Genomic DNA, 55,567 nt, shown 5'->3' with positions numbered 1-55,567 from the left:
GGTTGCGCAAGTGAAGGCCGGCATGCGCGGGCATCTTCCTTCGTTCAGCAGCGTCACGGTGCCGAAGGAGCACCCGGATCGTGGAATCTTCGTCGGCACGATGTTGTACCGAAACGCAGTGCGACCCGGCCTGGTGGTCTGGCTCGAATGGCAGCCGGGACAGGGCGTGGAGCGCTGCTTCAATGTGCGCCTGGGATGGAGTCCGTCGGTAGAGCGGCTTCCGTGTCTTCAGGGGCACGATCGAAGAATTTATTCGCTTCGGGGGCCGGATTCGATGTTTGAAGCTGCCGCTCTCGATCTGGAGCAGATAGAAGGCAAGTCCGCGATCGGCCACCTGCCGATTGCCAGTCCTTGGGACCAGCTGCTGGCCGTCAAGGCGACTGCTCCGAAGGCGCACATGGATGCAGCCATTCAGAAAGCCTATGGCGAGTCGCTTGCGCTCAGCGACGAGGAGAGGACGGTTGCAGTGTCCCGCGCGGTCACCGACGCGTTCGATCGTGTGCAGGCGGTGCTGCCGCGGTTCCTGTCAGCCGCGGCAATCGGAGAAAGTGCCGCCTGAGACCTGGGTCCGCCGGCAACGCCTCAGGCGCGCCGGAAGACCAGGTCCCATACGCCGTGGCCCAGCTTGAGGCCGCGGTTCTCGAACTTGGTTAGCGGCCTGTACTCCGGCTTGGGCGCATAGGCGTCGGCCGTGTTGCGCAGCAGAGGTTCCGCCGAGAGCACTTCGAGCATCTGCTCGGCGTAAGGCTGCCAGTCCGTGGCGCAATGGATGTAGCCGCCCGGGCGCAGGTGCTCGGCAAGTTTCTTCACGAACTCGGGCTGGATCAGCCGGCGCTTGTTGTGGCGCTTCTTGTGCCACGGGTCGGGAAAGAACACATGCACGCCGGCCAGTGAATCGGGCTGCAGCATGTGGTCGAGCACGTCGACCGCGTCGTGCGCGCAAATGCGGATGTTGCTGATCGACTGCTCGCCGATGCGCTTGAGCAGTGCGCCCACGCCGGGCTCATGCACTTCGCAGCAAAGAAAGTTGGTCTCGGGCATCACCGTGGCAATGTGCGCGGTGGCTTCGCCCATGCCGAAGCCGATTTCGAGCACTGTAGGCGCGGCGCGGCCGCCGAAGGCCGCCGTCAGGTCGAGCGGTTCGGGCTTGTAGGGCAAGAGGAAGAGCGGGCCCAGTTCGGCAAAGGCGCGGGCCTGGCCTTCGGTGGTGCGGCCGGCGCGCTTCACGAAGCTCTTGAGGCGGCGGTGCAGCGGATGCGGTTGGTCGGCCGCGTCGTCGCTCGGCGGGGAATCGTTGGGCACGGTGTCGGGAAAGGTCATTACGGGCGGGAATTGTAGAGACCGCTCCATTCGGGCACCCAACCGGCCAGTGCCGCGGCGCATGAGCCGCCTTGCGCTGCGCCCAGGCCGAGCACACGCGCGGCGGCCTCGAGCGAGGCCAACGCGGCCGCGGGCGTGGCGGTGTCGATGGGGGTGGCGCCGTTCTGCTTGGAGAGCTTGTCGCCATCGGCGCCGCGCACCAGTGGCGTATGCAGGTAGCTGGGCGTCGGCACGCCGAGCGCGCGTTGCAGCAAGACTTGGCGCGCGGTGTTGTCTGCCAGGTCTTCGCCGCGCACGACGTCGGTCACGCCTTGCTCCGCGTCGTCGACGATCACTGCGAGTTGATAGGCCCACGGGCCGTCGGCGCGGCGCAGCACGAAATCGCCGACCGCGCGGCTGACGTGCTGGCACTGGCGGCCAAGGCGGCGGTCGGTCCAGCAGAGCTCGCCTGACGGAAGCGCCGGTTGTTGGGCTTCGAATTTTTCAGTGGCAAAGCGCCACGCCCGCGCGGGCTTGCCATGCAGGCCATTGCGGCAAGTACCGGGATAGACCCGCTCTCCATGTCGCGTGTGCGGCCGGCCGAGCCGGACCAGCGCCTCGTCGATGTCCTTGCGCGAACAGCCGCAGGGATAGGCGAGGCCGAGGGCCTGCAGCTTCGCAAGCGCCGCTTCGTAGTGCGCGGTGCGCTGTGTCTGCCAGACGGGCGCTTCGTCCGGCAGCAGGGCGCAGTCGGCCAGTTGCCGGAGGATGTGTTCGCCCATGCCGGGCAGGCAACGCTCGGTGTCCGCGTCTTCGATGCGGATCAGCCACCGTGCCTGCGGGCCGCCGGCGCGCACGTCGAGCCAGCTCGCAAGCGCGGCAACCAGCGAGCCGGCGTGCAGCGGGCCGGTGGGCGAGGGCGCGAAACGGCCGGTCTCACGCATCCTCGGATCAGATCACTGCAAGCGCCAGCGAGAGGCCCGAGAGGAACGCGTCTTCCACCCGGTGGCCGGTGCACCAGTCGCCCGCCACGCCGATGCGGGCCTTGGCGTCCCACAGGTGGCTCTTGCCCACGGGGACTTGCGTCTGGGCTTCGGTCCAGCACCGTGCCTGGGCGTGCGTGGGCGCGGCATGGATGCCGGTGATCTCGGAGAAAGCGCGCAGCAGCTTGGCTTCGACGCGCGCGGCATCGTCGCGCAGGTGTTCTTGCGACCAGGCGGCGCTGGCTTGCAGCGTCCAGCGCTCGACGCGTTCGCGTCCGGGCTTGGACGACTCGCGCGCGAGCCACGCCACGCGGTGGTGCGTGCTGCGCGCCGCATTCCATTGCGGGCCGAGGTGCGACATGTTGGCCTGGTTGGCCTGCGGAAAGGCAATCATCAGCGTCCAGCAGGGCGCGATGCGCACGGGCTCGATCTTCTGGCTGATGCTGGCCGAGAGCTTGCCGTCGCCCATGAGCGCACGCGCGCGCGAGGGCGGCACGGCGAGCAGCACGGCGTCGAAGCCCGAGTACACATGCTGCGAATCGTCCGCACCCGCGGTGCGCAGTTGCCAGCGCTTCGGGTCGAGCGCGTCGGGTTCGATCTGCGTGACCTGCGTGCCGGTCACGAGGTTGCCGCCCAGCGGCGCGGCCCAGTAGGCCACCAGGGCATCCATGCCGGGCTGGGCGACCCAGTGCGATTCGCGACCCGGCAATGCTGCTTCGGCCACGCGGCCGTGCGCATCGAGCACGCGCACGAGGTTGGCGCTCCATGGGCGGCAAAGGCTGGGCGTCGCTTCGAGCGCCAGCGCAAAGCGGGCATCGCGCACGGTGAAATATTGGGCGCCGCTGTCGAAGCGGCCGAAGGCGGTGTCGATGCTCGCCATGCGCCCGCCGGGCGCGGCCTCGCGTTCGAAGACAGTGACCTTGTGGCCGGCCTGCACCAGTGTGCGTGCGCAGGCCACGCCGGCAATGCCGGCGCCCACGACGGCGTAGTGGCGCGAGGCGGCGGGGGTTCGGTGGCGGTCGGTGGCCTTTGCCTTCTTGGCAGTTGCGCGAGTGGTCATGAGGGACTCTTTTCTTGTGTACGGGAAACGATGGATGTGGTCGCACTCTACAACGGTCTGGGAGCGGGGCCTCCGACCAGGCGGCCTTAGCGGCCGCGGTGCCGCTCGAGCAGCGCGCGCCGCGTGGCCTCGTGGTCGAACTGCGCTAGCCACCATTCGAGCGCGCGCCCCGGCCCGCCCGCGCTGCGCACGCGCCAGGCGCAATGCATGGTCGCGAGCGGCGGCTGGCGTTCGGTTTTTCGCTCGACGAGGTGTCCGGCTTCGATGTAGGGACGCGCCATGGGCTCGGGCAGAAAGCCGCCGCCAAGGCCGTGCAGTTGCGCGTTCAGCTTGGCATGCATGCTCGGCACCGTGAGCACGTCTTGTCCGCCGACGAGGTTGACCGTCATGCTGGGCCCGCTGCGCACCGAGTCGGCGGCGGCCACTGCACGGTGCTGGCGCAGCACCGCGTCGGTCAACGGCTCGGGCAGGCGCGCGAGCGGATGGTGCGGCGCCACGGCATACACAAAGCACAGCTCGCCGATCGGCCGGCTGCGGATGCCGGTGGCGGTGAAGGCCAGGCTTGCCGCGTCGAGCACGGCGCCGATGGCGAGGTCGGCCTCGCCGCTGGTCAACGCTTCGATGGTGCCGAGCAGCGTTTCATCGCGCAGCTTGAGCCGGGTGGGTGGGTTCAGCGCGAAGAAGGCCGTGGCCAGGTCGAGCAGCGGATCGCGTGCAATCACGCTGTCGACCGCGATGGTGAGCATCGGCTCCCAGCCGGTGGCAACGCGCTTCACGCGGTTGGCCACGGCATCGATCTCGCCCAGCAGCCGCGCCGCCTCGCGCAGCAGTTCGGCGCCCGCTTCGGTAATGCGGGCTTGGCGCGCGCTGCGGTCGAACAGCAGAACGTCGAGCGCGTCTTCGATCTGGCGCACGCGGTAGCTCAGCGCGCTGGGCACCAGGTTGAGCGCGCGCGCCGCGCCCGCAAAGCTGCCCGTGCTGGCCACGGTCTGGAGCATGGAAAGCGCGTCGGGGGTCAGTACGTCTCTGGCGCTGGGCATTTCGGGTCCATTGGATGCTCGGTTGATTGATCAAATAATTTGAATGATGCCATCAAAAGCCGGCGCTTTTGAGGGAGGGGTGCGGACCTAAAGTTCTTCACATCCGCTGCGCATCCGGCGCGGCATACGAAAGAAGGCCCGGGCATCTCCACGGAGCAGGGCCGAAGGAGTTTGACGATGTTGCAAGTCCGTAAATCACAGGAACGCGGTTATGCCGACCATGGCTGGCTGCGCTCGTTCCACAGCTTTTCTTTTGCCGGCTACTACGACCCGGCCCACATGGGCTTCGGCAACCTGCGGGTGATCAACGAAGACCGCGTGGCCGCCGGCGCCGGCTTCGGCACCCATGGCCACAAGGACATGGAAATCATCAGCTATGTGCTTTCGGGCGAACTGGCGCACAAGGACAGCATGGGCAACGTGGAATCCATTCCACCGGGCGACGTGCAGCGCATGAGCGCGGGCCGCGGCGTGATGCACAGCGAGTTCAACCACAAGGCCGACGAGACCACGCACTTCCTGCAGATCTGGATCGAACCGAACGTGCGCGGCATTGCGCCCGGCTACGAGCAGAAGAAATTCAGCAATGACGAAAAGCGCGGCAAGCTGCGCCTGGTGGCCTCGCCCGACGGTGCCGATGGCTCGGTGACGGTGCACGCCGATGCGCGCCTGTTTGTAGGCCTGCTCGACGGCGACGAAGAAGCCAGCCTGGCGCTCGATCCGCAGCGCAAGAGCTATGTGCACCTGGTGCGCGGCGAGCTCGAAGTCAACGGCCAGAAGCTGTCGGGCGGCGACGCCGCGATGCTGCAAGGCGAATCGCAACTGACGCTCGGCGCCGGCAAGGATGCCGAAGTGCTGGTGTTCGACCTGGCCGCCTGAGACCCGGCGGCCTGAGCAGGCGCGCTCTTTGCTCCTGCTTCTATTCTTTCAATTTCAACTTTCAACAACCGAGGAGTTTCATCATGACAACCACCGCAATCAACGCAACCGCCACCAACAATCCCACCGCCGCGCAGGACACCCTGGCGCTGGTCGGCCGCATCTTGCTGGCGCTGCTTTTCGTGCCCGCGGGCTTCAGCAAGCTCATGGGCTTTGCGGGCACCGTGGGGTACATCTCGTCCGTCGGCGCGCCGCTGCCGCAGGTTGCTGCGGTCATCGCAATCGTCGTGGAACTGGGCCTTGGCCTGATGCTGCTCGTCGGCTTCAAGACCCGCCTTGCGGCCGTGGTGCTGGCGGTGTTTACCGTGGCGGCATCGGTGCTGTTCCACAATTACTGGAGCATGCCTGCGGACAAGGCCTTCGTGAACCAGCTGATGTTCTTCAAGAACATTGCCATTTCCGGCGGTTTGCTCGCCTTTGTTGCCTTCGGTGCCGGCCGTTTCAGCATCGACAGGAAGTAAGCAGGCTTTTGCCCTTGCTCGTTCGCATCAACGACCATCGCCATCACTTCAGGAGAATCAACCCATGCCAAACATCGTTGTCGTCTTTCATTCCGGCTACGGCCACACCCAGCGCATCGCCCAGGCGGTTGCCGAGGGAGCCAGCGCGCAGCTGCTTGCCATTGATGCGGACGGCAACCTGCCTGAAGGCGGTTGGGAAACGCTGGCCGCGGCGGACGCCATCGTCATGGGCTCGCCGACCTACATGGGCGGCGTGAGCTGGCAGTTCAAGAAGTTTGCCGATGCATCGTCGAAGGTGTGGTTCACGCAGGGCTGGAAAGACAAGCTCTTTGCGGGCTTCACCAACAGCGCCACCATGAACGGCGACAAGGTCACGACCATGGCCTACCTGTGGACGCTCGCCATGCAGCACAGCGGCCTCTGGGTGAGCATGGGCATCCTGCCGACCAACAACAAGGCCGCCACGCGCGATTCGATGAACTACGTGGGCGGCTATGGCGGCCTGCTCACGCAGTCGCCGTCTGACGCGAGCCCGGCCGAGATGTTCAAGGGCGACTTCGATACGGCCCGGGCGTTTGGAGAACGCGTCGCCGAAGTGGCAAGATCGCGCGGGTAAAAAAACCCAGTCCACCACGGAGCTACCCAATGACCGATACCGCCGCACAGACCCAACTGCTTCAACCGCACGACAAGGACCTGGGCGGTGGCTTCAAGGTGCGGCGCCTGCTGCCGGCGGCGCAGCGCCGATCGGTCGGGCCGTTCGTGTTCTTCGACCACTTCGGTCCGGCCACCGAGCAGCCCGGTGCCGAGCACGACGTGCGGCCGCATCCGCACATCGGCCTTTCCACGGTCACCTATCTTTTCGAGGGCGCGATGATGCATCGCGACAGCCTTGGGAGCGTGCAGGAAATTTTGCCCGGCGCCATCAACTGGATGACGGCGGGCCGCGGCATCGTGCACTCCGAGCGCAAGCCCGAGCGGCTCAAGGCCGATACCTACGTGAACCATGGCCTGCAGCTTTGGGCGGCCTTGCCGCAGGCGCATGAAGAGGTCGAGCCGAGCTTCGAGCACACGCCGGCCAGCGCCATTCCCGAGCTTGCGGAGCAGGGCGCGCAAGTGCGCGTGCTGGTGGGCGAGGCTTTTGGAAAGCGCTCACCGGTCAAGACGCTGTCGCAGACGCTCTACCTCGACGTCGCGCTGCCCGCTGGCGGCCGCTTCGAACTGCCCGCGCTGGCACCTGAGTTGGCCATCTACGCCGTCGAAGCCGATGCGCGCATCAATGGCGAGACCATTGCGGCGCATACGATGGTTGTCCTGCCGGACGGCCAAGGTGCTGTGCTCAGCGCCGACACGGCGGTGCGTTTGATGGTGATCGGCGGCGAGCCGCTCGACGGCCCGCGCTACATCACCTGGAACTTCGTCTCCAGCCGGCGCGAGCGCATTCTGGAGGCGGGCTCCGACTGGGCCGCCCAGCGCATGGGCCATGTGCCCGGTGAGACCGAATTCATTCCGCTGCCGGGCAAGCCGTTCGGCGTGCGCGAGCCGGACGTCGGCACCACGCCGGTCTGACGAGCCCGCGGCGACGAAGGCCCCGCGCCTCGGAGCTCAGTTCTTGCGTTCCAGGTCGGGATCTTCGGCCGCGCGCGCGCTGGCATCGGCCGCGCGTGCGCTCAGGTCCGGCGCGAGCGCGCGCCGGCCGTCGAACACGAAGCAGTCGCCGTGATAGTGCGCACCGCCGACCTCTTCGAAATATTTCAGGATGCCGCCTTCGAGCTGCAGCACGTTCTCGATGCCTTCCTCGCGCATGAGGATGGCGGCTTTTTCGCAGCGGATACCGCCTGTGCAGAAGCTCACCACCGTCTTGCCCACGAAATCGGCGCGGTGCGCTTTCAGTGCGGGCGGGAATTCGGTGAACTTGGTGATGCGCCAGTCGATTGCGCCGTCGAAGGTGCCTTCGTCGACCTCGAAATCGTTGCGCGTGTCGAGCAGTGCGATTTCTCGGCCCTCGTCGTCGTGGCCTTGGTCGAGCCAGCGCTTGAGCGTGAGGGCATCGACTCCTGGCGCCCGGCCGGCTGCCGGCTGGATGGCGGGATGGTCCATGCGGATGATCTCGCGCTTGAGCTTCACCAGCATGCGGCGGAAGGGCTGCGTGGCCGACCAGCTTTCCTTGGTTTCGAGGTCTGCAAAGCGCGGATCGGCGCGCAGGCTGGCTACAAAGTTGTGGACGGCGTCGGCTGCGCCTGCCAAAAACAGGTTGATGCCCTCCGGGGCCAGCAGGATGGTGCCCATGAGGCCCAGCGCCTGGGCGCGCCCGCGCAGGTCTTCACGCAGCACGGGGCTGTCGTCGATGGCTACGAACTTGTAGGCCGCAATATTCAAAATCTCTTGCACGGGGCGGAATTGTAGGTGCCGCCGGGCCGCCCCAAGGCACCGAGCCTCCCCCTCGGGGGGTGGCGAAGCACACGAAGTGGCAAGCCGGGGGGCTCAATTTAGGGGATTGCCAACCCACATCGTGGAGTGCCGGTTTCTACAATGGGAGGATGTTTGTTCACCTGCGCCTGCACACCGAGTTTTCCGTCGTCGACGGCACCAACCGAATCGATGAAGTCGTCAAGGCCGCCGCTGCCGACAAGCAGCCCGCACTGGCCATTACCGACCTGAACAACCTGTTCGGGGCGATCAAGTTCTACAAGCAGGGGCGCAGCAAGGGTGTCAAACCGGTCATCGGCGCCGAAATTTTCGTCGAGGGGTTGGGCAAGGAGCCCGGCGTGCTCACGCGCATCGTGCTGCTGGTGCAGAACATGGAAGGCTACCTGCACCTTTCCGAGTTGCTGGCGCGTGCCTGGACGCAGAACGTGGGCCGGGGCCAGTCCCAGGCCGCCTGCAAGCTCGAATGGCTCGAAGAACTGCAGGGCGGGCTGATTGCGCTTTCGGGCGCGCAAGCCGGCCCGCTGGGCGCACCGCTCTTGCAAGGGCAGGAAGAACGCGCCGCCGAACTGGCGCTGAAGTTGGCGGGCATGTTCCCGCACCGCTTCTACATCGAGTTGCAACGCGCGGGCCGACCCGAGGACGAGCCGCATGTGATTGCCGCCGTGAAACTCGCCGCGCGGCTGCGCCTGCCCGTGGTTGCCACGCACCCCGTGCAGTTTGCTGAACGCCAGGACTACGAAGCGCACGAGGCGCGCGTCTGCATCTCGGAAGGTGAAATCCTGGGCAACCCGCGCCGGGTGCGCAAGTTCACCGAGGAGCAGTACTTCAAGTCGAGCGCCGAGATGGAGGCGCTCTTTGCCGACGTGCCGAGCGCGCTTGCCAACACGGTCGAGATTGCCAAGCGCTGCAACCTGACGCTGGTGCTCGGCAAGCCGCAGCTGCCCGATTTTCCGACACCCTTCATCAGCGAAGGCGTGCGCATGCCGATCGACGAGTTCTTCCGCCAGGAGTCCTTCGCGGGGCTCGAGGAGCGGCTGGTGCACCTGTATCCAGACCCCGCCAAGCGAGATGCGGAGCGGCCGCGCTATGTGGAGCGGCTGGAGTTCGAGATCAACACCATCTTGAACATGGGGTTCCCGGGCTACTTTTTGATCGTGGGCGACTTCATCAAGTGGGCCAAGAACAACGGCTGCCCGGTGGGCCCGGGCCGGGGCTCGGGCGCGGGCTCGCTGGTGGCCTATGCGCTGAAGATCACCGATCTCGATCCGCTCGAATACAAGCTGCTGTTCGAACGTTTCCTGAACCCCGAGCGCGTCTCGATGCCCGACTTCGACATCGACTTCTGCCAGGGCAACCGCGACCGCGTGATCGACTACGTCAAGGACAAGTACGGCCGCGACGCGGTGAGCCAGATTGCCACCTTCGGAACGATGGCCGCGCGCGCCGCCATTCGCGACGTGGGCCGCGTGCTGGACATGAGCTACATGTTCTGCGACGGGATCAGCAAGCTCATTCCGAACAAGCCGGGCCAGCCGGTCACGATTCAGTATCCGCCGAGCCCGAAGGTCGAGGGCGACAAGAACAACTACGCCATCGAGATGGAGCCGCAGCTCGCGGCGCGCATCGAGAAGGAAGAAGAAGTGCGCATGCTGGTCGAGCTTGCGCAAAAGCTCGAAGGCATGACCCGCAACATCGGCATGCACGCGGGCGGCGTGCTGATTGCGCCCGGCAAGCTCACCGACTTTTGCCCGCTGTACCAGCAGCCCGGCAGCGACTCGGCCGTGAGCCAGTACGACAAGGACGACGTGGAGGCCATCGGCCTCGTGAAGTTCGACTTTCTGGGCCTTGCCACGCTCACCATTCTCGAGATTGCCAAAGAGTTCATCGTCAAGCGCCACAAGGGGCAGGAGAACTTCGCGTACGAGAACATCAGGCTGGACGACCGCGAGACCTACAAGCTGTTTTCCGAGGGCAAGACGGAAGCGGTGTTCCAGTTTGAAAGCCGCGGCATGCAGGGCATGCTGAAGGACGCACGGCCCACGCGTTTGGAAGACCTGATTGCGCTCAACGCGCTGTACCGGCCGGGCCCGATGGACCTGATTCCGAGCTTCGTGGCGCGCAAGCACGGCCGCGAAGAGGTGGAGTACCCGCACCCGGCCGTGGCCGAGATGCTCTCCGAGACCTACGGGATCATGGTCTACCAGGAGCAGGTGATGCAGACCGCGCAGATCCTGGGCGGCTACTCGCTTGGCGGCGCCGACCTGCTGCGCCGCGCCATGGGCAAGAAAAAGCTCGAGGAGATGGCCGAGCACCGCGAAAAATTCCGCGCGGGCGCGCTCAAGACCCACGGCATTCCGCAGGACAAGGCCGACGAGATCTTCGACTTGATGGAGAAGTTCGCGGGCTACGGCTTCAACAAGTCGCATGCCGCCGCGTATTCGCTGCTGGCGTACCACACGGGCTGGCTCAAGGTCCATTACACGGCCGAGTTCTTCTGCGCCAACATGACCGTGGAAATGGACGACACCGACAAGCTCAAGGTGTTGTTCGAAGATGCGCAGAAAAACTTCGGCATTACCTTCGAGCCGCCGGACGTGAACCGCGGCAACTACCGCTTCGAGCCGGTTACCGACAAGGTGATTCGCTACGGACTGGGTGCCGTCAAGGGCACGGGCCAGCTGGCGGTTGAAGCCATTGTTCGGGCGCGCGAAGAGGGCGGCCCGTTCAAGAGCCTGTTCGACTTTTGCGTGCGCATCGACCGCCAGCGCATCAACAAGCGCACGGTCGAGGCGCTCATCAAGGCCGGTGCGTTCGACGCCATCCAGCAGAACCGCGCTTCGCTCATTGCCTCGGTCGACCGCGCCTTCGAATTTGCGGTGGCCACCGAGGCCAACGCGGCGCAGGTCGACATCTTCGGCGACAGCGAGCACGGCTCGGCCACGCAGGAGCCCGAACTGGTCGACGCCACGCCCTGGGGCGTGAAGGAGCGGCTCACCTACGAGAAAACGGCTGTGGGCTTCTACCTCTCGGGCCATCTGTTCGACGAGGTGTCGCACGAGGTGCGGCGCTTCTGCAAGCGCGAGATCGGCGACCTGATGGACACCCGCGAGCAGCAGGTGATTGCGGGCATCGTGAGCGACTTCCGCGTGATCAACGGCCAGCGCGGTCGCCTGGCGATCTTCAAGCTCGACGACAAGTCGGACTCCATCGACGCGACCGCCGACGAGGCGCTGATCAACGCGAACCGCAACACGCTGAAGGACGACGAGCTGGTGATCGTGAGCGGGCGGCTGCAGCCGGGCCGCGGCGGTTTCGAAGCGCGCTTCCAGGTGCAGCAGGTGTGGGACCTGGCCACGGCGCGCTGCCGCTTCGGCAAATTCCTGCGTGTGGCGGTCAACGGCAAGGCGCCGGACATCGCGCGCCTGGTGAAAGACTTTCCGCCGCGCACCGAGCAAAGCGAACACGGCGACCTGGTGCAGGGGCTGCCGGTGCGCCTCTCGATGGCGCGGGGCGGCGCACAGGTCGAACTGCAGCTTGGCGAGCGCGCCAAGTTCTTCCCGACCGACGCCGCGCTGGCAAGCTGGACGGCGCAGGCCGAAGCCGGCAAAGCCTCGGTCGTCTACGAGTGAGTTAGCGGCGCCGGATGTTCCCCCAGGGAACATTCGGGCGCCGCGGCTGTCCATCTGGTTCTTCTCAACCAGGCCTTCAAAGGAGGACAGATCGAATGGCCCATAGCAAGACCGAGACCCTGAAGAAAACCACGCTGGCCATCGGCGTGTCACTCGTGCTGGCGCTGCCCTTGTCGCCCGCACTTGCGCAGTACGCAGGCCCGAGCACCGTGCAGACGATGACCGTCAAGCAACTGCTCGACACCGGCAAGGACGACCAGCACGCCACGCTGCGCGGCTTCATCGTTTCGCACGACGGCGGCGAGCACTACACCTTTGCCGACGACACCGGCCGCATGAAGGTGGAGATCGACGCCAAGCACTTTCCGCCGGGCGTGAAGATAGACGACAAGGTGCGTGTCGAGATTTCGGGCGAGTTCGACAAGGACCTCGTGGGCAACAAGGCCGAGCTCGACGTCAAACGGCTGAGCGTCGCGGCGGCCAAGTAAAGAGCGCCAGCGCTTTCGCTGCCTTCGGCACGCGAGCACCGAAGGCAGCGGAATCTCAACCTTAGCGCTTGGGCCGTAGCGAGACGATCAGCGACGGGAAGATGCGCCCGTCCGTGTCGCGCGGCAGCTTGTCGGTCTTGCGCAGGCCGCGTTCGGCGGCTTCGTCCCAGCTGGGCAGTCCGCTCGATCGGGTCAGCTTGACGCCGACGATGGTTCCGTCGGGTGCCAGATTGACTTCGAATTCGGCGGCCGGATTGCCATTGACCGTTTCCGCATCGGGGAAGGTGATGTTCGGGCGAACGGCCGCGGCGATGCGCCCTGCATAGCCGCTCGAAGGCCCGGACGAACGCAGGGCGGTGCCCTTGGAATCGTCGCTGCCGCTCGCGCCCGCGAGGCCTTGCATGCGCTTGAGCGTTGCGGCGCGGTCGGCCGCGGCCTGCTTGGCTGCCGCTTCCTGCTGCTGTTTCTTCGCTTCGGCCTGCTTGGCCTCGGCTTCCTGCTGCTTCTTCTGCTGCTCGGCGAGCTTTTGCTGCTGGGCCTTCTTGCGCTCGGCCTCGTCTTCGGCGCGCTGCTTGGCTTCGAGCTCTTTCTTGCGCTGCTGTTGCTGGCGCTCGAGCTCGCGCTCCTTCTGCTCTTTTTCTTCCTTGAGCTTTTTCTCGCGCTCGAGCGCAATGTCCGGCGCGCGCGGCGGCGGGGCGGGCTCGGGAGCCTTCACCTGGGGTGGAGGAGGAGGCGGCGGCGGAGGAGCCGGGGGCGGTGGTGCGGGAGCGGGCGTGGGCGCCTGCGGTGCGGACAGGCGCGGCGCGGCCTGCTGCACCGTGGAAGACCACAGCTCCGCGTCGACCGCGCCTTCGTCGGCGTCGCTGCGCCAGCGCACTCCCCACGTCAGCGCCGCAATCAGGAGCGCATGCGCGACCAATGCAAGCAGCACCGCGCGCGGCGTGCCGCGCTGCGGCGGTGGTGCGAACTCGGGGCGATCCAGGGCGAGCGACATGCCTTATTTGCCGCCCGTGGTGGTGACGGACAGGCCCACGCGCTCGATGCCGCTGCGCTTGAGCTGGTTCATCGCCTTCACGACGGTTTCGTACTTGACGGTCTTGTCGGCGCTGATGACCACGGGGCGCTGGTCGTCGCCGCCCTGGGCGGTCTTGGCCGCGGAGCCGATCTGGGTCATGGGAACGGACGTGCCGCCGCTGCCGGCGGACGGGTCTTTCTTGATCTGCACTTCGTCATCGCTCTTGATGACGATCTCGATGGGCTTGTCGGGCTGCTTGTTGGCACGGTCGACCGAGGGCAGGTTGATCACGCTCGGCGTGATGAGCGGCGCCGTGACCATGAAGATGATCAGCAGCACCAGCATCACGTCGATGAACGGGACCATGTTGATCTCGTTGATCGTGCGGCGGCCTCGGCCCCGGGATGAAACGGCGGGCATGCGCTGGGCCTCCGTTCAGCGGTTGCCCGGAGTCGCCGAAGCTGCCGTCGCGCTCGCGGCCGGGTGGGCCGAGAGGTTGCGCTGCAGAATGTTCGAGAACTCCTCGATGTAGGTCTCGAGCGCAATGGCGATCTTGTCGATCTCGCGCGCGAAGCGGTTGTAGCCCACCACCGCGGGAATGGCGGCGAACAGGCCGATGGCCGTGGCCACCAGTGCCTCGGCAATGCCGGGAGCCACCGTGGCCAGCGTCACCTGGGCCAGCGCGGCCAGGCCGGTGAAGGCATGCATGATCCCCCAGACCGTGCCGAAAAGACCGACGTAGGGCGATACCGAACCCACGGTGGCCAGGAACGAGAGGTTCTGTTCGGCCGCGTCGAGTTCGCGCTGGAAGCTCGCTCGCATGGCGCGGCGGGCGCCGTCCAGCAGCGTGCTGGCATCGCTCACGTGGCGTTCGCGCAGCTTCTGGTATTCGCGCATGCCCGAAGCGAAGATGCGCTCCATGGGGCCGGCGAACTTGGCGTTCTGCGCGGCCGAGGCAAACAGCTCGTTCAGGCTGGTGCCCGACCAGAACTCGCGTTCGAAGTCGTCGTTCAGCGCCCGCATGCGACGCAGCGCGAAGTACTTGCGGATGATCGCGGCCCAGCTGGCAATCGAAACGATCACGAGCAGCAGCACGACCAGTTGGACCACGAAACTCGCGTGGAGGAGGAGATTGATGATCGAGAGGTCTTGGTTCATGGCTTGAAAGGTTGAGTCATGGAGCCGCCGGAGCGCTCGAGGGTTCCCGAAACTTGGGTCGGTATGCGCGCGGGGCGCAATGTGGTGGCGTCCACCCAGCCGATGCGGATGGTGCCTTCGCACAGAAGGACGGGCGCCGGGGCGCCTGTTCGCTCTTGCTCTGTTTTTGATAGCACCTGCTGACCGATTATCAACGACGCCGTACCCATTTGTCGGAGATCGGCTGTAACCAGCAGTTCGTCGTCGAGCCGGGAGGGGCGATGGTATTTGAGCTGGGTTTCGCTCACCACGAACTGGCCGCCGGTTTCCTCTCGGAGCTTTCGCTGCTCCACGCCCAGCGAGCGCAGCCATTCGGTGCGGCCGCGCTCCATGAACTTGAGGTAGTTGGCATAGAACACGATGCCGCCGGCGTCGGTGTCCTCCCAATACACGCGGATCGGAAACGCGTAGCTCATCGGGCCGGGTTCGCGATCATGGCCCGCAGGCGTTCGATGGATTCCTCGAGATGCGCCATCGAACTGGCGGTAGAAAAGCGCACGAATTTGCCGGTTTCGGCGGTGCCGAAATCGCGGCCGGGCGTCACGGCCACATGGGCGCGCTTCATGGTTTCGAAGGCGAAATCCCAACTGCCCGAAATGCCGAGCTTCTCGGCCACGCTGGTGCAGTCGGCCCAAGCGTAGAAGGCACCATCGGGCACCACCGGCACGCTGAGGCCCAGCGCATCGAGCTGCGGAATGAACCAGTCGCGGCGCGCCTTGAACTCGGCGCGGCGGCGTTCGTATTCGGCAATGCTCGCATCCTCGAAGCAGGCCAGCGCCGCATATTGCGACACGGTGCTGGGGCAGATGAAGAGGTTTTGCGCCAGCCGCTCGACCACCGGCACCAGCGCTTCGGGCACCACCAGCCAGCCAAGGCGCCAGCCGGTCATGTTGAAGTACTTGCTGAAGCTGTTGATGCTGATGACGTTGTCGTCGATGGCCAACGCCGTCTGCCCGAAGGCATCGTCGTATGAGAGCCCGAGGTAGATTTCGTCGATCAGCGTGATGCCGCCGCGCTGCGACACAACGTTGTGGATGCGGCGCAGCTCGTCGGGCGCAATCGAGGTGCCCGTGGGGTTGGAAGGCGAGGCGAGCAGCACGCCGCGCGTCTTGTCGGTCCACGCGGCTTCGACCTTGGCGGCGGTGAGCTGAAACCGCTCGTCGGCCGTGGTCGGGATCATCACCGCGGTGCCATCCGCGGCGCTCACGAAATGGCGGTTGCAGGGGTAGCTCGGGTCGGGCAGCAGGATCTCGTCGCCGGACTCGATGAGCGCCAGGCAGGCCAGCTGCAGCGCGGCCGACGCGCCGGCCGTCACCACGATGCGGCGTGCCGGTACGTCGACGCCGAAGCGCTGCGCATACCAGCCGCTGATGCGCTCGCGCAGATGGTCGAGCCCGGTGGCCTGCGTGTACTGCGTGGCGCCGGCACGCACCGCGCGTGCAGCGGCTTCCTGCACCAGCGGCGGCGCGGTGAAGTCGGGCTCGCCGATGTTCAGGAAGATCATCGGCCGGTCGGTATGCGCCACCTCGCGCGCCAGCACGCCGGCGGCCTTGGCAACCTCCATCACATAGAACGGTTCGATGCGCTGCGCGCGCTTGGAAATTCTCACGTCCTGGCCTTGCCGGAAGTGCGGTCGGCCTCCACCTCGGCCGCGCGCAGTTGCGGCGCCAGGCCGTTGAGCACGGCGTTCACGTATTTGTGGCCGTCGGTGCCGCCGAATTCCTTGGCAAGCTCGATGCACTCGTTGAGCACCACGCGCCATGGCACGTCGAGGCAGTGCTGAAACTCGTACACGCCGATCCACATCACGGCGTGCTCGATGGGCGATATTTCTTCGAACTTGCGATCCAGCAGCGGGCGAATCAGCGCGTCGAGCTGCTCCGCGCCTTCGATGGCACCGTGCAGCAGCGCGTCGTAATGCGCGGCGTCGGCCTTGTGGAAGCCCGCGAGGTCGCGCGTGAACTGGTCGATGGCGGCGGCGTCGTTGCGGCCCACCAGGTGCTGGTAGAGCGCCTGCAACGCAAATTCGCGTGCGCGGCTGCGGTTCGACTTGGCCGAAGCCTTGCGTGCGCCGGTGCTGGTGAGGCCCGTGCGCGCCTGGCGCGGCTTGGCGCCTGCTGTCTTGTTGTTGTCTTCGGTCATTTGAGGGAGGCCAGCAATTGCGCCATCTCGACAGCCACCTGGGCCGCATCGCGGCCCTTGTCGGTCTGGCGGGCAATGGCTTGCTCCATGTTTTCGGTCGTGAGGATCGCGTTGGCGATGGGAATGCGATGGTCGAGCGCAATGCGGCTCACGCTCGCCCCGGATTCGTTGGCAACCAGTTCGAAGTGGTAGGTTTCACCGCGGATGATGCAGCCCAGCGCCACAAGCGCGTGGTAGCCGCCGCGCACCGCCATGGCCTGCAGGGCCACGGGCACTTCGAGCGCGCCGGGGACCTGCACATGATGGATGTCGTCCGCCGCCACGCCGAGCTTTTCGAGCTCGGCCAGGCAGGCCGCGGCCAGCGCGTCCGTGATGTCGGCGTTGAAGCGTGCCTGGACGATGCCGATGCGCAGCCCTTTTCCGTCGAGCGGCTTTGCATCCGCTCCCTTGTTTGCACCTTGCATGTCGTGTCAGTCTTTCGTGAGGTAGCCGGCAATTTCGAGGCCGTAGCCTGCGGCCATGCTCGGCATGCGGCGGGGCGTGCCGAGCAGGTTCATCTTGTGCACGCCGCATTCGCGCAGGATTTGCGCGCCGATGCCGTAGCTGCGCAGGTCCATGCGGCCGCGCTCGGGGGCTTGCGCGGGGCGCGCGGTGCCGTCGAACTGGGCCAGCAGCTCGCCGGCCGTTTCGCCGCAGTTCAGCAGCACGGCCACGCCCTTGCCTTCGTTGGCAATGTGCGCCAGGCTAGCGTCAAGGCTCCAGGAGTGCAGCGAGCGGTTGATTTCGAGCGCGTCGAGCACCGAGAGCGGCTCGTGCACGCGCACCGACACCACATCGTCCGGCGCCCACGTGCCGCGCACCAGCGCAAGATGCACGCCGCGGCTGGGCTTGTCGGTGAAGGCGTGGGCGGTAAAGGTGCCCCACGCGGTCTGGATTTCGCGGCAGCCGACTTTCTCGACCAGCGATTCGGTGCGGCTGCGGTGCTCGATGAGCGCGGCAATGGTGCCGATCTTGAGCCCGTGCTCGGCCGCAAAAATCTGCAGGTCGGGGAGGCGCGCCATGGTGCCGTCTTCGTTCATCACCTCGCAGATCACCGAGGCGGGCGAGCAGCCGGCCATGGCTGCCAGGTCGCAGCCGGCTTCGGTATGGCCGGCGCGCATCAGCACACCGCCGTCCACCGCCTGCAGCGGAAAGATATGGCCCGGCTGCACCAGGTCGCTGGCCACGGCATTGCGCGCCACGGCGGCCTGCACGGTGCGGGCGCGGTCGGCGGCCGAAATGCCGGTGGTCACGCCTTCGGCCGCCTCGATCGAAACGGTAAAGGCGGTCGAATGCTTGGCGCCGTTGCGGGACACCATGGGCGGCAGCTGCAGCCGCTCGCACATTTCGCGCGAAAGCGTGAGGCAGATCAGCCCCCGCGCATGGCGGGCCATGAAGTTGATGGCCTCGGGCGTGATGTGGTCCGCCGCAATGACGATGTCGCCTTCGTTCTCGCGGTCTTCCTCGTCCACCAGGATGACCATGCGGCCGGCGGCAAGCTCGGCCACGATCTCCTCGACCGGGGAAATCGGCGCGGGTGCCCGCGAACCGCGGGGCGCGCCGATGGGGGTGACGGAGGCGTTCATTCGGCGGTGTCCTTGGAATACGTGGAAGGAGTTGGCACCAGGACGCCGGCCTGGAGCATGCGCTCCACGTAGCGCGCCACGGTATCGATTTCGAGATTGACCTTGGAGCCGGCCGTGAGGCTGCCCAGGGAGGTGTTTTCGACGGTGTGAGGGATCAGATTGATGCTGATTTCCGCGCCGTCTTCGATGTCGCTCACGCTGTTGACCGTCAGGCTCACGCCGTTGATCGTGATCGAGCCCTTGTAGGCCAGAAAGCGCGCCAACGCGGGCGGCGCGACCACGCGCAGTTCCCAACTTTCGCCCACGGGCGCAAAGTGGCTCACCGTGCCGATGCCGTCCACATGGCCCGACACGATGTGCCCGCCCAGCCGGTCGCTGGCGCGCAGCGCCTTCTCGAGGTTGATGCGGGCGCCTTGCTCGGTGAGGCCAGCGGTCTTGTCGAGCGATTCGGCCGAAATGTCGATGGTGAACAGCTGCTGCGCCGGATCGAGGGTGGTCACGGTCATGCAGGCGCCGTTGAGCGCAATGCTGTCGCCAAGGCCTACATCGTCGAGATATCCGTCGGGCACCGAAATGCCGAGTCTTTTGCCGTAGGAGGAGGAGGGGCCGAGGTCGTGGATGGCGGCGATGCGCCCCACGCCGGTAATGATTCCGGTGAACATTTGCACATTTTCGCAGATGCGGGGGCCCTCGGCCTTTCCGCGGCGCTTTGGCCGTGCAATCCGCCTCCGCTTGCCCGAGGCGGGCCGCTAGAAGCTGTCGCGCCCGCGCACCCGCGACACGACCCGGAGGTCCGGCCCGAGCATCTGCACAGACTTGAATTCGAGCGCCAGCGCGCCTTCCAGCGAGGTGAGCGGCCCTTCGGCGTGCAGGTGGCTCGCCATGTCGAGGCCGCTGCCGATCAGCTTGGGCGCCAGGTAGACCAGCAGCTCGTCGACGCAGCCTTCGCGAATGAGCGAGCCGTTGAGCTTGTGACCGGCTTCGACGTGGAGTTCGTTGACGCCGCGCGCTGCCAGGTCTTGCAGCATGGCGGCCAGATCGACCTTGCCGCTTGCATTGGGCAGGCAGGTCACGGTGGCGCCGCGTGCTTCCAGGGCGGCAGCGCGGGCTTCGTCGCGAACAGCCGCGTAAATCCACACCGGACGGCCTGCTATGAAAACATGAGCATCGGGCGGCGTCTGCAAGTGGCTGTCGACAATCACCAGATGCGGCTGGCGCGGCGTCTCGATCAGTCGTACGTCGAGCCGGGGGTTGTCTTCGAGCACCGTGCCGACGCCGGTCAACACCGCGCTGGCGCGAGCCCGCCATGCGTGGCCGTCGGCGCGGGCGGCCTCGGACGTGATCCATTGGCTCACCCCATTGGCAAGGCCTGTCTTGCCGTCGAGCGAGGCCGCCACCTTGAGACGCGCCCAAGGCAGCTTGCGGACCATGCGGCTGAAGAAACCGATGTTGAGTTCGCGCGATTCGGCCGCGCCGGGGCCGGTTTGCACCTCGATGCCGGCTGCCCGAAGGCGGGCGAAACCCTGTCCAGCGACCAGCGGGTTCGGGTCAGCGAGCGATGCCACGACCCTGCCGATGCCGGCCGCGATCAGCGCGTCGCAGCAGGGGCCGGTGCGCCCGTGGTGCGAACAGGGCTCGAGCGTGACGTAGGCGGTGGCGCCCACAACCGAATGGCCCTTGGCCGCCGCATCGCGCAGCGCCATCACTTCGGCATGCGGTCCGCCGGCTTGCTGCGTATGGCCCTGCCCTAGCACGCGTCCGCCTGCATCGCACAGCACGCAACCCACGCGCGGGTTGGGATCGGTCAGCAACAGCGCGTCGGAAGCCAGGCGCAATGCGGTGGCGATGTGCTGAGCGTCTTGTTCGGGGGAAGGCATGGGCTGCGAGAAGAATTAATTAACACCGGAGCCGCTGGATCATACGAGCGGCAGTCAAAAGCGGACGAACGGCAAACGGGCTGCCAGGAGCCGCGCCTACGCTCCAGTTTCGATGCAGGAATAAAGAAGCAACCGAAGTTGCAGGACGGGGGAGGACATCGAAAAATGGCTACATCAAGGCAGGCCTCCACGGGCTTTTCGCTCGTGGAGGTGCTCGTTTCCATTGCGGTGCTGAGCGTCGGTTTGCTCGGCTCTATCGGCATGCTGCTCACGGCTGTGCGCACGGGCAAGGAAGCCGCAACGTTCGCTGCGGCAGTCAACCTTGCTCGCGACCTCTCGGAAAAGGTTCGCATGAATCCGGGCGTCGCGGCAAGGAACAACGCGGCCAATACTTACCTCGTCGTCAACTGGAGCGCGGATTCCGGTACCGGCGGTGGCTTGGGCGAATGCGCGGCGGCTTGCGATCCTGAGGGCCTCGCCGCTTGGGACATGGGCGAATGGAAGCGCCGCGTTGCCAAGGCACTGCCCGGTGCCCGCGTCAGCGTGTGCTTCGACGACAACCCTTGGGACGCGTCGGCCGGCGAATACGCGTGGCCATGCAGCCAGTCAGGCCGCAATGTGGTCGTCAAGCTCGGCTGGGTGCCGCACGCCGACGCTGCGGACGCAAAGCACGGCGGCAAGCCGCAGCGTGAGCTTCCGCCTCGCCTGGTGATGCAGCTGGTTTCCGGCTAGGCGAACGGCTGCCATGCGAGCCCCTTATCACCCAATGCGCCTGCGCCAGCGCGGGATGACCTTGGTCGAATTGATGGTCGCCGCCGTGATCGGCCTGATGGTAGTGCTCGCCGCCACGGCCACCTTCCTTGGCAGCCGGCAGCTCTTTGCCGCCAATGCGGAAGCGCAGTCGGTGGAAGATTCACTGCGGTTCGCGGCTGCCGTCGTCAGGGGCATGGTGCGGCAAGCCGGCTATGCCGACTACGCACCGGACCGCGTCGGCTCCGACGGCACCGTGGTCATCGGCAGCAGCGCAAACCTGATGGCCTCGGCCGACGATCCATCCGACCTGGACATCGTCGGCGCGAGCAATGCGCGGGTGACCTTCACAGGCGAAAGCCACGGCAGCCACAACAGCAGGGGTGTGAACGGAAGCGACTCGCTGCGGGCGCGGTTTTTCGGCCGCAGCCGCGTCGGAGGCGGCGACACCGAACCCGACGGCACCATGGTCGATTGCATGGACATCGCCCAGCCCGGGCCTGCTGATGGCGAGCCGTCGCTCGCCGATCGGGCGTGGAGCTTCTTCTTCGTGGCGGAAGCTGCCGACAAGGAACCCGAGCTTTACTGCAAGTACCGCAGCGACAAAGAGGGTGCGTTCAGGTCCGAGCCGCTTGCGCGCGGCATCGAGGTGTTCAAGGTCGTCTACGCCTACGACGGCAATGGCGACAGCGTGCCTGAACGCTGGCTCGATGCAGCACAGCTGGAGGCGCTGGCGGGCTCCACCGCCGGCATCAACAGTGAGTGGCGCAAGGTGGTCGGTCTTCGCATCGGCATGGTGGCGCGCAGTGGCCCCGGCATTGGTGGAGCCCAAACGCAGGTCGAACGTCTTTACCCCCTCGGCGCCGACTTTCCCGGCGTGAGCTTCATGCCGCCGGCGGACGGCAGGTTGAGGCGCACCTCCACCTTCACGGTCATGCTGCGCAACGTCATGAAGGAGCCGGCACCGTGAGCCGCGGCCCTTCGCCGCAGCGAGGCTTCTCGTTGATCGTGGTGCTGTTGATGCTGCTCATTGCGATGGTGCTGGGCATTGGTGCGGCGCAAGTCTCGCTCGTAGGCGAGCGAAGCGCACGCAACGACCGCGACACCGAAATCGCGTTCCAAGCCGCCGAAGCCGCGCTCGTCGACGCCGAGCGCGACTTGCTCGGCCCGAACCCAAGCGCGGCGCAGCGCCTGTGTGTTTTCAACGGCAAGGACGTCTCGGCCTTTGTCGCGGGATGCGGCGGCACGGGCATTCACCAAGGGTTGTGCGCCCATGCCGAAGACGGCGCCAAGCCGGTCTGGATGACGGCTGATTTCGCAGCCGAAAGCACAACGTCGGTCGCCTACGGCACCTTCACCGGACAAAGCTACGCCACTGCCAGTGAGGCCGCAGGCGCCCGCGGCGGCGCGCTCTCCGCACGCGCGCCGCGCTACATCGTGGAAGCGGTGCGCAACCACGGCGGGTGGCAGTCCAGTCAGCTGCAGAGCGCAAGTGCACGAAACGCCTCGCATCTCTTTCGCATCACGGCCATCGGCTACGGCGTGCGGGACGAGACGCAGGTAGTGCTGCAAACCAATTTGTACAAGCCGGCCGCCAGCCCGGGTTGCCCGTCCTGACTTCCCCTCTTTTTTGCTGAAACGGAATCCGAATGCGTTCTCCTGAAAGTCGCTTGTGCCCGGCGGCAGCTGTTGCCGCATGGGTGCTCTGCATCGGTACCTCTGTATTTGCAGCGGACAGCGGCGTGGCGCCGGCTGTAGATCTCCCGAGCGAGCCGCTGTCTTCCATGGCGTCGCGCGTCGATGCGAACATGGTGATCGACCTTGCGCTGGAGTTCTCGAACACCGGTGCGGCCTATCGCGGCAGCTTCGACTGGAAGAAGGTCTACCTGGGCTATTGGGATCCGATGGCCTGCTACGGCTACGCTCCCGCCGATGGCTACTTCAAGCGCGTGGCTCCGGCAACCCGACTTGCAGGCGGCGAGATCGCGTGCGCGCATCAATGGAGCGGCAACCTGTTGAACTGGGCCGCCACGTCCACCGTCGACGTGCTGAGGCTTGCATTGACGGGTGGCGACCGGGTGGTGGACGAAGCCGACCGCACCGTGCTGCAACGTGCGGTGCTGCCGCAGGATTTCTATCGCAGCAGCCACTTCCCCGACAAGGCCGTGACCGGCAACCTGGATAAGCTCACGCCGCTGGTGGCGGGCAGCAGCAATGGCTTGCGCGCGGCGGGCACTCTTCACTTCAACCACTGCGCTGACCGCATGTTCGTCGGACCGAGCGCAAGCGGCAGCTGCGCCAGCCCCGGCACCGACCAGCAATACGGCCCCGGCGCGGCAAGCGCTTCTTACTTCGCGCGGGTGGAGGTCTGCACTGCAGCCGAAGCCGCGGTGCGCGGCGGCCTTTGCGTCAAGTACTCGAGCGGCAACTTCAAGCCCGCAGGAGAGATACAGCGCTACGCGGATCGGCTTCGTTTTGCCGTGTTCGGCTATCTGCTCGACAACGACCCGGCCCGCTATGGAGGCGTGTTGCGCGCGCCGATGAAATACGCCGGGCCGAGAAAGCTGGAGGCGAAGCTCGACAGGGTGGACAACCCTCAGACCGAATGGGATGCGAAGACCGGCGTCTTCCTTGCCGATCCGATATCCACCGCCCAGGGCGTCAGGTCCGGCGGCGTCATCAACTACCTGAACCGGTTCGGCAGGGCAGGTGCGTACAAGAAGTTCGACCCCGCGGGCGAGCTCTACTACGAATCGCTGCGCTACCTGCAGGGCAAGGTGCCCACGCGGGATGCAATGGCGGGTATCGCCGCCATCGACGATCCGCGAAAGGACGGGCTGCCCGTCTACAACGACACGGCGCAGTGGCGCACCGATGGCCACAAGAATTGGGACCCCATGGGTGCCAGCTGCCGCAAGAACTACATCCTGGCGATAGGAGATCTGGAAACGCACGGCGATCGTTCATTGCCCGGGCTGCCGGGCGGCGGCCGCAGCTTCAGCAACGCGTCGTTCGAGCCCGACACGTCCTACTGGACCCGCCTGGTCGGCGCGTTCGAGAACCGCGAATCGCTGTCCTATACCCACCCTTCGGGAAAGACCGGTCTTGCAACGACCGGAAACCGCGGCCTTCCGGCCTTCAACTACAAGGGCGGCGCGCAACTGACAGCGAGCACCATTGCAGCTGCGGAAACAGGTGCCGACAAGGGTTCGTTCGGCATGGCGGGGCTGGCCTATTGGGCGAACACGCAGAAGATTCGCGCCGACTATCCCGACGTGCGGGTCCAGACCTTCGGTATCGACCTGGACGCGGGCGGGCAGGGGTCCGTCGGGCAAGCGCAGCGCGGCAGCGCGCTCTATCTCGCGTCGAAGTACGGGGGCTTTGCAGACAGCAACGCGGACGGTAATCCGTTCAGGGTGTCGACCGGCAGTGGACAAGCCGACACGACGGGCAATTCCGAATGGGCTGAAGGCATCGATGACGACGGCCAGCCCAAACCGTCCAACTACTTCCTGGCAGGCGAGCCGCGGGAATTGCTCGGCGTGATCCACCGGATCTTCGAGTCGGCAGCGGCACCGCCAGGCGGGCGGACGGCCGACGCCGCCATTTCGTCGGACCGCATCGCGGAAGCCGGGGGCAGCCTCTACGTGGCGCGGTTCAGCGGACGCCGCTGGTCGGGCACGCTGCTGTCGTACCCGCTGGCTTACGACGCGGCTGCGGGCACGGTGCGCCAGGCCGATGAGCCCGCATGGGACGCGGGAGCCCTGTTGACCGGCAACGCATCGGCTCAGCCGGTACGTGTTGCACGCGATCCCTCGGACAGGAACATCTTCACCCTTTCGTCGGCCAGCAGAGGCACGCCTTTTCGCTGGGAGTCGCTCGACAACGTGGCGAGAGGCCATTTGAACTCCATGCCCTATGCGACGCCGTCGGCATCCGATGCATTGGGCGCCGACCGCGTGGCCTATCTGCGCGGGGACCGCCGCAAGGAACTGTCGGCACCGGGTGGAATGTTCCGCGTGCGTGACTCGGTCATGGGCGATGTTGCCAATTCGAACCCGCTGTTCGTGGGCGCGCCGGGCCCGCACTTGCAGGATGCCGGCTATGGCCGGTTTCTCGAAGCGAACAGAGCGCGGCCGCCGGCGGTGTATGTCGGCGCCAACGACGGCATGCTGCACGCGTTCTCGGCCGCCACGGGAAGCGAGCTCTTCGCCTACGTGCCACGCGCGGTGTTGCCGAAGCTCGGGGGCTACAGCTCGCCAGACCATGTGCATCAATCCTATGTCGATGGATCCCCCGCCGCAACGGAAGCCAGGATGGCTGATGGCAGCTGGAAGACTGTGCTGGTTTCCGGAATGGGTGCTGGAGCCACCGGTGTCTTCGCGCTCGATGTTTCCGATCCCGGTGCGTTTTCTGCGGACAAGGCACTGTGGGAGTTCACGGGGCTCGACGATGAGGACATGGGCCACGTGCTTCAGGCGCCGCGGATCTTGAAGTTCCGCCTCTCCGCGCCCACGCGCTCCGGGGCCGCGGCCCATGCCTGGTTCGCCGTGGTTCCCTCGGGCTTCAACAACGCCAATCCGGAGAGGCGCGGGGCGCTGTTCCTGCTCTCGCTCGACAAGGCCGCCGGCGCCGCTTGGAAGCGCGGTGTCAACTATCACAAGATCGTGTTGCCGGCTCCGGCGGACAAAACGATTGTGAATGCCCTCGGCACTCCGGGCGACTACGCAGCCGCGGATGGATCGGTGCGCTGGCTGTACGCCGGCGACACGCAAGGCAACCTGTGGAAGTTCGACTTCACCGGCCGTGCGCCATGGAACGAGGACAACGCACTCGGCTTGAAGGGGCAGCCGCTCATAGTCGCGATGTCGCCCGGAGCGGGCGCAAAGCGACAACCCATCACCGTGGCGCCGGAAGTGGGGGCTGGGCCGAACGGCGGCGCCGTCGTTCTGTTCGGCACCGGCAAGTTCATGAGCCCCGAAGACATCGGCAGCGCCAGCCATGCGGTGCAAACGCTCTACGGCGTGTACGACTCCGGCACAGCCATCCCCGCGCACGAAACGCGCACGCAGCTTCAGCCGCGCACCGCGGCCGCCGCCGCCGGCCAGCCGTTGCCGGCCATCGTGGGCGAGCCCTTCGTCTATGGCACGGGCAGCCGAAGCGTGGCGAGCCGCCGCGGCTGGTATTTCGATCTTCCCGGGTCACTCGATTCTGGCGAGCGGCAGGTGACCCGGCTGGCGCTCAGCGACGGCTATCTGTTCTTCAACACGCTGATACCGAATGGCGATGCCTGCGGAGTAAATGGTGGCGGCCGCAGCTGCGCGGTCAATGCAATGACAGGGCTTTCGACGGGTGGGACCTGCGTGCCTTCAACGGTGGGTTTGTTGTCGTCGCCTTTGCTCGTTGCGCTTGGCGAAGGGGCCTCTGCCTCACCCGATGCGTTTGGCCGCCGTTCGGCAACGAAGAAGCTTTCGGTGATCAACGCCGGTTCTGGAGGCGGCCCTGGCGGGGCCGGCGTTTCAACCGTGCAGCCGGTGGAAGGCGGTCAGGTTTCGCAGGTGGCCGGGCGCTTGAACTGGCGCCAGATCGTCGATTTTCAGGGAGCAAAGCCATGAAGGCCGCAAAGCCGGCAAACGGCACCGCCAGACGCATTCATGGCTTCACGCTCATCGAATTGATGATAGCGGTCGCGATCCTCGCCATCCTGGCCGCCATCTCCTATCCGTCGTACCTGGACTTCATGCGCAAGGGCTGGCGCACCGAAGCGCGCTCGGCCCTGATGCAGCAGATGCAGCAGCAAGAGCGGCAGTACACCATGGCCGGGCAGTACAAGCGCTACGAAGGCGGATCCGGCGAGGGAGGTGCGGGCGGCAAGTACCTCGTCGAGAGCGGCAATTGCGAGGGGCAGGGCACCATCGAGCGCTGCGTCAGGCTCACGGCAACCCCGAAACCGGACTACGCCGATCCCGAGGTCGGAGCGCTCTGGATCGACAGCATGGGAGACAAGGGCTGCAATGGCGCAGCGGGGGCCAGGTGCTGGCAATGAGACACGGCTGGCGATGGTCGATGGGGGCGAGTGTCGCGTCGGGCGGCTTCACCCTCGTCGAGCTGATGGCCGTGGTGGCCATCATGGCAATCCTGGGTTCGATCGCCGTTCCCTCGTTTCGCGAGCTGCTGCTCAACCAGCGGCTTGCCGCTGCTTCGAGCGGTTTCGTGGCCGCGCTGAACCTGGCCCGCACCGAGGCCATTCAGCGTTCGCAAAAGGTCCATGTGGGCGCGCTCCAGGGAAGCGACTGGTCGAGCGGCTGGGCCGTGCAGGCAGGACCCGAAGGCGCAATGCACACGCTGCGCAAGTTCGAAAAGCTTCCGAGCGGCGTGAGCGTCGACGCGGCACTTGGAGATGGATTCGTGCGCGGGCTGGACTACGACAGCAATGGCTTCTCGCGCCGGGCGGGCGGCACGGGCTTCGGCGCCGGATGCCTCACGCTGAAGGCCGAGTCGGGCCGCAGGGCTTCGATTGTGGTGTCGGCGTCGGGCCGCGCCAGGGTCTGCAATCCGGATGTCCGGGGTGAGTGCGGAAGCGGCGCTTGCGGCAGCGGGAGGTAGTGAGAGCGCGCCGGGGGCTTGCCTCGACGCCTCTTGCTCAAATGTCCCGCAACAGCTGCCTGAACTCGTCCACGTCCTCGAAGCTGCGGTACACCGAGGCAAAGCGCACGTAGGCCACCTTGTCGAGCTTCTTGAGCTCGCGCATGACGAGCTCGCCGACCTTGGTCGAATCGATTTCGCGCAGGCCGCTGGCCAGCAGCTTCTGCTCGATGCGCAGCAGCGCGTTGTCGATCTGCTCGATGCTCACCGGCCGCTTGCGCAGCGCCAGCATCATCGAGGCGCGCACCTTGGTCGAGTCGAAGTCGGCGCGGCTGCCGTCCTTCTTCACGACGACCGGAAAGTTGACGTCCGGCCGCTCGTACGTTGTAAAGCGCTTGTCGCAAGCGCTGCACTGGCGGCGCCTTCGCACGAAGTCGGCGTCCTCCGAAACGCGGGTCTCGACGACCTGCGTTTCAAGATGACCGCAAAAAGGGCATTTCATGCGGCCAGGTCTTGCGGACGATCAGCGGTAGACAGGGAAGCGGCTCGTAAGCGCGTGCACCTTGGCGCGCACTGCGTCGATGTTGGCCGCATCGCGCGGGTTCTCGAGCACGTCGGCCACCAGGTTCGCCGTGATGCGGGCTTCTTCGTCCTTGAAGCCGCGCGTCGTCATGGCGGGGGTGCCGATGCGCACGCCGCTGGTCACCATCGGCTTTTCAGGGTCGTTGGGGATCGCGTTCTTGTTGATCGTCATGTGGGCGGCGCCCAGCACGGCTTCGGCTTCCTTGCCGGTAATGCCCTTGGAGCGCAGGTCGACCAGCATCACGTGGCTTTCGGTGCGCCCGCTCACGATGCGCAGGCCGCGCTCGGTGAGGGTGTCGGCCACGATCTGGGCGTTCTTGACCACTTGCTGCTGATAGGCCTTGAACTCGGGCGTCATGGCTTCCTTGAACGCGACGGCCTTGGCGGCAATCACGTGCATCAGCGGACCGCCTTGCAGGCCCGGGAAGATCGCGCTGTTGATGGCTTTCTCGTGCTGCGACTTCATCAGGATGATGCCGCCGCGCGGGCCGCGCAGGCTCTTGTGCGTGGTGGAGGTCACCACGTCGGCGTGCGGCACGGGGTTGGGGTACACGCCCGCAGCCACCAGGCCTGCGTAGTGGGCAATGTCGACCATGAAGATCGCGCCCACATCCTTGGCCACCTTGGCGAAGCGTTCGAAGTCGATGCGCAGCGAATAGGCCGAGGCGCCGGCGATGATGAGCTTGGGCATGTGCTCGTGCGCCTTGCGTTCCATCGCGTCGTAGTCGATGGTTTCGTTGGCGTCCAGGCCGTAGCTCACCACGTTGAACCACTTGCCGCTCATGTTGAGGGGCATGCCGTGCGTGAGGTGGCCGCCTTCGGCCAGGCTCATGCCCATGATGGTGTCGCCGGGCTTCAAGAAGGCCAGCATCACGGCCTCGTTGGCCGATGCGCCGCAATGCGGCTGCACGTTGGCGGCGTCGGCGCCGAAGATCTGCTTGATGCGGTCGATGGCCAGCTGCTCGGCCACGTCGACATGCTCGCAGCCGCCGTAGTAGCGCTTGCCCGGATAGCCTTCGGCGTATTTGTTGGTGAGCTGCGAGCCCTGCGCGGCCATGACGGCCGGCGAGGCGTAGTTTTCGCTCGCGATGAGCTCGATGTGGTGTTCCTGGCGCGCGTTTTCGGCCTGGATGGCAGCCCAGATTTCGGGATCGGTCTGTTCGACCAGGATATTGCGTTGGTACATGGCAGTCCTTTGAAGACGAGGTCCTTGTTCTTCAACCAAACAAGGGCTGCCCAGGCGAACGGCTGAACGCCTGAATGGATGCCAGGCGGCACGCTTCCCAGTGGTATTCCACGTCAGCGCGTGGCACCTTTGGAGGTGCTGCGCCTATCGCCAGTCGCGTACGGAACGGAGTGTAGCTCACCCCATGGTTTTGCCCATGGGGCAGGGGCTCAGGAAACCTCGGAAAGCAGTGCGACTTTTTGAGGATCGGCCACCACCGGCTCGGCCGCTTGCTCCGGCTTCGGCGGTACAGCGATGGGGATTGGCTGCGCGCGAACGATGGGCGCCGAGGGCGCGGTCGTGGTCGGAGGATTGCGGCCATTGGCCACCTGCAGCAGCCGCTCGTGCTCGGCGAGGACCTTGTTGGCATAGCCGCCGTCGTCGTCGAGATTGGCTGCGCCCACATAGTAGCGCAGGCCGCCTTCGAGCGAACCGGCGCGGGCGATGCATTCCTGCAGCACTTTCACGCCGACGCGCATGTTGGTCACGGGGTCGAAAGCGGTGAGCGTGCCGCCGGCGCTTTCGTACTTGTCGCCGTGCACGCGGGTCATGACCTGCATCAGGCCCTGCGCGCCCACGTGGCTCTGCGCGAACGGGTTGAAGCTCGATTCGACCGCCATGATGGCCAGGATCAGCGTCGGGTCGAGCTTGGTGCGCTTGCCCAATTGGTACGCCTCTGCGACGAGCACGCTGAGGGGCTCGGCCGCGACACGGTACTTCTTGCTGAGCCAGTAGGCCACCGCGGCCTGCTGCTTGGGCAGGTCGCCGGGGCTCGCGGCCGTGGTGCGCACAATCGCGGTCGGCTCCAGGTCGGTGGGCTCGGGCGCGGGCTTGCGCGACTGGAGCCAGCCCATGAGCTGCTCTTCGCCGGTCTGGCGCAGATCGGGCCGTGCCACCAGGGCGAGAGCCGCAAACACAATAGCCAGGCCGACCAGTGCAAACCCGTTGTGGGTGATCTCAAAAAAGCCGTCTGCCACATCGGACGCAAAGGTCCTTAGCCCGCGGGCTGTGGCATCAAACGCCTTGTTCATCGCTCTTCCTTTCTATGCGGCACCTGATCGCAGCGCCCGGAGGGCGACGGATAAGGCAGCGGCGCTTGATTGGTACGAATCAGGCTCCGCGCATGGAGGTGTAGGGTGAGGGCGCGGCGACCTGATCAAGCCGGGGGGGTTCGGCAGCGGGTTCAGGGGCCCCTGCTGGGTCTGGGGCAGGCCAAGGGCAGGCGGATTCTAGCGTGGCTAAATACTCGGTCAAGCATAAGAATCTATTTCCTTATGTGATTACATATTTAAACAAATCCAACTTTTTGATTCGAAGGACGAGGGAAATCCCTTGGAGCCAGGCATTGCAATGCAGGCGTGCGGCGCCTAATCTGAACACGCCTGAGTTCTCAGGCGGTTTTCCGAAATCCGGCAGCCCGAGGTGCAAGTCAAGGGCTCGAACGATGGAGGATCCATGGCGGCAATCTCTTGCTGCCAGCACGGCAGGAACCATTGACTTCCGGTCGCGCGAAACGATGGCATGGGTCTTATGCCCGCCATCAAGCCCGGTAATGAGACTTTCGTCGAATTGCCGGGCTTTCTTGTTTCTGGCTTTGCTTCTCTTTGCGGCACACTCCCGCGATGGATGTAGCTTCGCTCAAACAAAACAAATGGATGCGGCGTGGGATCGTCGCCTTGTTGGTTCTTCTGGCTTTGTGGGCCATTGCGTGGCTGGCTGTTCCGCCCATCGCCAAGAGCCAGATCCAGAAGATCGCAAGCGAGAAGCTCGGCCGGCAGGTTACCGTGGGCAAGATCGACTTCAAGCCCTGGACCCTCGAGCTCGCGCTGAACGATCTGAGCATTGCCACGGCCGACGGTAGCCGGCCCCAGGTGGCCATCAAGCGAATCTACGCCGATGCCGAGCTGCAGTCGCTCTTGCGCCTGGCGCCCGTGATCGATGCGGTGTCGGTCGAGTCGCCGGCCATCCTCCTCACGCACCTTGCCGACGGCAAGTACGACATCGACGACATCGTGGCCAAGCTCGCGGCCGGGCCGCCGCCCGATCCCAAGGCCGAGCCCGCGCGCTTCGCTATCTACAACATATCCATCAAGAACGGCGCCGTCGATTTCGACGACCAGACCGTCAAGCGCAAGCACGAATTGCGCGACTTCGTGCTGAACGTGCCGTTCCTGAGCAACCTGGCTTCCAAGCGCGACATCAACACCGAGCCCAAGCTTGCCTTCACCCTCAACGGCAGCAAGTTCGACTCGGCTGCGCTCACGACGCCGTTCGCCGAAAGCCGCAAGACCGACGCCCATGTGCAGTTCAAGGGGCTCGACCTGGTGCCGTACCTGGGCTACATACCCGGCGGCTTTCCGGTGAAGCTGCAAGCCGGCAGCCTGGACGCCGACCTGAAGATCGACTTTGCCCAGGCTCCCGCGCCCGGCCTGAAGATCACCGGCACCATCGAAGCCCGCGGCGCCAAGCTGGGCGATGCACGGGGCCGCGACTTGCTGGCGTTCGAGTCGCTCAAGCTGGCGCTGACCGACGTGCGGCCGCTGGAATCGGTATTCCACCTGAGCGAAGTTGCGCTCTCCAGTCCGCAGCTTGCGGTCGCCCGCGATGCGAAGGGCCAGCTCAACCTGCTGGCCACCGATCCGGCCACCGGGGCTGCCGAAAAAGTAGCCGCCGCTCCCGCTGCCGCGGCAAGTGCTCCGGCCGGCAAGGCACCTGAAAAACCGAAGCTCAAGGTCCAGGTCGACAAGCTCGCGCTCAGCGGCGGGCGCATCGGCTGGCGCGACGAAACGGTCAAGCCTGCAGCGGTGGTCGACCTGAGCGCGCTCGGCCTCGATGTGACCGGCGTGACCTGGCCCATGGAAAAGCCGGCCCAGTTCAACGGCAGCACCGCCGTAGCGGGCGCAACGCTCAAGTTCAAGGGCAACGCCACCGACAAGGCGGCCGACGTACAGACCGAAGTCGAGGCGCTGCCGCTGTCGCTGGCGGCTCCTTATCTGGCGCAAAGCCTGGAGCCCACGCTCGACGGCAAGCTCAGCGGACAGATCGACATCGCCTGGGCCCAGCCCGATCTCAAGTTCAAGGCCCGGCGCCTCGCCGCCGACGACCTGGCGCTCACCCAGGCGAAGACTGCCCTGGCGAGCGTCGGCCGCTTCGAACTGGTCGACGCCGAGGTCGACATGACGAAGCACACGCTGAACGTGGCCTCGTTCACCGCCACCAACCCGAAGGTACATATAGAACGCGACAGCGAAAAGCGCTGGATGTTCGAGCGTTGGTTGAAGACGCCCGCCGGCGGCGCGGCGGCAGAGGCCAAGGTGGCCGCGCCCAAGCCCGCGGGCGCCGGGTCGGCGGCCGCAGCGCCGGGCGCCAACACCAAGCCGTGGGCATTGACCATCGGCACGCTCGCGGTCGACAACGGCACGCTTTCATATGCGGACAAGGCCAGCGCAACGCCTGTGGCGGTCGAGATCACGGCGCTCAACCTGAACGCGCAGAAGGTCGCGCCCGAGACCAGCACGGTGTCGCCGCTGCAGATTTCAGGACGCATCGGCTCGCGGCGGGCCGAGCCGGGCCGCTTCGACTACAAGGGCCATGTGGTGCTGAAGCCGCTTTCGGCCGAAGGCCGGCTCGAAGTGGCGTCGTTTCCCGCCCATGCCTTCAAGGCCTACTACGCGGATGCCCTCAATGTGGACATCCGCCGCGCGTTCGCGAGCTATCGCGGCACCGTGCGCTATGCAAGCGCACCGGCCGGCATGACGCTGAAGCTGGCCGGAGACACCGCGCTCGACGATTTCCGCGCCAACAGCATCTCGCTGACCCAGTCGCCCGGTTTCGACCGCAACACCAACCAGCTGCTGAGCTGGAAGACGCTGAGCCTGCGCGGCCTGCAGGTGAGCATGGCGCCCAACGCGCCGCCGGCGGTGGACGTGCGCGAAACCACCCTGACCGACTTTTTTGCCCGTGTGATCGTCGACCCCACCGGGCGGCTGAACCTGCTGAACCTGACCAAGAAGGGTGAGGCGGAAGGCAATGCCGCGGCGGCAACCAGTGCCGAGGCAAAGACCCGCAGGAGCCTGGGCGGAACCAGCACCACCACGGCGCCCCTGCCGCAGTCCGGCGGCGCCCCGGCGTCGGCCGAAGCCATGGTCGGCGGCAGCCCCGAGCCGGCCAGGCCGGCTTCGGCGCCTGTTGCAACGGCGCAGGCTGAAGCCGACACCGGGCCCAAGCCGGTCATCAACTTCGGCCCGATGAGCCTGGTCAACGGGCGCATCGACTTCACTGACCTGTTCGTCAAGCCCAACTACTCGGCCGACCTGAGCGAATTGACCGGCAAGCTCAGTTCCTTCTCGTCGAATCCGCCGAAGGGCGAGAGCGGCCGCCCGGCGCTGGCGGACCTGGAATTGCGCGGCAAGGCGCAGCAGACGGCGGCGCTGGAAATCACCGGCAAGCTCAATCCGCTGGCCAAGCCGCTCGAGCTCGACATTACGGCCAAGATGCGCGATCTCGATCTGGCGCCGCTGTCGCCATATTCGGTGCGCTATTCGGGCCATGGCATCGAGCGCGGCAAGATGAGCATGGACGTCAACTACAAGATTGCGGCCGACGGCCAGCTCACGGCCACCAACAAGCTGGTGCTCAACCAGCTGCAGTTCGGCGACGAAGTGCAGGGCGCGCCCAACAGCCTGCCAGTGCGGCTGGCGGTGGCTCTGCTGGCCGACCGCAACGGCGTGATCGACGTCGACCTGCCGCTGCGCGGTTCGCTCAACGATCCGCAGTTCAGCATCGGCCCGCTGATCTTCAAGGCCATCGTCAACCTCATCGTCAAGGCGGCGACATCGCCGTTCAGCCTGCTGACCGGTGGGCTCGGCGGGGGCAGCGGCGAATCGAGTACCGTCACCTTCGAACCTGGCAGTTCGGTGCTCAGCGCGAGCGCCAAGGAAAGCCTGGACAAGGTCGCCAAGGCCTTGACGGAGCGTCCGACCCTCCAGATGACGGTGGTCGGCACTTCCAGCCTCGAGCAGGAGCGCGATGCCTACCAGCGCCAGCGCCTGCGCCAACTGGCCCAGGCCGAGAAGCGGCGTGCGGCCGTGCGTGGCGGCCAGGCGGGCACCGACGTGCCGCCGGTCACCGATGCCGAATACCCCGAACTCCTGACCGCCGTGTACAAGCGCGCCGACATCACCAAGCCGCGCAACATGGTCGGGCTGGCCAAGGACCTGCCGGTGAAGGAAATGGAGAACCTGCTGATCACGAGCATTCCGGTCGATGAAGAGTCGATGCGGCAACTGGCCGTGGAGCGCGGCGCCGTGGTGCGCGACTACCTCCTGGCGCAAAAGCTTCCGAGCGAGCGCCTGTTCCTTGGCGCCGTGAAAACCAAGGCAAGCGGTGCCGACTGGAAACCGGGCGCCGAACTCAACCTGGCCATGAAGTAGGGCAGAAGAGCACTTGGTTTTTTGCGCCGGCCCGCTATATATGTAGGCCGCCGCCCGGGCCTTCCGGCAGCTATTTGGCTGCTGTCCCGGCATGGAATTCAACCGCCCGCCACAACTGGGTGAAAATGTCGATGTGCGCCGGCCTTTGCCGGCGCCTTCGCTTTCTCTCTTCAGACAACGATCTCGCGCAAGTGACCTCTACTTCTTCCAAGCCACACGACCTCCAGGCCCTCGACACGCTCACCGGCGGCGCCTTCACCGCGCCAACCTCGGGCGAGCGCGCCGCGCGCATCCGCGACTGGCTCGCGGGCAACCCCGCGCCCGAGCAGATGCAGGAAGTCTTCAAGGAGCTGAGCGGCCGCGACAAGGGCGCGGCGCGCCTCTTGCGCGAAAAGCTCGACGAACTCAAGCGGGCCAAGGGCCAGGAAGCCATTGCTGCCGAATGGGCGCAAAAGGCCGAGGCGTTGCTGGGCCAGTCCAAGCTCAACATTGCCGATGCGCTCGCCTGGCAGCGCGACGCCGCCAAGGCCGGCGCGCCGCTCTCGCGCGAGCCGCTGGCCGGTTTCAAGGTGCAACTTGCCGAGCGCGTGAAGGGCATCGAAGACCTGCAGCACCGTGCCCAGGTGCACCGCGAAGCCGCCGTGCTGCTCGCGCAGCGCTTCGAAGTGCTCTCTACCAAGGGCTGGCAGGACGCCCAGGCCGCCGAAGAATCGCTGCGTGCCGACGTGACCCATTGGCAGCAACAGGCTGCCGACATCACGGCCGATGCAAACTGGACCAGCCTGGACGCGAGGTTTGCCCCGCAGCTCGAATCGTCGAAGGCCCAATTGCTGGTCGTGTCCGATGCGTTCCATGCGGCGTTGGCCCAGGCGCAAGCCGCGGCTGCAGACCCTGCGGCACCCCTGCCGCCGGTGCCCGTGTGGGCCGACGAGCTGCGCGCGGCGCGCGGTGAAGTGGTGGCGCCCAAGGCCGCGCCCGCCAAGCCGGCCGCACCCAAGGTCGACCCTGCAGTGCGCGCAGCCGCGCAAGATGCCGTGCAAGCGGCCCTGGCCAAGCTCGAGCAGGAAACCGCCGAAGGTCACGGCAAGGCCAGCGCCGGTGCGGCCGCTGCGCTGCGCGCGGTGCTGAAGGAACACGGCAAGCTTGTCGATGCCCCGCTCGAAGCACGCGTGCATGCGGCGCTGGTGGCGGCCGGCGAACTCGAAGGCTGGCAGCGCTGGAGCGCCGACAAGGTGCGCGAAGACCTCGTTGCCAAGGCTGAAGGCCTGCTCAAGCGCCCCGAAGGCCAGGCTCTCGGCGGCCGCAAGATGCAGGAAACGCTGCGGTCGCTGCGCGACCAGTGGAAGCAGGCCGACCAGGGCGGCGTGCCCAACCATGCGCTGTGGAAGCGTTTCGATGAAGCTTGCAACGAAGCCCACAAGGTGGTCGAAGCCTGGCTCGAAAAGGTTCGCGCCGATGCGGCCGAGCACCGCGCCCACCGCGTGGCGCTGATCGAAGAGGTCAAGGCCTGGGCGGCCGAGCATGCCACCCCCTCCGACCTGAAGGCGCACAACCGCGCGCTGCACCAGTTTGCCGACCGCTGGCGCGATGCCGGCCACGTGGGCGAGAAGGTCTTCGCCGAGCTGCAGCCGCAGTGGAACGAAGCATTCGGCGCCGCGCGCGCACCTTTCGAGACGGCGCAAAAGGCCAGCATCGAACGACGCCAGGCCATGATCGCCGAGGCCGCCGAGTTGGGCGCCCAGCCCATGCTGCGCATCGATGCCGTCAAGGCGCTGCAGCAGCGCTGGCAGGCGGAGGCCCAGAGCGTGCCGCTCGACCGCCGCCACGAACAGAAGCTGTGGGACGCGTTCCGCGCACCCATCGACGAAGCCTTCAATCGCAAGACGGCGGAGCGCGAGAAGTCCGCGACCGCAATGAGCGAACACGACCGCCATGTGCTCGAGGCGTCCAAGGCGCTTGACGCTGCCAATGCCGGCGGCGACGTGCAGAAGATTCGTGCCGCCATCGCCCGGCTCGAAGCCGCGCTGCGCGGCGAGGCGCCACCGCCGGCACCCGCGGCCTCCAGCGACGGACCTTCGGTCGGCGCTACCGAGGTGGTCGCACCCGGGCAGGCCGCTGCTGAATTCGGCGAGAGCGCCGAACAGGCCCCGGGCTCGAGCGACGCGGAAGCCCTGCCGGGCACGCGCGCCGAATCGGCACCTGCTGCCAATCCCGATCTGGTGGCCCCTGCCGACGGTGCAGATGCATCGGCGCGAGCCGACAGCGCGGCACACGAAGGCAGCGAGCCTGCTGCGGCCGAAGAAGCCAAGGCCCCGCCCGCACCGCCGAAGCCGGCTCCCAAGCCGGTGGTTGCCGTGCGCGGCGACGACCGGCCCGGCAACAAGAAGGCCGAAGCAGCCCCGGCAGCCCGTGCAGGCGGCAGGTTCGGCGACCGGCGCGATGGCGCCCGTCCGGGCCCGGGCGGCCCTGGTCGTCCTGGCGAGCGCGGGGCACCTCGCGCTGATGGACGTGGCGACCGCGGCGATCGCGGTGCACCGGCCGGACGCTTCGGCGACCGTCCGCCGCGCTTCGAAGACCGTGGTCCGCGGCTCGGCGACGCGGCTTTTCGCGCGCAGCGCGAAGCCCTCGAGCGTGCGGACATGGCGCTGCGCAAGCTGGCGGCCCAGGCCCACGGCGAAGCGCTCACGCAAGTGCTCGGCGCATGGGAGCAGCGCGACGCCTCCAAGCTGCCCAGCGTTCAGGAGCTGGGCCGCGCGGTAACGCCCGCGGTGCGTACCGGCTGGTCTCAGGCCATCGGTTCGGCGCCCAAGGCCGCACCCGATGAAGCCGCCGAAGCGCTGCTGCGCCTTGAAATGGCCGCCGAAGTGCCGACGCCTGCCGAGCAGCTCGACGCACGCCGTGCGCTGCAGCTCAAGCTGCTGACGAAGCGTGGCGATCCCCCGCCGGCGCAAACCTGGGGCCAGGACGCCGGCAAGGTGCTGGCTGCCGCGCACGATGCAGCCAGCGCACGCCGGCTGCAGAACGCGTTGAAGGCGCTGCTGCGCAAGTAAGGTGCGCACCCGCCGCCGCACCGCCTGACGGCCATGCATGAAAAAGGCGCCCCGCGGGGCGCCTTTTTCATGGTGCGATGAAATCGCGTGGATCAGACTTTCTCGCCGATCAAGGGCGTCTGGACCGTGGCCGCCTGCTCGGCCGCATGGCCGCTCGCCATCCGGCGCCGGACGAACAGCCCGCTGATGCCCAGCAGCAGGGCGACGGCGCCGACGATCAGTGTGATCTTGTCCGTGGCCATCGATGCTGCGACCTTGTCCTTGTTCTCCATGATCTTCTGTACGTCGGCGAGCGCGACCACCGGTTTGCCCTTGAGCTTGGCCTCGTACACGAGGTTGTTGTCCGAGGGATCGATGCGCACTTCGATGGCTTCGTCGATCAGCGGCTCGACCTTGCTCCGGCCGATCGCATGGTCGACGCGCCATTTCTCGATGCTGCCGTCGGCGAGCTTCGCGTCGAGCACGAAGTAGTGGCGCGTCGTGGTGCCGCCGCGGCGGCGCTTGGTCGTCTCGGTGATCTCGCTGCCGCTGACGATCGTGCCGCTCTTGGCGACCAGGTCTTCCACCGCGGTGCCGTGCGTGTCGGCGCCCGCCTTGAACTGCGCATAGGCTGCCCAGCCCAGGATGCCGATGCCGAAGAGCAGCGCGATCCATGCCTTGCCCGTGAGCTGATAGAACCAATCCCTCATGTTGTTGACCTTTTTCGGTGAGTTGATAACCCGCCGATGTTAAGGGGCAAACTGCTACTGAATAGGTAGCAAAGAATGAAGAATTGGCGGGCGATCAGCCCTGTTTAGGAAGAAAGAATTCATCGAACAGCGCCACCACCGAGGGAAAGTCCCGCGCGAAGTTCGGACGGTTCACGAAGTAGGCCTCGCAGGCCACTGCGAAGAACTCGCTGATCGATGTTGCGCCGTAGTCGTCGAGCCATGGCGGCTCGGCTCCGAAGCGGTCGGCAAGGATCGTCTTCTCGCGAAAGTCTTCGTACGCGGGCTGCAGCACCGCGAGCCAGGCGGCGCGAGCCTCGCGTGTGCTCTTCTTGCCCGCAAAGCCCGGCGGCAGCGGCGGGCAGCCGTCGGCATCGCCTGCGCGCATGTCGATCTTGTGTGCAAACTCGTGGATCACGACGTTATAGCCGCCGCCCGTGGTGATGCCGCTTGCGAGCACATCCTGCCAGCTCAGCATGACCGGGCCGCGGTCCATGGCCTCGCCGGCCACCACCTCGTCGTATTCGTGCACCACCTGTGCTTCGTCGACGATCTTGCGCCGCGCAACGACCTCCGACGGATGCACCACGATGCCGACAAAATCGTCGTACCAGTCCAGGCCGCCCTTCAAGTTCAGAACCGGCAGCACCGCCTGCGCGGCAATCGCCAGCGCGACCTCGTCGGTGATGACGAAGCCCTGCGTGCCATGGAATTCCTTGTCGCGCAGGAATTCGGCGGTGAGGGTGCGCAGACGCTGTTGTGCGGCGTGAGGCAATTCGCCCAGAAAGGCATAGCGCTCGAGCGTCGCCTGCCAGGCAGCCTCCGGAATCGGGGGCAGGGCGCGCAACCGGCGCAGCCACTTGAACATTGCGGTGGTTAGCGCAGATCGACGCGTTGCGCGCCGGCGGGTGAAAGGCACAGCAGCTGCGCGCGCGGCGGATGGGCCGCCGCGTCCCAGTCGCTCAGCACCATGCGCTTGAGGCCCTCGCCCAGGTCGTGGTCGGCGGGCCGGTGCGTGTGGCCGTGCACCAGCGTGCGCGCGCGCGCCTGCCCGAGCCATTGGCGTGCTGCACCGCCATCCACATCGGCCCAGAGCGCCGACGGGTCGCGCTTGCGGTCTTCGCTTTGCGTACGCATCGATCGTGCGAGCGCCCGGCGCTCGGCCAGCGGCCTGGCCAGGAACGCAGCCTGCCATTCGGGCGTGCGCACCTGGGCGCGAAACTTGAGGTAGTCGGTATCGTCCAGGCAAAGAATGTCGCCGTGGCTCAGCAGCCAGCGTTCGCCGTGCAGCACCAGCACCGTGGGGTCGTCCAGCAGCGTGAAGCCGCATTGCGCCGCCAGCGCCGGGCCCACGAGGAAGTCGCGGTTGCCGTGCATGAAGTACACCGGCAGCCGTTCGGCCGTGCGGCGCAGCAGCTCGGCGCACTGCGCCTCGAAGCCGGGCGGGGCGGCGGCATCGTCGCCCACCCACACTTCAAACAGGTCGCCGAGGATGATCAGCGCATCGGCCGGTGTGGTCTGCAAATAGCCCTGCCAAGCCTCGAAGGTGGCGGGCTCGCCGGCCTGCAGATGCAGGTCGGAAATCAGGTCGACGGTGCGCCACGTGGGCGGGGCGAGCAGCTCCTTGAAGGCCGTGTTTGCCGCCATGCCGATGTCGCGCCGCGCCTGCCCGTACCCAGTCGTGCCTGGTCGTTATTCGGAGACGACGACAGCCTTCTCGATCACGACGTCTTCGAGCGGCACGTCGTCATGGAAGCCCTTGCGGCCGGTCTTCACGGCCTTGATCTTGTCGACGACATCGGTGCCGCCGGTGACCTTGCCGAACACCGCGTAGCCCCAGCCTTGGGCCGAGGGAGCGGTGTGGTTCAGGAAGCCGTTGTCGGCCACGTTGATGAAGAACTGGGCGGTGGCCGAGTGCGGGGCGCTCGTGCGGGCCATGGCAACGGTGTAGTTGTCGTTCTTGAGGCCGTTGTTGGCTTCGTTCTCGATTTCGGCGCCCGTGGGCTTTTGCTTCATGCCGGGTTCGAAGCCGCCGCCTTGCACCATGAAGCCCGGAATCACGCGGTGGAACACCGTGTTGTCGTAGTGACCGTTCTTCACATAGCTGACGAAGTTCTCGGCCGACTTGGGGGCCTTGGCGCTGTCGAGCTCGAGCGTGATCACGCCGTAGTTCTTGATGTGCAGTTCGACTTTGGGGTTGCTCATGAGGGAGTCCTTCTTTCGGATGTGTTCGAGAAATTACTTCGCCAGTGTGGCGGACTTGATGATGATCGGCTCGAGCGGCACGTTCTGCATGCCGCCCTTGTTACCGGTTTGAACAGCGCGGATCTTGTCGACCACGTCGGTGCCGGCCACCACGCGGCCGAACACGGTGTAGCCGTAGCCGTCCGGGTTGGGCGCGTTGAGCGAGTCGTTGTTCTTCACGTTGATGAAGAACTGCGAGGTGGCCGAATTCGGGTTGCCGGTGCGCGCCATGGCAATGGTGTACCTGTCGTTCTTCAAGCCATTGTTGGCTTCGAGGGCGATGGGCGGACGCGTGGGTTTTTGTTGCATCTCGGCCGTGAAGCCGCCGCCCTGGATCATGAAGCCGTCGATCACGCGGTGGAACACCGTGCCGTCGTAGTGCTTGTCGTTGACGTACTGCAGAAAGTTTTCGACCGTCTTGGGTGCCTTGGCCTGGTCGAGTTCGACCAGGATGTCGCCGGCCGAGGTCGCGAGCTTCACGCGAGGCCCGGGCTGCGCGTGTGCGGCACCGGCAAAGGCGAGGGCGGCGGCCAGCGCGAGCGCACCGCGGCGGCTGAATCGCGTGGACGGGAAATTGAACAAGGCTTGGATCGTCAAGGAAAGCTCCGTGTGCGAATGATGTGGGGTGCGGGCCCGGCAACGCAAGTTGCCGCGGCCAGGGTGGGCGTGCGGCCGGTTACTTGCTCGGGCGGCCGACCGGCTTGCGAACTTCCGCCGGGGGCGGCGGCAGCGTTGCGGCTTGCGCCTCGGTCTTCGGGTTGAAGATCTGGCGGATCAGCGAGAGCTTGGGCGCCACGCTGGCATTGGTGCTGGCGAATTGCTGCGCCCGCACATACTCCTGGGCGGCCAGGCGCGCGTACACGTCGCCGAGATTTTCATGCGCGGTGGCGTAGTTCGGGTTGAGCTTGAGCGCCTGTTCCAGCGCGGCGCGCGCCTGGTCGAACTTGCTCTGCGCCGCATACAGCGCGGCCAGGTTGTTGTAGGGCTCGGGCAGTTCCGGGAAGTCTTGCGTCAGCTGCGTGAACGCGGCAATGGCCTCGTTCTGCTTCTTTTGCTCGGTGAGGATCACGCCCCGCAGAAAGCGCATCTGCGGATCGCGCGGCTTGCCGGCAATGTAGGCATCGGCCTTGGCAAGCGCCTCGTTCGACTTGCCCTGGCGCAGCAGCGTGTTGACGTCGTCGTAGTCGTTGGCGTACGCGGCGGAACCCCACAGGCTGAAGAGCAGTGCAAAGGCGATGGAGAGTTTGGAGAACGCGACGTGCTTCATGAAGCCTCGGCAAGATTGGGAAGTGCGGGCCTCGAAAACACCCGGAATGTACACGGCAGCAGCCGTTTATACTGCGATGCATTGTAGCCGAGGGGCCATGTCCAACCCCTCGCGGCCACTGTCCCCGTCACCCCTGAAATTCAACGTCGTTCGCCCGTGCCGCACGTGCGCGAAGCGACGCTTTCCGAGCCTCATGAGTCTGCGCATCTACAACACGCTTTCGCGTGAACTGGAGGAGTTCTCCCCATTGCAACCGGGCCGGGTGCGCATGTACGTGTGCGGCATGACGGTCTATGACCTGTGCCACATCGGTCATGCCCGCATGATGATGGCCTTCGACGTGGTGCAGCGTTGGCTGCGAGCGAGCGACTACGCCGTGACCTACGTGCGAAACATCACCGATATCGACGACAAGATCATTGCTCGCGCGGTGCAGCGTGGCATCACGATTCGCCAACTGACTGATGAAGTCATTGCCGCCATGCACGAAGACATCGGCGCGCTTGGCATCGAACCTCCCACTCTGGAGCCGCGTGCGACGGAGTACGTCCCGCAAATGCTCGGCATCATCGAGACGCTGGAGCGCAAGGGGCTGGCCTATCGCTCGCCCGACGGCGACGTGAACTATGCGGTGCGCAAGTTTCCCGGGTACGGAAAGCTGTCGGGAAAGTCGCTCGACGAATTGCATGCCGGCGAACGCGTCGCAGTGCTCGAGGGCAAGCAGGACCCCCTCGACTTCGTGCTCTGGAAGGCAGCCAAGCCATCCGAGCCCGACGATGCCAAGTGGGACAGCCCCTTCGGCACCGGCCGCCCGGGTTGGCATATCGAATGCTCCGCGATGAGTTGCGCCACGCTTGGTGAAACCTTCGATATCCATGGAGGCGGGGCGGACCTTCAGTTTCCGCACCACGAGAATGAAATTGCGCAAAGCGAGGGCGCCCACGGCAAGCCGCTGTCCCGCTTCTGGGTGCACAACGGCTTCGTGCGCGTGGACAACGAAAAAATGTCCAAGAGCCTGGGCAATTTCTTCACCATCCGCGAGGTGCTCCAGAAGTACGACGCCGAAAGCCTGCGCTTCTTCCTCGTTCGCACGCACTATCGCAGCGCGCTCAACTACAGCGATGCGCATCTGACCGACGCCCGCAACTCGCTCAAGCGCCTTTACACGGCGCTGGACCTGGTTACCCCCGCGCCAGTCGCGCTAGACTGGACGAACCCGCACGCAGCTGCTTTCAAGGCTGCGATGGATGAAGACTTCGGCACGCCTGGGGCCATTGCAATCCTGTTTGAATTGGCCACGGGAGTCCACCGTACGCAGTCCGCGGAAACCGCCGGCCTTCTCAAGGTGCTCGGCGGTACGCTGGGGCTGCTCCAAGGTGATCCCAAGGCGTTCCTGCAAGCGGGCAGCAGTCTCGACGATGCCGCAATCCAGGTGCTGATTGCGCAGCGCGCAGCCGCCAAGGCCGCAAAGAACTTTGCCGAGGCCGACCGCATCCGCAACGACCTCCTGGCGCAGGGCATCGTGCTCAAGGATTCGCCCACCGGCACGACCTGGGCCGCAGCGCAGTGAACGGAACCACCAACCCCATGCCTGCAACCAGGAAATCGAGCGTCCAGATCTTCACGCCCGACTATTGGGAGGAGGCCTGCAAGCACCTGGCCAAGAAGGACCGCGTGATGAAGCGGTTGATTCCCAAGTTCGGCGATGCCTGCCTCGAGTCGCGCGGCGACGCATTCACTACGCTCGCGCGCAGCATCGTGGGCCAGCAGATTTCGGTGAAGGCCGCGCAGACCGTGTGGGACAAGTTCGCGGTGCTGCCGCGCAAGCTGACCCCGGCCAACGTGCTCAAGCTCAAGGTCGACGACATGCGCGCGGCAGGGCTGTCGGCGCGCAAGGTCGAATACCTGGTCGACCTGGCCATTCATTTCGATTCCGGTGCGGTGCACGTCGACGCCTGGAAGGACATGTCGGACGAGCTCATCATCGAAGAGCTCGTCGCCATTCGCGGCATTGGCCGCTGGACGGCCGAAATGTTCCTCATCTTTCACCTGATGCGGCCCAATGTGCTGCCCGTGGACGACCTGGGCCTGCTCAACGGCATCAGCGTGAACTATTTTTCGGGCGATCCCGTGAGCCGCAGCGATGCCCGCGACGTCGCCGTGGCCTGGGCACCATTTTGCAGTGTGGCAACTTGGTATATTTGGCGCTCGCTCGACCCGGTACCGGTCGCATACTGAACAACAGGAGAAGACGTTGGCGAAACGAACCTTCCTCGACTTCGAGCAGCCCATTGCTGAACTCGAATCCAAGATCGAAGAACTGCGCTATGTACAGACCGAATCGGCGGTCGACATCTCGGAGGAAATCGACCAGCTGGGCAAGAAAAGCCAGCAACTCACCAAGGACATCTACAGCGACCTGACGCCCTGGCAGATCACCAAGATCGCGCGGCATCCGGAGCGTCCGTACACGCTCGACTACGTCAACGAAATCTTCACCGACTTCGTCGAGCTGCATGGCGACCGGCATTTCTCGGACGACCTTTCGATCGTCGGCGGGCTTGCGCGCTTCAATGGCACGCCCTGCATGGTGTTGGGCCACCAGAAGGGGCGCGACACCAGGGAGCGCACCGCGCGCAACTTCGGCATGAGCAAGCCCGAGGGCTACCGCAAGGCATTGCGGCTCATGAAGACGGCTGAGAAGTTCAAGCTGCCGGTCTTCACCTTCGTCGATACGCCCGGCGCCTACCCAGGCATTGATGCCGAGGAGCGCGGCCAATCCGAAGCCATCGGCCGCAACATTTATGAAATGGCGCAGCTCGAAGTGCCGATCATCGTCACCATCATCGGTGAAGGTGGCTCTGGCGGCGCACTCGCCATCTCGGTGGGCGACCAGCTCCTGATGCTGCAGTACTCCATCTACTCGGTCATCAGCCCCGAAGGCTGCGCTTCCATTCTCTGGAAGACCAGCGACAAGGCGCAGGAAGCGGCCGATGCCCTCGGCATTACCGCGCACCGCCTGAAGGCCCTGGGCCTGGTCGACAAGATCGTGAACGAGCCGGTCGGCGGCGCGCACCGCGACCACCGCCAGATGGCTGCTTTTCTCAAGCGCGCCCTCAACGACGCCTTCCGCCAGGTCAGCGACCTGAAGCCGAAGGAGCTGCTGGATCGCCGCTACGAACGCCTGCAAAGCTACGGGCGCTTCAACGACACCAAGGCCGACACCGGCAGATAAGCAAGCGCCCCATGAACGAAGCCTTCGAACGCGCGATGGCCGCGTTCGAGCCGGCGCAGCTGCCGCTGGCGGTGGGCTTCAGCGGCGGGGCGGATTCCACTGCCTTGCTGGCCGCTTGCGCATCGGCCTGGCCGGGGCAGGTGGTCGCCTTTCACGTACACCACGGGCTGCAAGCCGCAGCCGACGATTTCGAGCGGCATTGCGCTGCGGTGTGCGAGCGGCTCGGTGTGCCGCTGGTCGTTCATCGCGTCAACGCTCGGCATGCGCAGGGCGACAGTCCTGAAGACGCGGCACGGCGGGCCCGCTACGAGGCCTTCGCAGCGATGGCCGGCTCGGCCGAACCGGCCGGCGCGATCAAATCGATAGTTCTTGGGCACCACGCAGATGATCAGGTCGAGACATTGCTGCTCGCCTTGTCCAGGGGGGCGGGACTGCCGGGCCTCGCGGCCATGCCGGCCCATGCGCGGCGCAATGGACTCGACATTTACCGACCGCTGCTGGGCGTGCCCGGCTCGGATATCCGTGCCTGGCTGAAAGGCCTCGACCTGCCCTGGATCGAGGATCCGACCAACCAGGACGAGCGCTACACCCGCAACCGGATCCGCGCCGTGCTGTTGCCCGCGCTGGCGCAGGCTTTTCCGCAGTTCCGTTCCACCTTCACCCGCAGCATCGGCCATGCCGCGCAGGCACACGAACTGCTGGGCGAACTGGCGGCGCAAGACTTGGGCGTGGTGGGCGACCCGCCGCGCATTGCCGCGCTGCGGCTGCTTTCGCAGGCGCGCCAAGCCAACGTGCTGCGGCACTGGCTGATGCAGGCGCACGGCTGCGCCCCCAGCACGGCGCAGCTCGCCCAATTGCTGAGCCAGTTGCAGGCCTGCACCACGCGCGGCCATCGCATCCACCTCAAGGTGGCCAACGGTTTCGTCGAGCGGCGGGGCGATTTTCTGCATTGGTACAATTCCAGGCCCTCGCCCAAGGCTTCGCGCTGACGGCTTGCAGGGCGCCGCGTTGGCACTCGGGAGTGCAGCGGCCCTTTCTTTTTCTCTGAATTCACCCATGGCATTGATCGTTCACAAATACGGCGGTACGTCGATGGGCTCGACCGAGCGCATCAAGAACGTCGCCAAGCGCGTCGCCAAGTGGGCGCGCGCCGGCCACCAGATGATCGTGGTCCCGAGTGCCATGAGCGGCGAAACCAATCGCCTGCTCGGCCTGGCCAAAGAGCTGGCCCCGAGCAAACCCAGCGACGCCCACGGCCGCGAACTCGACATGCTCGCCTCGACCGGCGAACAGGCTTCGTCCGCGCTGCTGGCCATTGCGCTGCAGGCCGAAGGCATGGAAGCCGTGAGCTACGCGGGCTGGCAAGTGTCGGTGCGCACCGACAACTCCTACACCAAGGCCCGCATCGAAAGCATCGACGACGAACGCGTGCGCGCCGACCTGGACGCCGGCAAGGTGGTTGTCATTACCGGCTTTCAGGGCGTGGACGACAGCGGCAACATCACTACGCTGGGCCGCGGCGGCAGCGACACCTCGGCCGTGGCCATTGCGGCCGCCATGAAGGCGCACGAGTGCCTGATCTATACCGACGTGGACGGTGTTTACACCACCGACCCGCGCGTGGAGCCCGATGCGCGCCGCCTCTCGACCGTGAGCTTCGAAGAGATGCTCGAAATGGCGAGCCTGGGCTCGAAGGTGCTGCAAATCCGCTCGGTGGAATTCGCCGGCAAGTACAAGGTGCCCCTGCGCGTGCTTTCGAGCTTCACGCCCTGGGACATCGACATCAATGAAGAAGCCAAGTCCGGCACGCTGATCACTTTCGAGGAAGACGAAAACATGGAACAAGCCGTTGTATCCGGCATCGCTTTCAACCGCGACGAAGCCAAGATCTCGGTGCTGGGCGTGCCCGACAAGCCGGGCATCGCGTATCACATCCTCGGTGCCGTGGCGGACGCCAACATCGAGGTCGACGTGATCATCCAGAACCTCAGCAAGGACGGCCGCACCGACTTCAGCTTTACCGTGCACCGCAACGAGTACGCGAAGACGGTCGACCTGCTGCAATCGAAGGTCATGCCCTCGCTGGGCGCGACCGAGATCGTGGGCGACACCAAGATCTGCAAGGTCAGCATCGTCGGCATCGGCATGCGCAGCCACGTGGGCGTGGCCAGCAAGATGTTCCGCGTGCTGAGCGAAGAGGGCATCAACATCCAGATGATTTCGACCAGCGAGATCAAGACCTCGGTCGTCATCGACGAAAAATATATGGAATTGGCCGTGCGCGCGTTGCACAAAGCCTTCGATCTGGACCAACCTGCCGCCTGACAGTGGCATAATCTCGGCTTCTTTCAGGAACTGTGACCGAGTGGCCGAAGGTGCTCCCCTGCTAAGGGAGTATGGGGTGTAGAGCCTCATCGAGGGTTCGAATCCCTCCGGTTCCGCCAAGCTGATGAAGCCCTGTTGATCTTCGGATTGACAGGGCTTTTTTCATGCTTGGGAAATGCTGCCAGCATGGCTTTGAAGCCATCGGCGGCCTTTTTTTTGTCTGCGTTTTCCGATGCCTCAAGGTCCTTCGCCGTCGCCGCGATGAATGCCCGAGTTGGGTCTTCTCCCGGGGTGAGCCGAATCAACTGAGAGGAGGCGAGCAGCGCAGTGGCGCCCAGCATCGCAACTTGCGAGCGGGCGCATTGATCTGCCGAGATCAGAATGAGCGTAAATAAATCTCGCACAACCATTTGATCCGTAGCAGCTTTGCGACAAATCTGGGGCAAAAGTAACCATCTGTATGGTTAAATCGGCCGAACTATCGCGAAGAGGACGAGGGAATCTCCATGAAGCTGCTGCTGAGCGTCGTGTGCGCCGTTGTTGCATTGGCCGGGTGCGTCAGCACGCCGCCGACACCGACGGAGCCTGGAACAGGGTCGGGGCTTTCCTATGTGCCCATGGTGGCCATGGAAGGCGTCGACAAGGCCCGATACGACAGCGACGTGGCCGATTGCCGCACCGCGGCGACGCGGATCACCGCGCGCAGCGAATCTGGCGACGCCATGTGGCTGGCGCTGGGCCTGGGCCTGATCACCGTGCACGGCCAGGGCATCGTTGCCGCAGCCGCTCAAGGGGGAATTGCGGCCGCCGTGATCGACATGTCGTACCGTCCTGATGCACAGGTGATTGCCGAGCACCAGCAGGTCGCAATCGTGCACTGCATGGCGAAGCGCGGATATCACAACCTCGACCCGAACGTGCGCGACACCTTCTACGGCCACTCCTTCAACCCTGAAGTCGTGATGGCGCCGCGCCGCACCGGCGTGGATACCTACAACGCCGAACTCGTCGCCAAGGCCGGGCAGTGCAGCATCCAGCCGCGCGCGGAGCTGACGGCCAAGGGCCCCGGCTACGAGGCCTACAGCGTGCCGTGCTCGAACGGCGCAACCTGGGCCGTGCGCTGCGAATTCGGCAAGTGCCGCGTGCTGGGCCAGTCGGCCGTTCGCCGCTCCTGACCCTCGATGGCCGCGGCGCCGCGTGCGCCGACGGCCTGCGCCCGCCCGATCACTTGATGATCATCCCCTTCAGCGCAGGGTCCGCGGGCGGCGCCTTGAGCTTCATTTCGCGCAGGGTCTTCATGAGCAGCTTGGCAATCATGAGATTGCGATGCCGCTTGTGGTTGGCGGGAATCACATACCAGGGCGCGTGGTCCGTGGAAGTGGCGCGCAGCGCCTTGTCGTAGGCCTGCTGGTAGGCGCTCCACTTGGTGCGCACCTCGAGGTCGCCCATGCTGAACTTCCATTGCTTGCCGGGCGTATCGATTCGGGCCTGAAGGCGTTCGCGCTGTTCCTCCTTGTCGATGTGCAGCATGCACTTGACGACCACCGTGCCGGTTTCGACCAGCAGACGCTCGAAGTCGTTGATCTGCGCATAGCGCCGTTTCGTTTCGGCCTTGTCGATCCAGCCTTCGACCACCGGCACCAGCACGTCTTCGTAATGGCTGCGGTTCCATACCGCGATTTCGCCTGTGCGCGGCACGACCGCGTGGCAGCGCCAGAGATAGTCGCGCGCGCGTTCGTCGTCAGTGGGCGCCTTGAAGGCCGTCACGCGAACGCCGAGCGGAGAGGTGCGCGAAAAGACCCAGCGCACGGTGCCGTCCTTGCCGCTGGTGTCCATGCCTTGCAGCACCAGCAGAACCTTGCGGCGGCCTTCTGCATGCAGCAAGTCCTGCATTTCGTCGAGTTCGCCCGCCAGTTCGTCTATTTCGGCGACGTGCGCGGCTTCGTTGCCCTCGAGAAACGGCGTGTCGCCGGGGCTCACCTGCGAGAGTTGGAAGCTGCTGCCGACGCGGTATTTTTTAAGGCTGGCCATGAACCGGAGCTCCGTGAAAAAGCACGCAGCGTACGCGATCGGCGGTCAGCGGTCGGACTCATCCGGATCGATGGATGCGCTCCAGCGGTTGTCCCAATCGGCGTGGCGCGCCGCGCCGTCGAGCTCCCGCCGGTCGCGCTTGGTTGGCCGGCCCTGCTCGATGGCCAGCGCCGGTTCGCTGCCCATGCGGCGCTGTTCGCGCGCGGCGGCCTGCGCGGCGATGCTCTCCGCCGTCTCTTCATAGAGCTGCTGCGCCACCGGCGCTGGCCCGCGCTGACCGCTCAGGCCGCGCACCAGCACAGTCCGCGTTACGGCGCCCAGGCGGATGGCCACGGTGTCGCCCGCCTTGACCTCGCGGGACGCCTTGGCAACGTCGCCGTTCACCTGCACACGGTTCTTGCCGATCTCTTCCGCGGCCAGCGACCGCGTCTTGAAGAAGCGGGCGGCCCAAAGCCATTTGTCGATGCGCAAGCGATCCATATTCAGGAATTGTGGTGGTAGACAGGGAGCCGCACGACAGCGTCGAGCCCGACCACCTGTGCGGAATTTTCCTGCACGCCGCGGTTGTCGAGGCTGATGCGGCCGCCGAGCGCCAGCACGATTTCGCGGCAGATGGCCAGGCCCAGGCCGGAGCCGCTGCCGGTGTCGCCGGCGGAAAAGGGTGCGAACAGGCGCTGGCGAAGCTCGGCTGAAATGCCGGGGCCTTCGTCGCGCACCGTCAACATTGCTTCGTCACCCATGGAACGCACCGTGACCGAAAGTGCGCCGCCCCGGGGACTCTGCTTGATGGCGTTGTGCAGCAGATTGCGCGTGAGCTCCTGCAGCATCCAGCGGTGTGCGCGCACCGTCACGGGCTGGTCCACGGCCAACTCGAAGTCGAGCGCCTTGTCGGCGATGAGCGGAGACAGGTCCAGCGCAATCTGCCGCACCACTTCGCCGAGTTCGAGCGGAACCGATTCCGGCTGCTGGCGCAATTGCTCCACCTTGGCGAGCGAAAGCATCTGGTTGGCGAGCGTTGTGGCGCGCTCCACAGTCTGGCTGATCTCGCTCAGGGCCTGTTCGGGCGCCACGTCGCCGCGCCGTGCCGATTGCACCTGCGCCTTAAGTACCGCCAGCGGCGTGCGCAACTGATGAGCGCTGTCTCGCACGAATCGCTTTTGATGGTCGAGCAGGCGTTGCAGCCGGCCCATGACCTCGGTGGTCGCATCGACCAGCGGGCGCAGTTCTCGCGGCGCATCGGGCGCATCGATGGGCGAGAGGTCGTCGGCCGCGCGCTTCTCGATGGCCTCGCCGAGCTCCCGCACAGGCCGCGTGGCGCGCTGCACCACAAGCACGGTGACCAGCGCGATCACGCCCATCAGCAGCAGCTGGCGCCACAGCATGTCGGTGAGCAGCTTGCGCACCAGCGTCTCGCGCAACTCGAGGGTTTCGGCCACCTGCACCACCGCCATGCCGCGGCCCTTGGCGCTGGCGACGGGTTGCAGCAACACGGCCACCCGCACCGGCTGGCCGCGAAAACGTGCGTCGTAGAAGTCGACCAGCGCCGAGTAGGCCCCGCGGTCAGGAATTTGGCCGCGCCAGAACGGCAGTTCGGCAAAGCCCGAAACCATCTCGCCATCGAGCGCGGAAACGCGATAGAAAAGCCGGCTGCGGTTGTCGGCCTCGAAGGCTTCAAGCGCGGAATAGGGAACGATGGCGCGCAGTCGCGCCGCTTCGTCGTAGCCTTCCACGTCGAGCTGCTCGCCGATGGTCTTGGCCGAGGCGAGCAGGGTACGGTCGTAGGCCGTGGTGGCCGCCGCCAGGCTCTGCCGGTACAGGCTCACGCTGTTGATCACAATGAACAGCGCCACCGGCGCGAGAATGCCAAACAGCAGCCTCGCGCGCAGCGATAAGGCCTTCTTCATGGTTCGGCGCGCAGCAGGTAGCCCAGCCCGCGCAGCGTCATCAGCGCCGCGCCCGTGCCCGCCAGCTTCTTGCGAAGGCGGTACACCACCACCTCGACCGCCTCGTACTGCACATCGGTTTCGCCCGGAAACACCAGTTCGAACAGGCGCTCCTTGCTCACGGCGTGGCCCGGCTTCATCATCAGCGCCTTGAGCAGCGCGAGCTCGCGCGGCGTGAGTTCCAAAATGCCGCCGCGGTGGTAAACGGCGCCGCTTTCGGGCTCGAAGCGCAGGCCGCCCACCTCCTGGGGGTTGAGGCCCATGTCGGGGCCGGCATTCTGGTGGCGCCGGCGCAACGCCCGGATGCGCGCTTCGAGTTCGTCGAGGTCGAAGGGCTTGGGCAGGTAGTCGTCGGCCCCCGCGTTCAGGCCCATGATGCGGTCGCCCACCGTGCCGCGGGCGGTGAGCAGCAGCACGGGCGTGCGCAGCCCGGCGGCGCGGGCCTGGGCCAGCACCTGGAGGCCGTCGAGGTTCGGCAGGCTCAGGTCCAGCGCCACCACGTCGGGCTCCAGCTCACGCCATTGCTCGACGGCCAGGGCGCCGTCGCCGCAGATGCGCACGTCGATCTTGCTGCGGGCGAGGGCGCGCTGCAGGGTGACCTGCATCGAGGGATCGTCTTCGACCAGCAGCAGCTTCATGGGGTGTGGTGGGGGAATGGTACTTCGGTGTTTTCCCCAGTCCGGTGGACAGCCAACTGACAGCGGGGCGGCGCATGATAGCGGCTCAGGTCCAAGTCAGGTTTTCTTTAGTTCTCAGGAGACAACGATGCGTCGCGACACCTTTTTGAAGTCATTGGCCGCGCTGGCCGCCGCCGGAGCCCTGCCGTTGTCGGCGCGCGCCGCTGCCAACGTCAAGATGATGATTCCAGCCAACCCGGGCGGTGGCTGGGACACCACGGGCCGCGCGCTGGGCAAGGCACTGACCGACGCCAAGCTGGCGGACACGGTCACCTATGACAACAAGGGCGGCGCCGCGGGCGCACTGGGCCTGGCCCAATTCGTGAACGGCTCCAAGGGCGACCCGAACGCACTCATGGTGATGGGCTCCGTCATGCTCGGCGGCATCATCACCGGCAAGCCGCCGGTCAACCTGTCGCAGGCCACGCCGCTGGTCCGCACCACCACCGAATACAACGTGTTCGTGCTGCCGGCCAATTCGCCCTTCAAGACCATGAAGGACGTGGTCGAGCAGCTCAAGAAAGACCCGGGCAGCGTGAAGTGGGGCGGCGGTTCGCGCGGTTCCACCGAGCACATTGCCGCGGCCATGATCGCGCAGAAGGTCGGCGCCGATCCGTCCAAGATCAACTACGTGGCCTTCCGCGGAGGCGGTGAAGCCACCGCCGCCATCCTGGGCGGCAACGTCACCGTGGGCGGCAGCGGCTACAGCGAATTCGCCGAATACATTGCCGCCGGCAAGATGAAGGCCATTGCCGTCACCTCCGCCCAGCGCCTGCCGGGCATCAACGTGCCCACGCTGAAGGAGCAGGGCATCGACGTTGAAATCGGCAACTGGCGCGGCGTGTACGGCGCCCCCGGCATCACCGCCGAGCAGCGCAAGGCTCTGACCGACATGGTGCTGGCTGCTCTCAAGAGCCCGTCGTGGGCCGAGTCGCTCAAGAAGAACGACTGGACGCCGGCCGTGTTGTCGGGCGAGGCTTTCGCCAAGTTCGTCGACGACGACTTCGCCAGCCTCCGGGCCATCATGGCCAAGTCCGGAATGATCTGAATCTAGCTCGCCCCCAGTCTTCGCGCACTTCGGAGATTGGGCGCTCTTTCGATAGTGGGGCCCTTCAATGGGCCCCATTCCTTTCCCTGACTGTGGGAGAAAAAATGACAACTCCAGAATCCTCGGTCTCGCCGCAACCCGCGGTCACGTGGCCGCAAACCCTGGTCGGCGCGGGTGTGCTGCTGACCGGCCTGGCGCTGGGTTTCGGCGCCATCGGCATTTCTTCAGAAGCCGGCTACGGCGGCGTCGGCCCCAACTTTCTGCCTTGGCTGGTGGCGGGCGTGCTCACCCTGTGCGGCGCCTGGATTCTCTGGGAAGCACGCACCGGCGGCTTTCGTGAACTCGACGCCCCCTCGGGCGCAGAGCATGCCTACTGGCCGGGCTTCGTCTGGGTGTCGGCCGGCCTGCTGCTCAACGCGGCGCTGATCACCACGCTCGGCTTCATCCTGAGTTGCATGCTGTGCTACCTGCTCGCCGTGCAGGGCCTGCGCCGCGCGAGCGGCCAGCCTTCGGCCAGCGCGCCGCGCACCTGGGCCATCGATCTGCTGACGGGCGCGCTCATCTCGGCTCCCGTGTTCTGGATGTTCACCAAGTTCCTGGCCATCAACCTGCCGGGCCTCACAACAACCGGGTGGCTCTGACATGGAAATCTTCAACGCACTCATGGCGGGTTTCGCCGCCGCGATCACTCCCGTCAATCTGCTCTGGTGCCTGGTGGGCTGTGCATTGGGCACGGCCGTCGGCGTGCTGCCGGGCATTGGCCCGGCCGTCGCGGTGGCCATGCTGCTGCCAATCACCGGCAAGGTCGACATCACGGCCTCGATGATCTTCTTCTCGGGCATCTACTACGGCGCCATGTACGGCGGCTCGACCACTTCCATCTTGCTCAACACGCCAGGTGAAACGGCCAGCATGGTCACCGCGATGGAAGGCAACAAGATGGCCAAGAGCGGGCGCGCGGGCGCCGCGCTGGCCACCGCCGCCATCGGTTCCTTCGTGGCCGGCACCATCGCCACCGTCATCGTCACTTTGTTTGCGCCGTTCGTCGCCGAGTTCGCGGTCAAGCTCGGGCCGCCCGAGTATTTCCTGCTGATGCTGCTGGCCTTCACCACCGTGAGCGCGGTGCTCGGCAAGAGCACGCTGCGCGGCATGACGGCGCTGTTCGTCGGCCTGGCGGCGGGCTGCATCGGCCTCGATCAGATCTCGGGCCAGGGCCGCTATACCGGCGGCGTTCCCGAACTGCTCGACGGCATCGAGATCGTGCTCGTGGCAGTGGGCCTCTTTGCGGTGGCCGAGGTGCTGTATGCCGTGCTTTACGAAGGCAAGGTGGTCGAGGGCCAGAACAAGCTCACCCGCGTGCACATGACAGCGCGCGACTGGAAGCGCTCGATTCCCGCGTGGCTGCGCGGCACTGCCATCGGCACGCCGTTCGGCTGCATTCCGGCCGGCGGCACCGAGATCCCGACCTTCCTGAGCTATGCGACGGAAAAGAAGCTGGCGAAGGACGCGGACGCGAAGGCCGAGTTCGGCACCAAGGGCGCCATCGAAGGCGTGGCCGGCCCCGAAGCAGCCAACAACGCCACGGTGACCGCCGCGTTGATTCCGCTGCTCACGCTGGGCATTCCGACGTCGAACACCACGGCCATCTTGCTCGGCGCATTCCAGAACTACGGCATCCAGCCTGGCCCGCAGCTGTTTACTACCTCTGCCGCATTGGTGTGGGCACTGATCGCCTCGCTCTACATCGGCAATGTGATGCTGCTGGTGCTGAATCTGCCGATGGTCGGTTTGTGGGTCAAGCTGCTGAAGATTCCCAAGCCGCAGCTCTACGCGGGCATCCTGATCTTCGCAACGGTCGGTGCCTACGGCATGCGCCAGAGCGCCTTCGACCTGTTCCTGCTCTACGGCATCGGCCTGCTCGGCGTGGTGATGCGCCGCTTCGACTTCCCGACCGCTCCGGTGGTGGTGGGCATGATCCTCGGGCCGCTTGCGGAAGCTCAGCTGCGCAATGCCATGTCGATCGGCGAAGGCAGCGCTTCGGTGTTCTTCCAGCGGCCGATGTCGATCACGCTGGTGGTCATCATCGTGGCGGTGCTGGTGTTGCCGCGCGTTGCCAAGCGGATGAGCGATCGGAAGCTGGCGCGGTTGGCGGCCCAGTAACTTCTCTTTGGCGCTAAGGGGAGCGTGAGTCGTCCCGAGCGGCTGTTCGGGGCGCGCACCCGCCGACGGGGTACCTTTCTCCGCGAATGTCCCCCGGCCTGCGGCCTCCTCCTTTATTTCG

53 protein-coding genes, 1 tRNA gene and 1 riboswitch (1 of these 55 cut by a window edge) are annotated in these 55,567 nt (G+C 65.9%); of the genes, 25 read left to right on the top strand and 29 right to left on the bottom strand.

Annotated elements, in window-relative coordinates:
- Positions 1-559, top strand: the 3' portion of a protein-coding gene (locus V9L20_RS24290; RefSeq protein ID WP_337298545.1) for a hypothetical protein. The gene continues 26 nt to the left of window position 1, outside the view; the window shows 559 of its 585 coding nt (coding positions 27-585); its start codon lies off the left edge, out of view; it ends in the stop codon at positions 557-559.
- A gap of 23 nt (positions 560-582) precedes the next feature.
- Here the strand turns inward: V9L20_RS24290 and trmB are convergent, their stop codons facing one another.
- The 4 genes from trmB to V9L20_RS24270 all read right to left on the bottom strand — a co-directional run bounded on the left by trmB (position 583) and on the right by V9L20_RS24270 (position 4,382).
- The gene (gene trmB / locus V9L20_RS24285; protein ID WP_258507045.1) at positions 583-1,320 is read right to left on the bottom strand and encodes a tRNA (guanosine(46)-N7)-methyltransferase TrmB; all 738 of its coding nucleotides are present in this window, start codon (positions 1,318-1,320) and stop codon (positions 583-585) included.
- Positions 1,320-2,243, bottom strand: a complete 924-nt coding sequence (gluQRS, locus tag V9L20_RS24280) for a tRNA glutamyl-Q(34) synthetase GluQRS (protein WP_337298544.1) — start codon at positions 2,241-2,243, stop codon at positions 1,320-1,322. Before gluQRS ends, trmB begins: the two co-directional genes overlap by 1 nt.
- Before the next feature lie 7 nt (positions 2,244-2,250).
- Positions 2,251-3,342, bottom strand: coding sequence for an NAD(P)/FAD-dependent oxidoreductase (locus V9L20_RS24275; RefSeq protein ID WP_337298543.1), 1,092 nt, complete (start codon positions 3,340-3,342; stop codon positions 2,251-2,253).
- Positions 3,343-3,428: 86 nt separating this feature from the next.
- Entirely contained in the window at positions 3,429-4,382 is a 954-nt protein-coding gene (locus V9L20_RS24270; RefSeq protein WP_337298542.1) for a LysR family transcriptional regulator, read from the bottom strand.
- A 177-nt stretch (positions 4,383-4,559) separates the two neighbouring features.
- On the opposite strand from V9L20_RS24270, the gene V9L20_RS24265 reads away from it, so the two are divergent.
- From V9L20_RS24265 to V9L20_RS24250, 4 genes are all read left to right on the top strand, one after another.
- The gene (locus V9L20_RS24265; protein ID WP_337298541.1) at positions 4,560-5,261 is read left to right on the top strand and encodes a pirin family protein; all 702 of its coding nucleotides are present in this window, start codon (positions 4,560-4,562) and stop codon (positions 5,259-5,261) included.
- Between the two features lie 83 nt (positions 5,262-5,344).
- Complete coding sequence (locus V9L20_RS24260; RefSeq protein WP_337298540.1) at positions 5,345-5,782, top strand: DoxX family protein; 438 nt, start codon at positions 5,345-5,347, stop codon at positions 5,780-5,782.
- A 64-nt stretch (positions 5,783-5,846) separates the two neighbouring features.
- Positions 5,847-6,398, top strand: coding sequence for a flavodoxin family protein (locus V9L20_RS24255; protein WP_337298539.1), 552 nt, complete (start codon positions 5,847-5,849; stop codon positions 6,396-6,398).
- Positions 6,399-6,427: 29 nt separating this feature from the next.
- Complete coding sequence (locus V9L20_RS24250) at positions 6,428-7,351, top strand: pirin family protein (protein ID WP_337298538.1); 924 nt, start codon at positions 6,428-6,430, stop codon at positions 7,349-7,351.
- 36 nt (positions 7,352-7,387) lie between these two features.
- On the opposite strand, the gene V9L20_RS24245 is transcribed toward V9L20_RS24250, so the two are convergent.
- Positions 7,388-8,173 carry a sulfurtransferase gene (locus V9L20_RS24245; protein ID WP_337298537.1) on the bottom strand — a complete coding sequence of 262 codons (786 nt, stop codon included), beginning with the start codon at positions 8,171-8,173 and terminating at the stop codon, positions 7,388-7,390.
- A 149-nt stretch (positions 8,174-8,322) separates the two neighbouring features.
- Between V9L20_RS24245 and dnaE the strand changes: the two genes are divergently transcribed.
- Together dnaE and V9L20_RS24235 are read left to right on the top strand one after the other, a co-directional pair.
- Positions 8,323-11,841 (top strand): DNA polymerase III subunit alpha, encoded by a 3,519-nt coding sequence (gene dnaE / locus V9L20_RS24240; RefSeq protein WP_337298536.1) that lies wholly within the window; start codon positions 8,323-8,325, stop codon positions 11,839-11,841.
- 95 nt (positions 11,842-11,936) lie between these two features.
- Positions 11,937-12,329: a YgiW/YdeI family stress tolerance OB fold protein gene (locus tag V9L20_RS24235; RefSeq protein ID WP_337298535.1), complete on the top strand. Its 393-nt coding sequence runs from the start codon at positions 11,937-11,939 to the stop codon at positions 12,327-12,329.
- A gap of 61 nt (positions 12,330-12,390) precedes the next feature.
- Here the strand turns inward: V9L20_RS24235 and V9L20_RS24230 are convergent, their stop codons facing one another.
- The 10 genes from V9L20_RS24230 to ribD form a co-directional block, all read right to left on the bottom strand.
- Positions 12,391-13,323: a cell envelope integrity protein TolA gene (locus tag V9L20_RS24230; protein ID WP_337298534.1), complete on the bottom strand. Its 933-nt coding sequence runs from the start codon at positions 13,321-13,323 to the stop codon at positions 12,391-12,393.
- Between the two features lie 3 nt (positions 13,324-13,326).
- Positions 13,327-13,764: an ExbD/TolR family protein gene (locus V9L20_RS24225; RefSeq protein WP_337298533.1), complete on the bottom strand. Its 438-nt coding sequence runs from the start codon at positions 13,762-13,764 to the stop codon at positions 13,327-13,329.
- Positions 13,765-13,779: 15 nt separating this feature from the next.
- The gene (gene tolQ, locus V9L20_RS24220) at positions 13,780-14,502 is read right to left on the bottom strand and encodes a protein TolQ (RefSeq protein ID WP_126750007.1); all 723 of its coding nucleotides are present in this window, start codon (positions 14,500-14,502) and stop codon (positions 13,780-13,782) included.
- Positions 14,499-14,957: a YbgC/FadM family acyl-CoA thioesterase gene (locus V9L20_RS24215; RefSeq protein WP_157614416.1), complete on the bottom strand. Its 459-nt coding sequence runs from the start codon at positions 14,955-14,957 to the stop codon at positions 14,499-14,501. Before V9L20_RS24215 ends, tolQ begins: the two co-directional genes overlap by 4 nt.
- Positions 14,954-16,150 carry a pyridoxal phosphate-dependent aminotransferase gene (locus tag V9L20_RS24210; protein ID WP_337298532.1) on the bottom strand — a complete coding sequence of 399 codons (1,197 nt, stop codon included), beginning with the start codon at positions 16,148-16,150 and terminating at the stop codon, positions 14,954-14,956. Before V9L20_RS24210 ends, V9L20_RS24215 begins: the two co-directional genes overlap by 4 nt.
- Complete coding sequence (nusB, locus tag V9L20_RS24205; RefSeq protein ID WP_126750010.1) at positions 16,147-16,683, bottom strand: transcription antitermination factor NusB; 537 nt, start codon at positions 16,681-16,683, stop codon at positions 16,147-16,149. Before nusB ends, V9L20_RS24210 begins: the two co-directional genes overlap by 4 nt.
- Positions 16,680-17,147: a 6,7-dimethyl-8-ribityllumazine synthase gene (gene ribH / locus V9L20_RS24200; RefSeq protein ID WP_157614414.1), complete on the bottom strand. Its 468-nt coding sequence runs from the start codon at positions 17,145-17,147 to the stop codon at positions 16,680-16,682. Before ribH ends, nusB begins: the two co-directional genes overlap by 4 nt.
- Before the next feature lie 6 nt (positions 17,148-17,153).
- Positions 17,154-18,308: a bifunctional 3,4-dihydroxy-2-butanone-4-phosphate synthase/GTP cyclohydrolase II gene (ribBA, locus tag V9L20_RS24195; RefSeq protein ID WP_258507000.1), complete on the bottom strand. Its 1,155-nt coding sequence runs from the start codon at positions 18,306-18,308 to the stop codon at positions 17,154-17,156.
- Positions 18,305-18,970 (bottom strand): riboflavin synthase, encoded by a 666-nt coding sequence (locus V9L20_RS24190; protein ID WP_337298531.1) that lies wholly within the window; start codon positions 18,968-18,970, stop codon positions 18,305-18,307. Before V9L20_RS24190 ends, ribBA begins: the two co-directional genes overlap by 4 nt.
- A gap of 87 nt (positions 18,971-19,057) precedes the next feature.
- The gene (gene ribD / locus V9L20_RS24185) at positions 19,058-20,185 is read right to left on the bottom strand and encodes a bifunctional diaminohydroxyphosphoribosylaminopyrimidine deaminase/5-amino-6-(5-phosphoribosylamino)uracil reductase RibD (RefSeq protein WP_337298530.1); all 1,128 of its coding nucleotides are present in this window, start codon (positions 20,183-20,185) and stop codon (positions 19,058-19,060) included.
- A gap of 165 nt (positions 20,186-20,350) precedes the next feature.
- Between ribD and pilV the strand changes: the two genes are divergently transcribed.
- From pilV to V9L20_RS24155, 6 genes are read left to right on the top strand one after another with little or no spacing between them, the layout of a single operon-like run.
- Positions 20,351-20,917, top strand: coding sequence for a type IV pilus modification protein PilV (gene pilV, locus V9L20_RS24180; protein ID WP_337298529.1), 567 nt, complete (start codon positions 20,351-20,353; stop codon positions 20,915-20,917).
- A gap of 55 nt (positions 20,918-20,972) precedes the next feature.
- Complete coding sequence (locus V9L20_RS24175) at positions 20,973-21,905, top strand: PilW family protein (RefSeq protein ID WP_337298528.1); 933 nt, start codon at positions 20,973-20,975, stop codon at positions 21,903-21,905.
- Positions 21,902-22,552: a pilus assembly PilX family protein gene (locus V9L20_RS24170; protein ID WP_337298527.1), complete on the top strand. Its 651-nt coding sequence runs from the start codon at positions 21,902-21,904 to the stop codon at positions 22,550-22,552. The genes V9L20_RS24175 and V9L20_RS24170 overlap by 4 nt, the downstream gene beginning before the upstream one ends.
- 32 nt (positions 22,553-22,584) lie before the next feature.
- The gene (locus tag V9L20_RS24165) at positions 22,585-26,550 is read left to right on the top strand and encodes a pilus assembly protein (RefSeq protein ID WP_337298526.1); all 3,966 of its coding nucleotides are present in this window, start codon (positions 22,585-22,587) and stop codon (positions 26,548-26,550) included.
- Positions 26,547-26,981: a type IV pilin protein gene (locus V9L20_RS24160; RefSeq protein WP_337298525.1), complete on the top strand. Its 435-nt coding sequence runs from the start codon at positions 26,547-26,549 to the stop codon at positions 26,979-26,981. Before V9L20_RS24165 ends, V9L20_RS24160 begins: the two co-directional genes overlap by 4 nt.
- Positions 26,978-27,541 carry a GspH/FimT family pseudopilin gene (locus tag V9L20_RS24155; RefSeq protein WP_337298524.1) on the top strand — a complete coding sequence of 188 codons (564 nt, stop codon included), beginning with the start codon at positions 26,978-26,980 and terminating at the stop codon, positions 27,539-27,541. Before V9L20_RS24160 ends, V9L20_RS24155 begins: the two co-directional genes overlap by 4 nt.
- 37 nt (positions 27,542-27,578) lie before the next feature.
- On the opposite strand, the gene nrdR is transcribed toward V9L20_RS24155, so the two are convergent.
- The 3 genes from nrdR to V9L20_RS24140 form a co-directional block, all read right to left on the bottom strand.
- A complete protein-coding gene (gene nrdR, locus V9L20_RS24150) occupies positions 27,579-28,022 on the bottom strand; it encodes a transcriptional regulator NrdR (RefSeq protein ID WP_007836918.1) in 444 nt (147 codons plus the stop codon).
- A gap of 21 nt (positions 28,023-28,043) precedes the next feature.
- The gene (gene glyA / locus V9L20_RS24145; protein WP_337298523.1) at positions 28,044-29,288 is read right to left on the bottom strand and encodes a serine hydroxymethyltransferase; all 1,245 of its coding nucleotides are present in this window, start codon (positions 29,286-29,288) and stop codon (positions 28,044-28,046) included.
- A 41-nt stretch (positions 29,289-29,329) separates the two neighbouring features.
- Positions 29,330-29,456, bottom strand: a riboswitch (ZMP/ZTP riboswitch).
- Between the two features lie 41 nt (positions 29,457-29,497).
- On the bottom strand, positions 29,498-30,358 hold the full coding sequence (locus V9L20_RS24140) for a lytic transglycosylase domain-containing protein (RefSeq protein ID WP_258506963.1): 861 nt from the start codon (positions 30,356-30,358) through the stop codon (positions 29,498-29,500).
- A gap of 591 nt (positions 30,359-30,949) precedes the next feature.
- Between V9L20_RS24140 and V9L20_RS24135 the strand changes: the two genes are divergently transcribed.
- Positions 30,950-34,759: a DUF748 domain-containing protein gene (locus tag V9L20_RS24135; protein WP_337298522.1), complete on the top strand. Its 3,810-nt coding sequence runs from the start codon at positions 30,950-30,952 to the stop codon at positions 34,757-34,759.
- 131 nt (positions 34,760-34,890) lie between these two features.
- Positions 34,891-37,809 (top strand): DUF349 domain-containing protein, encoded by a 2,919-nt coding sequence (locus V9L20_RS24130; protein WP_443098626.1) that lies wholly within the window; start codon positions 34,891-34,893, stop codon positions 37,807-37,809.
- Between the two features lie 92 nt (positions 37,810-37,901).
- Here the strand turns inward: V9L20_RS24130 and V9L20_RS24125 are convergent, their stop codons facing one another.
- From V9L20_RS24125 to V9L20_RS24100, 6 genes are all read right to left on the bottom strand, one after another.
- On the bottom strand, positions 37,902-38,498 hold the full coding sequence (locus V9L20_RS24125; protein ID WP_337298520.1) for a hypothetical protein: 597 nt from the start codon (positions 38,496-38,498) through the stop codon (positions 37,902-37,904).
- 94 nt (positions 38,499-38,592) lie between these two features.
- Entirely contained in the window at positions 38,593-39,384 is a 792-nt protein-coding gene (locus tag V9L20_RS24120; protein ID WP_337298519.1) for a zinc-dependent peptidase, read from the bottom strand.
- Positions 39,385-39,392: 8 nt separating this feature from the next.
- Positions 39,393-40,163: a UDP-2,3-diacylglucosamine diphosphatase gene (locus V9L20_RS24115; RefSeq protein ID WP_337298518.1), complete on the bottom strand. Its 771-nt coding sequence runs from the start codon at positions 40,161-40,163 to the stop codon at positions 39,393-39,395.
- 45 nt (positions 40,164-40,208) lie between these two features.
- Complete coding sequence (locus tag V9L20_RS24110) at positions 40,209-40,721, bottom strand: peptidylprolyl isomerase (RefSeq protein ID WP_337298517.1); 513 nt, start codon at positions 40,719-40,721, stop codon at positions 40,209-40,211.
- Positions 40,722-40,754: 33 nt separating this feature from the next.
- Positions 40,755-41,357, bottom strand: coding sequence for a peptidylprolyl isomerase (locus V9L20_RS24105; protein ID WP_337298516.1), 603 nt, complete (start codon positions 41,355-41,357; stop codon positions 40,755-40,757).
- Positions 41,358-41,436: 79 nt separating this feature from the next.
- Entirely contained in the window at positions 41,437-42,027 is a 591-nt protein-coding gene (locus V9L20_RS24100) for a tetratricopeptide repeat protein (RefSeq protein WP_337298515.1), read from the bottom strand.
- A gap of 193 nt (positions 42,028-42,220) precedes the next feature.
- On the opposite strand from V9L20_RS24100, the gene cysS reads away from it, so the two are divergent.
- The 6 genes from cysS to V9L20_RS24070 all read left to right on the top strand — a co-directional run bounded on the left by cysS (position 42,221) and on the right by V9L20_RS24070 (position 47,706).
- On the top strand, positions 42,221-43,597 hold the full coding sequence (gene cysS, locus V9L20_RS24095) for a cysteine--tRNA ligase (protein WP_281148399.1): 1,377 nt from the start codon (positions 42,221-42,223) through the stop codon (positions 43,595-43,597).
- A gap of 17 nt (positions 43,598-43,614) precedes the next feature.
- Positions 43,615-44,265 (top strand): DNA-3-methyladenine glycosylase family protein, encoded by a 651-nt coding sequence (locus V9L20_RS24090; protein WP_157614396.1) that lies wholly within the window; start codon positions 43,615-43,617, stop codon positions 44,263-44,265.
- 16 nt (positions 44,266-44,281) lie between these two features.
- Positions 44,282-45,262, top strand: a complete 981-nt coding sequence (locus V9L20_RS24085) for an acetyl-CoA carboxylase carboxyltransferase subunit alpha (protein WP_258506946.1) — start codon at positions 44,282-44,284, stop codon at positions 45,260-45,262.
- A gap of 11 nt (positions 45,263-45,273) precedes the next feature.
- Positions 45,274-46,251, top strand: coding sequence for a tRNA lysidine(34) synthetase TilS (gene tilS, locus V9L20_RS24080; protein WP_337298514.1), 978 nt, complete (start codon positions 45,274-45,276; stop codon positions 46,249-46,251).
- Between the two features lie 67 nt (positions 46,252-46,318).
- Entirely contained in the window at positions 46,319-47,587 is a 1,269-nt protein-coding gene (locus tag V9L20_RS24075; protein WP_021007716.1) for an aspartate kinase, read from the top strand.
- A 26-nt stretch (positions 47,588-47,613) separates the two neighbouring features.
- A tRNA-Ser gene (locus V9L20_RS24070) sits at positions 47,614-47,706 on the top strand.
- On the opposite strand, the gene V9L20_RS24065 is transcribed toward V9L20_RS24070, so the two are convergent.
- The gene (locus tag V9L20_RS24065; RefSeq protein ID WP_337298513.1) at positions 47,674-47,997 is read right to left on the bottom strand and encodes a hypothetical protein; all 324 of its coding nucleotides are present in this window, start codon (positions 47,995-47,997) and stop codon (positions 47,674-47,676) included. The genes V9L20_RS24070 and V9L20_RS24065 overlap by 33 nt on opposite strands.
- A gap of 96 nt (positions 47,998-48,093) precedes the next feature.
- On the opposite strand from V9L20_RS24065, the gene V9L20_RS24060 reads away from it, so the two are divergent.
- Positions 48,094-48,762 carry a hypothetical protein gene (locus V9L20_RS24060; protein ID WP_337298512.1) on the top strand — a complete coding sequence of 223 codons (669 nt, stop codon included), beginning with the start codon at positions 48,094-48,096 and terminating at the stop codon, positions 48,760-48,762.
- A 49-nt stretch (positions 48,763-48,811) separates the two neighbouring features.
- Here the strand turns inward: V9L20_RS24060 and V9L20_RS24055 are convergent, their stop codons facing one another.
- From V9L20_RS24055 to V9L20_RS24040, 4 genes are read right to left on the bottom strand one after another with little or no spacing between them, the layout of a single operon-like run.
- Entirely contained in the window at positions 48,812-49,618 is an 807-nt protein-coding gene (locus V9L20_RS24055) for a PPK2 family polyphosphate kinase (RefSeq protein ID WP_337298511.1), read from the bottom strand.
- Between the two features lie 45 nt (positions 49,619-49,663).
- Complete coding sequence (locus tag V9L20_RS24050) at positions 49,664-50,098, bottom strand: RNA-binding S4 domain-containing protein (protein ID WP_126749532.1); 435 nt, start codon at positions 50,096-50,098, stop codon at positions 49,664-49,666.
- Between the two features lie 2 nt (positions 50,099-50,100).
- Positions 50,101-51,522 carry a sensor histidine kinase gene (locus tag V9L20_RS24045; protein WP_337298510.1) on the bottom strand — a complete coding sequence of 474 codons (1,422 nt, stop codon included), beginning with the start codon at positions 51,520-51,522 and terminating at the stop codon, positions 50,101-50,103.
- Positions 51,519-52,199, bottom strand: a complete 681-nt coding sequence (locus tag V9L20_RS24040; protein ID WP_258506938.1) for a response regulator transcription factor — start codon at positions 52,197-52,199, stop codon at positions 51,519-51,521. Before V9L20_RS24040 ends, V9L20_RS24045 begins: the two co-directional genes overlap by 4 nt.
- A gap of 127 nt (positions 52,200-52,326) precedes the next feature.
- On the opposite strand from V9L20_RS24040, the gene V9L20_RS24035 reads away from it, so the two are divergent.
- From V9L20_RS24035 to V9L20_RS24025, 3 genes are all read left to right on the top strand, one after another.
- A complete protein-coding gene (locus tag V9L20_RS24035) occupies positions 52,327-53,286 on the top strand; it encodes a Bug family tripartite tricarboxylate transporter substrate binding protein (RefSeq protein WP_157614336.1) in 960 nt (319 codons plus the stop codon).
- Between the two features lie 104 nt (positions 53,287-53,390).
- Complete coding sequence (locus V9L20_RS24030; RefSeq protein WP_337298509.1) at positions 53,391-53,927, top strand: tripartite tricarboxylate transporter TctB family protein; 537 nt, start codon at positions 53,391-53,393, stop codon at positions 53,925-53,927.
- 1 nt (position 53,928) lies between these two features.
- Positions 53,929-55,446, top strand: a complete 1,518-nt coding sequence (locus V9L20_RS24025; protein WP_258506926.1) for a tripartite tricarboxylate transporter permease — start codon at positions 53,929-53,931, stop codon at positions 55,444-55,446.
- The last annotated feature ends 121 nt before the right edge of the window (positions 55,447-55,567 follow it).

It is taken from the genome of Variovorax sp. CCNWLW225 (genome assembly GCF_037204045.1).
Classification (GTDB): Bacteria; Pseudomonadota; Gammaproteobacteria; order Burkholderiales; family Burkholderiaceae_C; genus Variovorax.
Note: the sequence above shows the minus strand (reverse complement) of the source record. Positions and strands in the feature narration are given on the sequence as shown.

Coding starts and splice junctions, on each gene's coding strand:
- trmB (WP_258507045.1), bottom strand. CDS start 1,320: ATGACCTTTCCCGACACCGTGCCCAACGATTCCCCGCCGAGCGACGAC.
- gluQRS (WP_337298544.1), bottom strand. CDS start 2,243: ATGCGTGAGACCGGCCGTTTCGCGCCCTCGCCCACCGGCCCGCTGCAC.
- V9L20_RS24275 (WP_337298543.1), bottom strand. CDS start 3,342: ATGACCACTCGCGCAACTGCCAAGAAGGCAAAGGCCACCGACCGCCAC.
- V9L20_RS24270 (WP_337298542.1), bottom strand. CDS start 4,382: ATGCCCAGCGCCAGAGACGTACTGACCCCCGACGCGCTTTCCATGCTC.
- V9L20_RS24265 (WP_337298541.1), top strand. CDS start 4,560: ATGTTGCAAGTCCGTAAATCACAGGAACGCGGTTATGCCGACCATGGC.
- V9L20_RS24260 (WP_337298540.1), top strand. CDS start 5,345: ATGACAACCACCGCAATCAACGCAACCGCCACCAACAATCCCACCGCC.
- V9L20_RS24255 (WP_337298539.1), top strand. CDS start 5,847: ATGCCAAACATCGTTGTCGTCTTTCATTCCGGCTACGGCCACACCCAG.
- V9L20_RS24250 (WP_337298538.1), top strand. CDS start 6,428: ATGACCGATACCGCCGCACAGACCCAACTGCTTCAACCGCACGACAAG.
- dnaE (WP_337298536.1), top strand. CDS start 8,323: ATGTTTGTTCACCTGCGCCTGCACACCGAGTTTTCCGTCGTCGACGGC.
- V9L20_RS24235 (WP_337298535.1), top strand. CDS start 11,937: ATGGCCCATAGCAAGACCGAGACCCTGAAGAAAACCACGCTGGCCATC.
- V9L20_RS24230 (WP_337298534.1), bottom strand. CDS start 13,323: ATGTCGCTCGCCCTGGATCGCCCCGAGTTCGCACCACCGCCGCAGCGC.
- V9L20_RS24225 (WP_337298533.1), bottom strand. CDS start 13,764: ATGCCCGCCGTTTCATCCCGGGGCCGAGGCCGCCGCACGATCAACGAG.
- tolQ (WP_126750007.1), bottom strand. CDS start 14,502: ATGAACCAAGACCTCTCGATCATCAATCTCCTCCTCCACGCGAGTTTC.
- V9L20_RS24215 (WP_157614416.1), bottom strand. CDS start 14,957: ATGAGCTACGCGTTTCCGATCCGCGTGTATTGGGAGGACACCGACGCC.
- nusB (WP_126750010.1), bottom strand. CDS start 16,683: ATGACCGAAGACAACAACAAGACAGCAGGCGCCAAGCCGCGCCAGGCG.
- ribH (WP_157614414.1), bottom strand. CDS start 17,147: ATGCAAGGTGCAAACAAGGGAGCGGATGCAAAGCCGCTCGACGGAAAA.
- ribBA (WP_258507000.1), bottom strand. CDS start 18,308: ATGAACGCCTCCGTCACCCCCATCGGCGCGCCCCGCGGTTCGCGGGCA.
- V9L20_RS24190 (WP_337298531.1), bottom strand. CDS start 18,970: ATGTTCACCGGAATCATTACCGGCGTGGGGCGCATCGCCGCCATCCAC.
- ribD (WP_337298530.1), bottom strand. CDS start 20,185: ATGCCTTCCCCCGAACAAGACGCTCAGCACATCGCCACCGCATTGCGC.
- pilV (WP_337298529.1), top strand. CDS start 20,351: ATGGCTACATCAAGGCAGGCCTCCACGGGCTTTTCGCTCGTGGAGGTG.
- V9L20_RS24175 (WP_337298528.1), top strand. CDS start 20,973: ATGACCTTGGTCGAATTGATGGTCGCCGCCGTGATCGGCCTGATGGTA.
- V9L20_RS24165 (WP_337298526.1), top strand. CDS start 22,585: ATGCGTTCTCCTGAAAGTCGCTTGTGCCCGGCGGCAGCTGTTGCCGCA.
- V9L20_RS24160 (WP_337298525.1), top strand. CDS start 26,547: ATGAAGGCCGCAAAGCCGGCAAACGGCACCGCCAGACGCATTCATGGC.
- V9L20_RS24155 (WP_337298524.1), top strand. CDS start 26,978: ATGAGACACGGCTGGCGATGGTCGATGGGGGCGAGTGTCGCGTCGGGC.
- nrdR (WP_007836918.1), bottom strand. CDS start 28,022: ATGAAATGCCCTTTTTGCGGTCATCTTGAAACGCAGGTCGTCGAGACC.
- glyA (WP_337298523.1), bottom strand. CDS start 29,288: ATGTACCAACGCAATATCCTGGTCGAACAGACCGATCCCGAAATCTGG.
- V9L20_RS24140 (WP_258506963.1), bottom strand. CDS start 30,358: ATGAACAAGGCGTTTGATGCCACAGCCCGCGGGCTAAGGACCTTTGCG.
- V9L20_RS24135 (WP_337298522.1), top strand. CDS start 30,950: ATGGATGTAGCTTCGCTCAAACAAAACAAATGGATGCGGCGTGGGATC.
- V9L20_RS24130 (WP_443098626.1), top strand. CDS start 34,891: ATGTGCGCCGGCCTTTGCCGGCGCCTTCGCTTTCTCTCTTCAGACAAC.
- V9L20_RS24125 (WP_337298520.1), bottom strand. CDS start 38,498: ATGAGGGATTGGTTCTATCAGCTCACGGGCAAGGCATGGATCGCGCTG.
- V9L20_RS24120 (WP_337298519.1), bottom strand. CDS start 39,384: ATGTTCAAGTGGCTGCGCCGGTTGCGCGCCCTGCCCCCGATTCCGGAG.
- V9L20_RS24115 (WP_337298518.1), bottom strand. CDS start 40,163: ATGGCGGCAAACACGGCCTTCAAGGAGCTGCTCGCCCCGCCCACGTGG.
- V9L20_RS24110 (WP_337298517.1), bottom strand. CDS start 40,721: ATGAGCAACCCCAAAGTCGAACTGCACATCAAGAACTACGGCGTGATC.
- V9L20_RS24100 (WP_337298515.1), bottom strand. CDS start 42,027: ATGAAGCACGTCGCGTTCTCCAAACTCTCCATCGCCTTTGCACTGCTC.
- cysS (WP_281148399.1), top strand. CDS start 42,221: ATGAGTCTGCGCATCTACAACACGCTTTCGCGTGAACTGGAGGAGTTC.
- V9L20_RS24090 (WP_157614396.1), top strand. CDS start 43,615: ATGCCTGCAACCAGGAAATCGAGCGTCCAGATCTTCACGCCCGACTAT.
- tilS (WP_337298514.1), top strand. CDS start 45,274: ATGAACGAAGCCTTCGAACGCGCGATGGCCGCGTTCGAGCCGGCGCAG.
- V9L20_RS24075 (WP_021007716.1), top strand. CDS start 46,319: ATGGCATTGATCGTTCACAAATACGGCGGTACGTCGATGGGCTCGACC.
- V9L20_RS24065 (WP_337298513.1), bottom strand. CDS start 47,997: ATGGTTGTGCGAGATTTATTTACGCTCATTCTGATCTCGGCAGATCAA.
- V9L20_RS24060 (WP_337298512.1), top strand. CDS start 48,094: ATGAAGCTGCTGCTGAGCGTCGTGTGCGCCGTTGTTGCATTGGCCGGG.
- V9L20_RS24055 (WP_337298511.1), bottom strand. CDS start 49,618: ATGGCCAGCCTTAAAAAATACCGCGTCGGCAGCAGCTTCCAACTCTCG.
- V9L20_RS24050 (WP_126749532.1), bottom strand. CDS start 50,098: ATGGATCGCTTGCGCATCGACAAATGGCTTTGGGCCGCCCGCTTCTTC.
- V9L20_RS24045 (WP_337298510.1), bottom strand. CDS start 51,522: ATGAAGAAGGCCTTATCGCTGCGCGCGAGGCTGCTGTTTGGCATTCTC.
- V9L20_RS24040 (WP_258506938.1), bottom strand. CDS start 52,199: ATGAAGCTGCTGCTGGTCGAAGACGATCCCTCGATGCAGGTCACCCTG.
- V9L20_RS24035 (WP_157614336.1), top strand. CDS start 52,327: ATGCGTCGCGACACCTTTTTGAAGTCATTGGCCGCGCTGGCCGCCGCC.
- V9L20_RS24030 (WP_337298509.1), top strand. CDS start 53,391: ATGACAACTCCAGAATCCTCGGTCTCGCCGCAACCCGCGGTCACGTGG.
- V9L20_RS24025 (WP_258506926.1), top strand. CDS start 53,929: ATGGAAATCTTCAACGCACTCATGGCGGGTTTCGCCGCCGCGATCACT.